This window comes from Streptomyces sp. NPDC056479 (genome assembly GCF_042795335.1).
Taxonomy (GTDB): Bacteria; Actinomycetota; Actinomycetes; order Streptomycetales; family Streptomycetaceae; genus Streptomyces.
Genome location: NZ_JBHTRZ010000001.1, coordinates 429,765 through 486,259, shown reverse-complemented (window position 1 = coordinate 486,259; position 56,495 = coordinate 429,765). Strand labels below are relative to the sequence as shown.

Sequence of the window (56,495 nt, the reverse complement as noted above, 5' to 3'; positions counted from 1 at the left end):
CTCCAGCCAGTCCGTGGCATCGGCTCTGGACTACTCCCCCGCGTACCCGATGGCCGCGCCACCAGTCACTCACCCGTGCCACTGCGGGCGTCCAAGTGGGCCCTTCGGAGACGGCCCTGGCCGGCCACAACCTCGCCGGAACCTCCCCCGCGACAAACCGCCCTCCGTCAGAACCGCTCGGGGTGCTCCCGCAGCCAGTCCATCGCCGCCTCCAGCAGCTCGGGATCGGCGGCCGGGGCCTCGTCGGGGTGCCGCTCCGCCCACTTCACGACATACGGGCACAGCGGAGCCACGACGACTCCCTCACGCGCCGCCATGCCGTACAGCTCACGTGCCAGGGAGCCCGCGATGCCCTTCCCCTCGTGGGCCGGCTTCACGATGGTGTGGACGGGGACGAGGGCGCGCGCCGGAGATTCGAGGACGAAGTACTCGATGTGGCCGGTGACTTCGTCGCCCTGGAAGGCCTCCAGGCGGCCCGCCGCCCGGTCGTCGCGGATCTCGATGTCGCTCATGGCTCGCTCCCTGGTCCGTCTTCCGTCTGGGTCGAGCGCGGCGATCAGGCCACCGGCACGGCCTGTGGGCTGCGCTCCTGGTCCGAACCCGGCACGGGCTCGGACGGGTCGGCGCCCAGGGCCACGATCCGGTTGGCACCGTCCACGTGCACGACCCGCGGCTCGAACTCCCGCGCCTCGGCGTCGGTCATCTGAGCGTAGCTGATGATGATCACGAGGTCGCCGGGGTGCACGAGGTGGGCGGCGGCCCCGTTGATCCCGACGACTCCGGAGCCCCGCTCGCCCTCGATGACGTAGGTCTCCAGACGGGCGCCGTTGGTGATGTCGACGATGTGCACGAGCTCGCCGGGCAGCAGATCTGCGGCGTCGAGCAGATCGGCGTCGATGGTCACCGATCCCACGTAGTGCAGGTCGGCCTGGGTGACCGTGGCGCGATGGATCTTGGACTTGAATAGAGTACGCAGCATCTGGGGCGCTCCTGCAGTTCGGCTCCCTGCCTGCTCTTGCAGGTCAAGGGCGGTTTTTCACCCTACATCGGCTGACTCGGTTTCCTGATCCTGTGCCAGGTGGACGTGGAGACGTCCCGGGGGCACTGTCCAGGTCAACAGGCGGGATAAGGGTACGCAACGGTGCTCCGGACCGCACTGAGAGCCCGGTCACGTGACGATGGCGTGCCAAAGGGTGCGGACGCGATGCCAGGCGAGACCGCCGGCTACGCCTCGCCCGCAACGCGCACACGGATATGCGCACGTTGCGGGCCACGGCACCGGCCGCGCGCGAGCGGACAGCGCGCAGACTGCCGCTGAAGCAGCAGGGCCGCGGGACTGATCAGACTCAGCCGCCGCTCTTACGCCTGAACGACCGCTGGCTCGCAGCCGGGCCGTGCGCCGCACGCACCTTCGACGCATCCGGGTTGGCGGCAACATCGGCCGCGTCCGCCTGCGCACCGCGCTTGCGCGCCAGGGCTTCACGGAACTTGCGCTTGAGGTCGTAGTTGCCGTCGCTGTCCGGCGCCACAGGGGACGTCTCGGGGGCAGGCGACTCCGAACCTTCCGTAGCTGCGGGCTCTGCGGTCATGGTGACCTCCTGGGTTCGGGAGTGGGCCAGCACAGCTTGTCATGCCGGGCGCAGTGCGGGACGCCGGCAACATCACAGGGCAACGGCTCTCAGCCGTTGCGACGCACGAGTGCGGCTTTGCGGGCCTCGGCCAGCTTGCGGGCCTCCCCGGCCTTTCGGGACTTGCCGCCGGCGCCTCGGGAGGTGTCCTTGCTGGTGCCGAGGCCGCGGAAAGGAGCGTTGCTGTTCTTGGGCCGGGGAACGGCGGGCCCGCCGTCGAGCGGGGTGCCGGAGGGAGCCTTGGCGCCGGTGATCCGGCTCAGTTCCGCCTCGCCCGAGCGCACCTTGGTGACGGTCGGCTCGATGCCGGCCCCGGCCATCATGCGGCTCGTCTCGCGGCGCTGGCCCGCCAGCACGAGCGTGACCACGCTGCCGGACTCACCGGCGCGGGCGGTGCGGCCGGCCCGGTGCACGTAGTCCTTGGGGTCGGTGGGCGGGTCGACGTTGACCACGAGATCGAGGTCGTCGACGTGCAGGCCACGGGCCGCGACATTGGTCGCCACCAGAACGGTGATCTGGCCGTTCTTGAACTGCGCCAGGGTCCGGGTGCGCTGCGGCTGGGACTTGCCGCTGTGCAGGGCCCCGGCGTGCACCCCGCTGGCCCGCAGATGCCGGGTGAGCAGGTCGACGGCGTGCTTGGTGTCGAGGAACAGCAGTACGCGGCCGTCGCGGGCGGCGATCTCCGTGGTGACGGCGTAGCGGTCAGGGCCGTGGACGACCAGAACGTGGTGCTCCATCGTCGAGACGGTGCCCGCGGACGGGTCGACCGAGTGGACGACGGGGTCGCGGAGGTAGCGGCGGACCAGCTGATCGACGTCGCGATCGAGAGTGGCCGAGAAGAGCATCCGCTGACCGTCGGGGTGCACCTGGTCGAGCACGTCGGCAACCTGCGGCAGAAATCCCAAGTCGCACATCTGGTCGGCCTCGTCCAGCACGGTGATCCTCACCCGTCCCAGGCGGCAGGCGTTGCGCTCGATCAGGTCGTGCAGGCGTCCGGGGGTGGCGACGACCACCTCGGCTCCCTGGCGCAGCGCGCCGACCTGTCGGCCGATCGACATGCCGCCGACGACCGTGGCCATCCGCAGCCGCAGTGCCTCGGCGTACGGCGTCAGCTCCTGGGTGACCTGTTGGGCCAGCTCCCGGGTGGGCACAAGGATCAGAGCGAGGGGCTGCTTCGGTTCGGCGCGCCGCCCGGCCGTACGTGTCAGCAGCGGCAGGCCGAAGGCGAGCGTCTTGCCCGATCCGGTGCGCCCGCGGCCCAGGACGTCGCGCCCCTCCAGGGCATCAGGCAATGTGGCGGCCTGGATCGGAAAGGGTTCGCGCACCCCTAGTCCGCTCAGTGTCCGCAGCACCTCCACCGGCAGTTTCAAGCCGGCGAAGGAGACGGCCGGGGGCAGCGCCGGAGTCGTGGCCTCGGACGGGGCGGGACCGCCGTGAGCGATGGCGGCGTGGTCGGGGTGCTTCATGAACAGCCTTCCGCAGGGGGACATTCCGAGGAAGGCCCGGCAGGGTTGAACAGCCCACGCACAAGCGGAACCGAACCGGCAGAATCGCCCACCGCGACGACCACGCAAACGCGTCACACTAACACAAGGCATCACATCGCGCCGGTACCGATCGCCCCCCACAACGATCACCCGACGCAGCCCGACGGTCCGTCGCCGGTCGATCGTCCGTGCGGTCGCCGCTCACGGCAGCGTCCAGAACCGGACCGTGACGAGGTAGAAGACGACGGCCCAGAAGGCCATGGCCACAGCGACGACAGCGAGGCCACGGAGGTTGGCTCTTGCCGCCCGTTGCTTCGAGGGCGGGCGCAGCCAACGCCCGAGCAGGGGGTTCACGTAGTAGGGCATGGTCAGGAAGCTCATGATGAAACTCGACAGCAGGTTGCCGACGAGCAGGCCGATCCAGAGCGGCATCCCCAGCGGCGACAGAGCAAGCGTCAGCAGCACGACGGTCGGGTACAGGCCGACCCAGATGGCGAGGGAGGTCCTGGTCTCGGAGGGCGGCGGCGGTGTCTCCTTGCCGTTGCCCTCGAAGGCGAACCAGCTGCCGAACGAATTGTCGATGGTGTGCAGCTTGAATTCGCTGAACTTCTCGCCCTCGGCCAGGACCTCCTGCCGTTGGGGCGACGTCAGCCAGGCGTCGAGGTGCTCGGCGCTGTCGTAGCGGTACAGCGTGGTCCATTCCTCCTGAAGCCCCTCGATGGGGCGGAAGAGCTCGGTCCCGCGAAACCCGTCGAACTTGCTCTCCTCCTGGATCATGTGGTGCTGCCAGTCGAGGAAGTCGTCGACCTGGTTCGGCGGGACGCGGTGGGTGACCACCACGGTGACCAGCGGATCCAGTGACTGGGTGCCGCTGCTGACCACCTGCTGGGTCGCCGGACCGTCGAAGTACTTGGCGCCGGCGTCGAGATAGGTCTGTCTGGTCCCGCTGTTGATCCACGCCTGCAGATGCGCGACCGAGTCGAACCGGTACACGACGACCCAATCGGGTTGCACCGCTGTCGGCGGAGAGATCTCGGCGCCGAGGAAACCGGGATAGTAGGCGGCTGCCGCGTTGAGGTCCTCCTGCCACGACTCGTACTCCCGTTCCAAGTCGGGCAGGACCTTCTGACCGATGATCGCCGTCGCCGCGGCGGCCACGTTCTTTTCGGTGTTCATGGGGCTCGACCTGTCGACAGCGACTGCTCCGCGGGGAGCCGGCCGTAAATGCGTTCCGGAGTCAGCGGCAGCGCCCGGTAGCGGACCCCCGTGGCGTCATGCACCGCGTTCGCGAGCGCGGGGGCCACCGGGTTGATACAGCACTCCGCCATTCCCTTCGCCCGCATGGGCCCCACCGAATCGGTCGAGCCCACCAGGAGGACCTCGGTGCGGGGGACGTCGGCGTAGGCGGGGATGCGGTAGTTCCGAAGGTTCGGGTTGACCATGACGCCGCTGTCGTCGACGTGATGGTTCTCGGTCAGCGCAAAGCCGATTCCCTGGGCTACACCGCCCTCTATCTGTCCCCGGACCTGCGCCGGGTTGATGATCACCCCGGCGTCCGCCGCATGCACGCTGTGCAGGATCCGTATCTCACCCGTCACGCGATGCACGGCGACCCGGAACCCCTGCGTATTGGAGGTGACGCTCCGGGGGGAGCCGTACGCCTTGCGCGCGGCGGTGAAACGGATTCCACGCGTCCGGGCCAGCGCGACGAGTTCGGCCAGCGACACCCGCCGGTCCTCGCAGACGACACCGTCGTCGTCCATCGTGCACATCACGACATGTACGCCCGTGTGCGCCGCGGCGAAGTGCAGGATGCGGTCGCGCACGGCACTGGCCGCCCGCAGCACCGCGTTGCCCGCCACGAAGAGGCCCGCGCTCGCGAAGGCACCGGTGTCGAATCCCGTGCGGTCGGTGTCGGACTGCACCAGACGGATCCGCGAGGGCGTCGTGCCGAGCTGGTCGGCTGCGATCTGGACATGGGCCGTGGAGGTTCCCTCCCCGAACTCGCAGGTTCCGACGGCCAGTTCGTAGATGAGGTCGTCGCCGAGGGTGACCCAGGCCTCGGAGAGGTGTTCGGTCGGGGGCGCGGTCTCGTGCAGGGAACTCGCCACGCCCGCTCCGACGAGCCACTCGGGGCCGGGAGGCGGCCGGTCGGCCGAGCGGGCGAGGGCGTCGTGGACCAGGTCCATGCACTTGGCGAGACCGTCCTCGGTGAAGATCACGTCGTCGGGGCCGTCATGCAGGGCGACCAGGGGCTCGCCCGGCCGCACGATGTTGCGCCGTCGTAGTTCCACCGGGTCGATGTGCAGGGCGCGGGCCAGTTCGTCCATCGCCGACTCCACGGCGAACGCCGGCTGTGTCATCCCGTAGCCTCGCAGCGCCCCGCTCGGCACGGTGTTCGTGTAGACGGAGCACGCGTCGTACTTCTTGTTGGGGCAGCGATAGATCATGACGGCGGCTCCGCCCGCGTACAGCGTTTCGCCGCCGTGATTGCCGTAGGCCCCGGTGTTCGACACGTTGCGCACCTGGAGGGCGGTGAGCGTTCCGTCGGCCTTCGCGCCGAGCTTGACCGTCAGGGTCATCGGATGCCGCGGCGAGGCCGTGCTGAACTCCTCCTCACGGGTGTACTCGAGACAGGTGGGCCGCCGGGTGTCCAGGGTGGCGAGCGCGACCAGGTCCTCGGCGATCACCTCCTGCTTTCCGCCGAATCCGCCGCCGACGCGCTTGCAGAACACCCTCAGCTGGTCCGGGCGCAGCGCGAACAGGTACTCCAGCTTGACCTTCGCGATCGACGGTGACTGCGAACTGGTGCGGACGTTCAGCCGGCCGTCCTCCATCCAGGCGAGGGAACCGTGCGTCTCCAGATGCGCGTGCTGCACCCGCGGTGAGAAGTAGGTGCCTTCGTGGATCACGTCGGCCGCGGCGAATCCCGCCTCGACGTCGCCGATGTGCGAGTGGAGTTCGAGCAGGATGTTGTGGGCGGGGTCGCGGACGAACGGATCGTGCGAGCCATGCAGTTGGGGTGCGCCGTCGGCCATCGCGGCCTCGGGCTCGAACACCGCCGGCAGCACCTCGTACTCGACCGTGAGACGCCGGCAGCCCTCCTCGGCCGCCCCGACCGTGTCGGCCAGGACCGCGGCGACGCGCTGGCCGGCGAAGCGCACCGTGTCGTCGAGGATGTACGTGTCGTCCGGGTCGACCAGGTGGTCGGTGTGGATCGCCGTGGTGAAGCGTCTGCTGGGCACGTCCTCCCAGGTGTAGACCCGGTGCACGCCGGGCACCGCGAGGGCGGCGCTCTTGTCGATCGAGAGGATCCGCGCGTGCGCGTGGGGTGAGTGCAGCACCTTGAGGTGCAGCAGGCCCTCGATCCGTGTGTCCATGGTGAACTCGGCGTGACCTGTGACCACGTCGTGCCCCGCCGGCGCCCCGACGCTCGTACCGACGGCCTTGCCGGGTGCCGCCGTCTCCACCGCGCCGACGCCCTTCACGGCGTCCTCGATCGCCCGGTATCCGGTGCAGCGGCAGAGGTTGCCCTTCAACGCCCGTGGCAGGTCCGCCTTCTGCTCCTCGGTGAAGGTCGCCGAGGTCATGATCATCCCTGCGGTGCAGAAACCGCACTGGAATCCCGGAGCGTCCTCGAACTGCCGCTGCATGGGGTGCGGGGCGCCGGGCCGTCCGAGGCCCTCGATCGTGGTCACTTCACGGCCGTCCGCGCGAAACGCGGGGGTGATGCAGCTGTGTACCGGTGTGCCGTCCAGCCACACCGTGCAGGCGCCGCAGTCGCCGGCATCGCAGCCCTTCTTGACGCCGAAGTGACCGAGTTCGCGCAGGAAGGTGCGCAGACATTGGCCGGGGGCCGGTTCCCGGTCGAATTCCCTGCCGTTCACGGTGTAGCTCATGTCAGGTCCCCAGCCGTGAGCTCGCGGCAGATCTCTTCGGCGAAGTGCCGTGTCAGATGCCGGCGGTGGTCGGGGGTTCCGTTGGGATCGGCGTACCAGACGTCGGCCGGCAGGGAGTCGATGCTCTGGCGCAGGGTCCGGACATCGGGCGGGGAGTCGAAGGCGATGCGGATCGGCCGCGTGGTACCGGCTGTGACGGTGAGCAGCAGGTCACTCGCTCCCGGCCGTTGGGTGCCGACGAGGAACACCGTCGAACGGCCGAGCCGGGTCAGCGTGAAGCGACGGTGCGCGGTGCGTTTGCGCAGCGCGTGCTGCGGAACGGTGATGCGCCGAAGGACCTCCCCGGGGGCGAGAACGTTGCGGTGGTCGCCTGTGACGAAATCGAGGGCGTCGACGAGGCGCACGGAGCCATCGGGCGCCCACAGTTCGTACTGCGCCTCCAATGCGACCGTCAACGTGATCATCGGGCCGGCGGGCAAGGACATGCAGATGTTCCCGCCGACGGTCGCCGCGTTCCAGACCTTGAACGAGGACAGGAATGCCTCACAGCTCTTCCGGAAAAGAGTTCCGGCGGTCCAGCCCTCCGGACATGGGAAGGCGTACAGGTCGCGAATGGTGCAGGTGGCGCTGATCTCCAGGCCTTTGTCCGTCGGGACAAGGGGCTCCCAGCGCAACGCCGTCAGGTCGATCAGCCGTCGCAGGTCCGGCTGTTCCGTGGAATAGAGCCATGTTCCGCCCGCGAGCCAGGCGTCACCCTCGTGCCAGTCCAGGCCCGGCCGCTCGGACGGTCGCCTGATCACTCCGGTGATGGTGTTGAGGTCCATGAAACCGGCCTACGGGAGAACGGACATGCGGCAAGGCAATGTCCACAGGCACTGTTGGAGTAGATTCCTGCCGATCCAGCAGGTATTGGCCGCCATCCCGCTCCATGAGCGGCGGCTGAGCCGCGAGGGACCGGCGGGCCCAGAAGCCTTTGTCGCAGTTTATCGCAGTATGTGGACGAGGGCCCGGCCGAGGACGGGTGCCGAGGCCGAACAGGGAGACATCATCACGATGATCACAAGCCACAAGGGCTCCACGGCGCACTCCTGGCTCTCCGAGCGCCGTCGAGCGGGAGTGAGCAGCCTCGTCGCGCTCGGTGTGGCAGTGATCTTCGTGCTCGTGGCGGTCCTCGACGACGGCACGACACCGTTCTCGGGGGCGGACGCGGGTGTGATGGTGCTGTTCGCCTACCTCTTCACCTATCTCGCGCTCACGGTGCCCGCCTTCTCGACCGCCTCCGACGAGCGGATCCGCAACTGGGCCGAGCGCAGCGACCGGGGCACGGTGATGCAGCGCTATGTGTTCGGGACCGCGCCCGGCCCCGGGGTGTCGCTCTTCATCGCGACGGCCGCGCTCGTGGTGGCCGTCGTGTGGCGCCCCGGTCATCTCGGCTCGCAATTCCCCGTCCAGCCCCGGGTGCTGGCGGCGCTCGCCCTCGTCGTCATGGCGTGGGCCTGCGTCTGCGTGTCCTTCGCGGTCACCTTCCAGGCCGACAACCTGCTGGAGAACGAGGAGGGTCTGGACTTTCCCGGCGAACGGTCCGCCGCCTGGGCCGACTACGTGTATTTCGCCCTGTCGGTCATGACGACCTTCGGCACCACGGACGTTTCGGTGACCACCCGCGAGATGCGCCGAACCGTGGCCGCCAACTCCGCCATCGCCTTCGTCTTCAACACCGTGACGGTGGCGAGTCTGGTGGGTGCCCTGGACAGCGGCTGACCGGGGTCACTCCACCGCCGTCGGCCTCCTCGACGCCGCCGTCGCCTCGTCCACGTCGGTCAGCGGACGCAGCCGGTAGGTGTAGGAGTAGTCGCGGTTCGCGAACAGCTTGTACTGGTCGTGGGTGTGGGCGCCCCAGCTGTTGTCGCCGCCCAGGCCCATCTGGCGGTGATTCACCCGCAGGACCACCTCGACGCGCGGGGTCAGCTGGTACTCGTGGCGCACGCCGGACGACAGGTCCTCCGGGGTGAAGTGCGAGGCGTTGACCTCCAGCAGGGGCTCCCCGGAGACGAGCAGGCCGGCGCCCCTGGTGTCGGTCAGGGCGATCCAGCGGACGTCGGTCTTGTTGCCGTTCTCCTGCGGGCGGATGTACGGGGTCCACTGCTCGGAGACCGTGCCGGAGTACACGCCCACGTCGGTGCCGTCGTGGCGGTCGGCGTAGTTCTCCTCGGGCCCGCGGCCGTAGTAGCGCAGCCGGTCGAAACGTCCGGGCAGGCACAGCAGCGTGCCGACCTCCGGGATGTACGGCAGGGACGCGGCACCGGGGTGCAGGGTGTTGTCGACCTTGATCTCGCCGTTGCCGAACACCGTGTACGTAGTGGTGTACGTCGACTCGACACTAGTCGGCAGTGTGCCGCCGACCTTGATCTCCACCGCCTTGTCGCGCAGGGCGCGCACCGTCACATCCGTCACCTTGCGGTTCGCGCCCGCGTCGCGCCAGGTCTGGTTGCGGGTGTGCTGGCCGTTGCCGCGGTCGTTCTCGGTGGGCGCCCGCCAGAAGTTCGGCACGGGGCCGGAGTCGATGAGCCGGGTGCCGTGGGCCTGGTACGACGTGATGACCCCGGTGTTCTTGTCGACGGTGACGGAGAAGCCCTGGCCCTGGACCGTGACGGCCTGGTCGTCGTCCTCGTACGTCAGCGCCGGCACGCTCGCCAGCGGTGCCGGCGTCACGGCCGGGACGTCGGCGTCGAGGGGCAGTTGCTGCCTGGCCACCTCGAAGCCGGCCTTCGCCCACGGGGTGGATTCCTTGGTGGTGAAGGAGAGTTGGAGGAAGTACTCGGCGCCCGCGGCCGGCTCGTCGGGCAGCCGGACCGGCACCGTGATGTCCTTGTCGCTCAGCGGCGGGACGTCCAGCTGGGCGCGGGTCAGCTTCCCGCGGCGCACGACCTCACCGTCGGCGACCAGCTCCCAAGTGCCGTCGAACTCATGGAGGTTGGTGAACAGATACTCGTTGGTGAGGGTGATGGTCATGCTCGCGTCGGCGGTCAGTGCGGCACCTGGCGCCGGTGCCACGCCCACCGCCTGGTAGATCCGCTTGATCTCGGCCGCCTTGCCGGTGTGGCGGCGGTCGGCGGTGACGATGCCGTCGGCGTTGGAGGTGCCGTCGTTGGGGTTGTCGCCCCAGTCGCCGCCGTACGGGAAGAAGGTCTTCTGCCGGGGCCGCTTCTCGGTACGGCCGACGGTGGCCGCGTCGAACCAGAACCGTACGCCCGCGTCACCCGGGCCGCGGCCGTCGGAGCCGAGTTCGGTGGCGCTCAGCGCTCGCGCGTACACGCGGGCCCGGCGGATCGTGCCGCTGAACTCCCGGGTGGGGTTGTCCACGTCGGTGGCGAGCGCGAGGGGCGCGGTGCTGGAGGCGGGCTTGCGGGTGGTGCTCCGGGTGGCCTTCACCTCGCCGTCGACGTGGAGGGTCAGCGTCCCCGCGTCGGCGTCGAAGACGCCGGCGATGTGGTGCTCGCGGCCGGTCCAGTCGTCCGGGAAGGCCCAGTTGACGGTGATCCACTGGCCGTCGCCGTGGATGAAGAACTCCAGGCTGCCGTCGGACTGCTTCAGGGAGTACTGGGTGTCGCCCTTGACGAGGATCGGCTGGTGGTAGCCGGTGTGGTGCGGGGTGACCCAGGCCTCCAGGGTGAGCGAGCCGGTGAGGTCGAGGCGCTCGTCGCGGGGGAAGACGGTGGCGCCGGAGACACCCTTGGCGCGGTCGAAGGTGCCGCTCGCGGTGAGGATCTCGCCGCGCAGTCCGCCGGGCCCGGACTCGGTGAGGAACTTGCGGGTCGGCACGGGCCAGTTCAGTGACTGGTCGACGAAGTCCCAGATCCAGCCGCCCTGGAGGACGTCGTAACGGCGGACGATGTCCCAGTACTCCTTGAAGTTGCCGTTCGAGTTCCCCATCGCGTGCGCGTACTCGATCATGACGTACGGCCGGGTGTCGGCGGTGTCCTTGGCGCGCTGCTCGACCCGGGAGGGGCTGTCGTACATCTCCGAACGGATGTCGCTGATCGCCGGCCGGTCGTCGCCCTCGTACTGGATCACGCGCGTGGGGTCGTAGGCCTTGATCCAGTCGTGCATGGCGACGAAGGTGCTGCCGCCGCCCGCCTCGTTGCCGAGCGACCAGATGACCACCGAGGCGTGGTTCTTGTCGCGGTGGACCATGCTCTGGGCGCGGGCCACGCACGCCTTGGTCCAGTCGGCGTGGTTGCCCGGGTATTCGCCGCGGATGCCGTGGGTCTCCAGGTTGGTCTCGTCGACGAGGTAGAGGCCGTACTCGTCCGCGAGTTCGTACCAGAGCGGGTTGTTGGGGTAGTGCGAGGTGCGGATCGAGTTCATGTTCATCCGCTTGATGATCTCGATGTCCTTGACCATGTGCGCGCGGGTGAGCGCCATGCCGCTGTCGGGGTGCATCTCGTGCCGGTTGGCGCCGCGGAAGGAGACGGGCTTTCCGTTGATCCGCATCAGGCCGTCCTTGAGCGCGAACTCGCGCAGGCCGACGCGGTGCGACAGGGTCTCGATCACCTTTCCGGCCGGGTCGCGCAGCCGCAGTACGGCGGTGTAGAGGTTCGGGTGTTCGGCGGACCACAGCCGGGGCGCGGGGACGGCTCTGCTCGCCCGGACCGTCACGTCCTCACCGGCGGGGGCGGAGGCGAGGTCGACGGCCTGCCGGAGCGGTCTGGGCCAGACGGCGTGGCCGCGGGAGTCGTACAGCTGGGTCTCGACCGAGTAGCCCCCCTCGCTCCGGTCCCCGTACGAGCGCACGCTCGCGGTGACGGACAGCTCGGCCGCCGTGTGGTCGTCGCTGAGCGGGGTGTCCAGCTTGAAGTCACGCAGGCGGACGTCGGGCGTGGAGTAGAGGTAGACCGAGCGGAAGATCCCGCTCAGCCTGATCATGTCCTGGTCCTCCAGCCAGTCCCCGTCGGAGAAGCGGTACACCTCTACGGCGATCTGGTTGGTCCCGGGCTTCAGATGCGCCGTGATGTCGTACTCGGCGGGGGTGAACGAGTCCTCGGCGTACCCGACCAACTCCCCGTTGATCCACACGTAGTGCGCGGACTTGACGCCCTCGAAGTGCAGGAAGGTCCGGCGCCCCGCCCAGCCGCGCGGCACGGTGAAGGTCCGCCGGTACTGCCCCACCGGGTTGAACCGGGTCGGCGCGGACGGGGGCCGGGCCTCTTCGCCGAGGCCGTTCGGGCCCCACCACGGGTAGGTGATGTTGACGAAGATCGGGCGGTCGTAGCCGTGCATCTGCCAGACGGAGGGGACCGGGATGGTGTCCCAGCCGCTGTCGTCGACGTCGGTGCGGTGGAAGTCGGCGTCCCGGTCGTCGGGCCGGTCGACGTGGGCGAACTTCCACTTGCCGTCGAGGCTGAGCCGGTACGGCGAGCGGGTGCGGTCGGCGTCAAGCGCCTGACCGATGTCCGCGTACGGCATCAGCGTGGTGTGCGGGGGCTGGGTGCCGATCCGGAAGACGTCGATGTGACCGTTCCACTCCGGGGTGCCGGCCGCGGGACCGGTCCCGTCGGCCGCGTGCACCGGGGCGGACGATCCGGAGACGGCGAGCGCACCGAGCAGGGCGGCTCCTCCCTCCAGCAGACGGCGGCGGCTGACCGGCACGCCCGGCATACGGGACGGGCCGGTGGGGGACGCGGGAGAGAGCGGCATCGACGGCGGCCTTCCTCGGGACGACAGTGCGGCGCTGCACGGCTTGAGGGAGCGTCAGATCATGTGCGGTGCTGTTGGGAAACCGAACGCACACTAGGTTGTGAACACAGAGGACGCAATGATGCTGTCGTTGTTTGTGTGTTCCTGGTGGGTCCGGTCGGCGACCTTGGCCGAATCCAGCTGCTTGAACTGTGTCCGGTGCAGCTCGGCGTAGCGGCCTCCCGCTGTCAGCAACTCCTCGTGCGTGCCGCGTTCGACGATCCGGCCTGCCTCGACCACCAGGATCAGGTCGGCCGCCCGCACGGTCGACAGCCGGTGGGCGATCACGATCGCGGTCCTGCCCTCCAGCGCCTCGGTGAGCGCCTCCTGCACGGCGGCCTCGGAGGTGTTGTCGAGGTGGGCGGTGGCCTCGTCGAGGATGACGACGCGCTGGCGGGCCAGCAGCAGCCGGGCGATGGTCATCCGCTGGCGCTCGCCGCCGGAGAGCCGGTAGCCGCGCTCGCCCACCACCGTGTCGAGGCCGTCGGGCAGGGATCGTACGAGTTCGTCGAGGCGGGAGCGGCGCAGGGCGTCCCAGAGTTCGTCGTCGGCCGCCGCGGGACGGGCGAGCAGCAGGTTGGCGCGGACGGTGTCGTGGAAGAGGTGGCCGTCCTGGGTGACCATGCCGAGGGTGCCGCGCAGGGACTCGGCGCTCAGGTCGCGGACATCGACGCCGCCCACGCGTACGGCGCCCTCGTCGACGTCGTAGAGCCGCGGCAGCAGCTGCGCGACGGTGGACTTGCCGGCGCCGGAGGAGCCGACCAGGGCGACGGTCTGCCCCGGTTCTGCGCGGAAGGAGATGCCGTGCAGCACCTCGGCGCCACCGCGCGTGTCGAGGGACGCCACCTCCTCCAGGGAGGCCAGGGAGACCTTGTCCGCCGACGGGTAGCCGAAGCGGACGTTCTCGAACTCCACCGACACCGGGGCCTCGGGGACCTGTTTCGCGTCCGGCTTCTCCTCGATCAGCGGCTTGAGGTCGAGCACCTCGAAGACGCGCTCGAAGCTGACGAGGGCGCTCATGACCTCGACGCGGGCTCCGGCGAGCGCGGTGAGCGGCGCGTACATACGGGTCAGCAGCAGCGCCAGTGAGACGACGGCGCCCGGCTCCAGGGTGCCGCGCAGGGCGAACCAGCCGCCGAGGCCGTAGACCAGGGCGAGGGCCAGGGCGGACACCAGGGTGAGGGCGGTGATGAACACCGACTGGGCGGTGGCCGTCCGTACGCCGATCTCCGCGACCCGGCGCGCCCGGGCCGCGAACTCCTCCGACTCCTGCTGCGGGCGCCCGAAGAGCTTGACCAGGGTGGCGCCGGGGGCCGAGAAGCGCTCGGTCATACGGGTGCCCATCGCGGCGTTGAGCGTGGCGGCCTCCCGCTGCATGCCGGCCATGCGGTGCCCCATGCGCCGGGCCGGGATCACGAACACCGGGAGCAGGACGAGGGCGAGCAGGGTGATCTGCCAGGACAGGGTGAGCATGACCGCGAGCGTGAGCAGCAGGGTGACGAGGTTGCTGACCACTCCGGACAGCGTGTTGCTGAAGGCGCGCTGGGCGCCGATCACGTCGTTGTTGAGACGGGAGACGAGCGCCCCCGTACGAGTGCGTGTGAAGAACGCGACCGGCATGCGCTGCACATGATCGAACACAGCCGTGCGCAGATCGAGGATGAGTCCCTCGCCGAGCGTCGCCGACAGCCGCCGCGCGAGGATCCCGAGCGCCGCCTCCGCCACCGCGATCAGGGCGATCAGCAGGGCCAGGCGGACGACGGTACCCTCGTCGCCGCCCGTCACGATCGCGTCGACGACGCGGCCGGCCAGTACGGGGGTCGCGACGGCGAGCAGTGCGGTCACCACCCCGAGCACGACGAAGAGCGCGATCCTCGGGCGGTGCGGGCGGGCGAAAGCGCCGATGCGGCGCAGCGTGACGCGCGCGAACGGGCGGCGCTCCCGCTCGGCGTTCATGACGCTGTGCAGCTGGGTCCAGGCTGTGGTCTCCATGCTCATGGAAGGAAACGTAGAACCTCAAGCGATGTTGAGGTCAATATCGACGGCTTCGCGAAGATCGGTGTCGGTCCGCAGCCGGTCTGTAAGGCGCCGTCTCCGCTTCCGCAACCCGCCGTTGTCGCAACACGGAAAACCTCTCCCGATGTGACCGCCGTACGCCTCCACGCGGGACGCCTGTTCCGGCGCCTCCCGCTCCGCCAGATATTGGTCCTGCTGCCCCTCGCCCTCGTCATCCTGGTCGCGGTGCAGCACCGGGCCGTGCTCGCCGAGGGCATCGGCCACCTGGCGACGGCCAAGTGGCCCTGGCTGCTCGCCGCGGCCGGTGCCACCTGTCTGACGTGGGTGGCGGCGGCCGTGACCCGGCAGGGTGCCGTGGTGGACCGGCTGCCCAGGCTGCGGCTGCTCGTCACCCAGTTCGCGGCGGGCTCGGCCAACCATCTGCTGCCCACGGGCCTCGGTGCGAGCGCGGTCAACCTGCGCTTCATGACGGTGTGCGGGCTGCCCCTCGCCCGCTCCTCGGCCGCGCTGGCGCTCTATCTGCTCGCGGAGAGCGTGGCCCGCGTCGGACTGCTGGCCGCCCTGCTCATCGCCTTCCCGCACGCGCTGCGGCTCGGCCCGCTCCTTCCGGAGGGGGCATGGGGCCCGCTGCTGCTGATCATCGGTGCGGCGGTCCTCGTGGTCGTGGCCGTCTTCGCCCTCGTACGCCGACTGCGCGTCGCCGTGCTGTCGTTCCTGCGCACCGCCCTCGGCGAGGCGCGCTCCGTGCACACCCGTCCGTCCCGGGCACTGGCGCTGTGGGGCGGTTCGCTGGCCTTTCCCGCGCTTCAGGCGGCCGGGCTGGTCCTGGTCGGCCTCGCGCTGGGGCTGGATGTGCCGCCGGCCCACATGGCGCTCGCGTATCTGGCGGCGACCGTCGCCGTGGCGCTCGTGCCGACGCCCGGCGGGCTCGGCTCGGTGGAGGCGGCGCTGATAGTGGCGCTGGTGGCGGCGGGCGGTCCGGTGGCGGTGGCCACGGCGGTGGTGCTGGCGTACCGGATCATCACGGTGTGGCTGCCGCTGCTGCCGGGGGCGTTGACGCTGGGGGCGCTGGTGCGCCTGAAGGTCATCTGACCGCTCGGATTCCGATGGGCCGGTGGTCCGACCGCACGGTTCCGGTGGAAGGTCATGTGACCGCTCAGTAACGTACGGGGTCCGACCCACGGAAGGGACCCCGCCATGCCGGTCCGCGTCGAGCGCCAGGGACATGTCACCACCGTCGTCCTCTCCCGCCCCGAGGTGCGCAATGCGGTCGACGGTCCGACCGCCGCCGAGCTCGCGGACGCCTTCCGGGAGTTCGACGCGGACGACGGGGCGCGGGTGGCGGTGCTGTGGGGTGAGGGCGGCACGTTCTGCGCGGGCGCCGATCTCAAGGCGCTCGGCACCGAGCGGGGCAACCGGGTCGCCGAGGAGGGCGACGGGCCGATGGGGCCGACCAGGCTGCGCCTGTCCAAACCGGTGATCGCCGCCGTGTCCGGACATGCCGTGGCCGGCGGCCTGGAACTGGCGCTGTGGTGCGATCTGCGGGTGGCCGAGGAGGACGCCGTCTTCGGCGTGTTCTGCCGCCGCTGGGGCGTGCCGCTGATCGACGGCGGCACGGTACGTCTGCCCCGGCTGATCGGCACCGCCCGCGCGATGGACATGATCCTCACCGGACGGCCGGTGCCGGCACCCGAGGCCCACGACATGGGGCTCGCCAACCGAGTCGTGCCGAGCGGGCGTGCCCGCGCCGAGGCGGAGGAACTGGCCGCGACGATCGCGCGGTTCCCGCAGGCGTGTCTGCGCGCCGACCGCGCCTCGGTGCTCGACCAGGACGGGCTGGACGAGCCGGCCGCGATGCGCGGTGAACTCCGGTACGGCATGGGTGTGCTGGCGAAGAGCATGGAGGGCGCGGCCCGCTTCGCGTCGGGGGCGGGCAGGCACGGGTCGTTCACGGAACTCTGAACCACGGCCCTCGCCGTCCGCCGGGGCGCGCGCAGTGAGGCGACCCGCGCGCGGCGCGCACGCATCAAGCGCGCCCCGGAGTGACGCCGTTGGGCCTCCAAGGCAGCGTGCGTCCACGGGAGAATGCCCGAAAGCGACCGATGCGGCCGTCCGCCAGACGGTCCCGGCACGAACACGTGTACCCGATACGGCAGGATGAGCCCTCGCGCGGTCACGGGGGACGGGGTGACCGGCGCGACGGCACATCGCGGAAATCGAGCAGGTGACAACGTGACGAGACTTCACATCCGGCCGTCGGCGAAGGGATTCGCCGCCGCATTTCTCCCCGGAGGTGACCGGTGAACCGAGGGCTCACCGTGGACGACCTGGTCATCGCCGGGATCGCGCTGACGGCGGGGCTGCTCGCGGCCTTCCTGCTGCGGACGCTGCTGCGCTGGCTGGGCAAGCACGCCGACCGCACCCGCTGGAGCGGCGACGACCTCATCGTGGACACCCTGCGGACCGTGGTGCCGTGGGCGGCCTTCCTCGGCGGCGCGGCCTCCGCGGGCGCCGCGCTGCCGCTGACCAGGACGGTCCAGCACAACGTCAATCAGACCCTGACCGTGCTGCTCATCTTCGTCGTGACGCTCGCGACGGCCCGTGGCATCGCCGGCGTGATGCGGTCGGTCACGCAGTCCCGCCCCGGCGTCGCCGGCTCCGCAACGATCTTCGTCAACATCACCCGGATCCTGGTCCTGGCCATCGGCTTCCTGGTGGTGCTGCAGACGCTGGGCATCTCCATAGCGCCCCTGCTCACCGCCCTGGGCGTCGGCGGTCTGGCGGTCGCCCTCGCCCTGCAGGACACGCTCGCCAACCTCTTCGCGGGCATCCACATCCTCGCCTCCAAGACCGTCCAGCCCGGCGACTACATCCGGCTGAGCAGCGGCGAGGAGGGCTACGTCGAGGACATCAACTGGCGTCAGACGACCGTGCGCGCGCTCTCCAACAACCTGATCGTCATCCCCAATGGCGAGCTCGCGAAGTCGAACATGACCAACTTCATGCGTCCCGAGCAGGAGTTGACGATCCTCCTCCAGGTCGGCGTGGCCTACGACAGTGACCTCGACCATGTCGAGCGGGTGACCAACGCGGTCATCGCCGAGGTGATGACCGAGGTCGAGGGCGCCCTGCCGGACCACGAGCCGATCATCCGGTTCCACACCTTCGGCGACTCCCGCATCGGCTTCACCGTCATCCTGGGCGTCGGCGAGTTCAGCGACCAGTACCGGATCAAGCACGAGTTCATCAAGCGCCTGCACCGGCGCTACCGCAAGGAGGGCATCAGCATCCCGGCACCCACCCGCACGGTGGCGATCCAGCAGGGGACGGTGTCGATACCGCAGCAGCGCATCCCGGGAGAGGCGGACGAGGTGACCCCCGTCCGCCTCGATTGAGCTGCCCGAACGTGCCTAGAGGGTGGCCGAGTTGTCGTGCGACCGGCTGCCCTTGCGGCTGTGCGGCGCGGCGAGGGACGGGTTCACCGGGGTGACCGTCCAGTCCGGGTGCCCCGGCATCCGCGGCGTCTTCGTGCCGTACAGCCAGTCCTGAAGGAATCCGGACAGATCCTGACCCGAGACCTCCGAGGCGACGGCGATGTAGTCGGCCGTCGACGCCGAGGAGTTTCGGTACCGGTCGAGGAAGGCGCGCTCCAACGCGTTGAAGGCGCTCTCGCCGACGAGGTTCCGCAGCGCGTACAGGACGAGGACGCCACCCAGGTAGCGCTGGCCCTCGAACAGGTTCACCGCGTTCGGCGCCGCGACCGGCCCCCAGTCGTGGCGCCACTGGTCGCCCTGCGCGTAGGTGTTCTTCATCCGGGCTTCCAGGCTGGTCAGGCCCAGGGAGTCGGGCCAGCCGCGCTCATAGCGGTAGAGCAGCCCGTAGAAGTCCGCGTGGCCCTCGTTGATCCACAGGTCGGCCCAGGTGGCGGGGCTGACGCTGTTGCCGAAGTAGGAGTGGACCAGCTCGTGCATCATGTGCGAGCCGATCTTCTTCTCCTCCTGGAGCAGATAGTTCGGCCGGTAGATGGTGAGGGTCTGGGTCTCCAGGCCGGTGAATCCGAAGGGCTCCGGGACGTCGGAGTTGCAGGGCAGCAGACCGTACGTCTCGAAGGGGTACGCCCCGAGCCGCGCCTCCAGCCACTCCACCAGCTTCGGCGTCAGCGCGAGCGCCGGCTCCAGCGCCTCGGCGCGCGCCACCGGGACGACGTCACGCAGCGGGAGGCCGTGCGGGCCCTGCCGGTCCTTGATCACGTAGTCGCCGACCGTGATCTGCACCAGTTCGGTGGCCATGGGCTCGCGGGAGCGGTACGTGTACGCCGTACGGCCGCCGGAGAGGCTCTCGGTGCGCACGAGCAGGCCTGTCGCCACGCCGCGCAGGCCGCTGGGGACGGTGAGGCGGAAGGAGAAGTCCGCCTTGTCGGAGGGGTGGTCGTTGCAGGGGAAGACGGTGTGCGCCGAGTCCGCCTGGCAGGCCACCGCGAAGCCGTCCAGCGTGTCGACCCAGCCGGTGTGGGGCAGGGTGCGGCGCGGGTCCGCCGAGTACTCGACGCAGACGGTCACCCAGGACTTGGCCGGCAGGGTCCGTGCGGGCGTTATTCGCAGCTTCTCCTCCACCTGCTCGTACGTCGCCGTACGGCCGCCGACGCGGACGGAGCGGATGTCGAGGCCGAGGGAGTCGAGGGAGAGGCGGGACAGGGCCTGGGTGGTGCGGATCTTCAGGGTCGCCGTGGCGTCGACCAGCCGGGTCGTGGCGTCGTAGGAGAAGTCGAGGTGGTAGGCCGAGACGCGGTAACCGTCATTGCCGAGCGCCGGATAGACGGTGTCGCCGAGGGTCTCGGGGCCCGGGGTGCCGGCGGTCTTCGCGGCCGACGTCCCCGTGCGCGTCGGTGCCGCGAGGGCGGAGGGGGCGGTGGCGAGGGCCGCCGCCGTGCCGATCAGGGCGGCCGCGGGGGCCGTCACTCTGCTGCGATATCTCATGGTCCGCTTTCGCTTGGGCGGCCGGGTGGTCAGGACCGGTCGCCGATCGGTGATCTCCCTGAGACTGGTGATCTCCCTACATGACTGTGGGATCAGGTGATCCGGTTGCACGGAGGCGGTACATCCGTTTGCGCGGATCCGAGATGCCGGCGAACATCCCGCACCTGTGTGCGGACCCCTGTCGAGCCGAGGTCGATCACGAGATATCTTGATGTCGAGCAATGTTGCAGACGTGGAGCGGAGCACCCGGTGACTGACTCGACCATCATCTATACGCACACTGACGAGGCCCCGGCCCTGGCGACGTATTCCTTCCTGCCGGTGGTCCAGACGTACGCCTCGCAGGCGGGTGTCGCCGTGGAGACGCGTGACATCTCGCTGGCCGGCCGCCTCATCGCGGTGTTCCCGGAGTACCTGGCCGAGGACCAGCGCATCCCGGACGCCCTCGCCGAGCTCGGTGAGCTCGCCAAGACGCCGGCCGCCAACATCATCAAGCTGCCGAACATCTCGGCGTCGATCCCGCAGCTCAAGGCCGCCGTCGCCGAGCTCCAGGGCCAGGGCTACGCGCTGCCGAACTACCCGGACGACCCGAAGACCGACGAGGAGCGGGACATCCAGGCCCGCTACGACAAGGTCAAGGGCTCCGCCGTGAACCCGGTCCTGCGTGAGGGCAACTCCGACCGGCGCGCCCCCGCCTCGGTCAAGAACTACGCCAAGAGCCACCCGCACCGCATGGGTGCCTGGTCCGCCGAGTCCAAGACCAACGTGGCGACCATGGGGCAGAACGACTTCCGCTCCACCGAGAAGTCCGCCGTGATCTCCGAGGCGGGCTCGCTCAAGATCGAGCTCGTCGCCGAGAACGGCTCCACCACCGTGCTGCGCGAGTCCGTGCCGGTCCTCGCCGGTGAGGTCGTCGACGCCTCCGTGATGCGCGTCGCCGCGCTGCGCGAGTTCCTGACCGCGCAGGTCGCCAAGGCCAAGGCCGAGGGCGTGCTGTTCTCCGTGCACCTCAAGGCCACGATGATGAAGGTCTCCGACCCGATCGTCTTCGGCCACGTGGTGCGCGCCTTCTTCCCGAAGACCTTCGAGCAGTACGGCGCGGCCCTCGCCGCCGCCGGTCTGTCCCCGAACGACGGTCTGGGCGGCATCCTCAAGGGCCTGGAGGCCCTGCCGAACGGCGCCGAGATCAAGGCGTCCTTCGAGGCGGAGATCGCCGAGGGCCCGGAGCTGGCCATGGTCGACTCCGACAAGGGCATCACCAACCTGCACGTGCCGTCCGACGTGATCGTCGACGCCTCGATGCCGGCCATGATCCGCACCTCCGGCCACATGTGGGGCCCGGACGGCCAGGAGGCCGACACCCTCGCGGTGCTGCCGGACTCCTCCTACGCCGGTGTCTACCAGGCCGTGCTCGACGACTGCCGCGCCCACGGCGCCTACGACCCGTCGACCATGGGCTCGGTCCCGAACGTCGGCCTGATGGCGCAGAAGGCCGAGGAGTACGGCTCCCACGACAAGACCTTCGAGATCAAGGCCGCCGGTACGGTCCGCCTGGTCGACCAGGCCGGGAACGTGGTCATCGAGCAGCCGGTCGCCGAGGGCGACATCTTCCGCGCCTGCCAGACCAAGGACGCGCCGATCAAGGACTGGGTGAAGCTGGCCGTCACCCGCGCCCGCGCCACCGGCGACCCGGCCGTCTTCTGGCTCGACGAGACCCGCGCGCACGACGCCAACCTCATCGCCAAGGTCAACGCCTACCTGCCGGAGCACGACACCGAGGGCCTGGACATCCGCGTCCTCGCCCCGGTCGACGCCACCAAGCTGTCGGTGGAGCGCATCCGCCGCGGCGAGAACACCATCTCGGTGACCGGCAACGTGCTGCGTGACTACCTGACCGACCTGTTCCCGATCCTGGAGCTGGGCACCAGCGCCAAGATGCTGTCGGTCGTCCCGCTGATGGCGGGCGGCGGCCTGTTCGAGACGGGTGCCGGCGGTTCCGCGCCGAAGCACGTCCAGCAGCTGGTCAAGGAGAACTACCTGCGCTGGGACTCCCTCGGTGAGTTCTTCGCGCTGGTGCCGTCCCTGGAGCAGTACGCGACCGCGACCGGCAACACCCGCGCCAAGGTCCTCGCCGACACGCTGGACCGTGCCACGGCGACCTTCCTCAACGAGGACAAGTCCCCGACCCGTCGTGTCGGCGGCATCGACAACCGCGGCAGCCACTTCTTCCTGTCCCTGTACTGGGCGCAGGAGCTGGCCAAGCAGACCGACGACGCCGAGCTGGCGAAGGCCTTCGCGCCGCTCGCCGAGACGCTCACGGCGAACGAGCAGAAGATCGTCGACGAGCTGAACGCCGTCCAGGGCAAGCCGGCCGAGATCGGCGGCTACTACCAGCCCGACCCGGCCAAGGCCGCCGCGGTCATGCGCCCGTCGGCCACCTGGAACGAGGCGCTCGCGTCCCTCATCTGACGCGGGTGCCCCTGACAGGGGCCTGGAGGCCCGACAGGGCCTCTTGAGCGAACTGCGCCCCGGCCGAGCACCAGCCCGGCCGGGGCGCAGCCATGTGCACGGGCTACCGAGGCAGCACGATCTCCAGTCCGAGGCAGCGCGCCAAGTCCTCGATCTCATGGCCGACCGCGTCGGTCACGGTCCTGTCGAACTCCTCGTCCTCGTGGATCGCGTCGACGCGCAGCACCCCGGCCCTGCGATCCGCCGTGGCGTCGAGCTTGCCCACCAGGCGGTCGCCGTACAGGATCGGCAGCGCGAAGTATCCCCAGCGGCGCTTGGCGGCCGGCTTGTACATCTCCAGCTGGTAGTCGAAGCCGAAGAGCTCGGTGGTCCGTCTGCGGTCGTGGATCAGCCGGTCGAAGGGTGACAGCAGGGCGGTGCGCCCGGTGAAGGGCTGCCCCAGCTGAGCCGGGTCGACACGCCACCTGCCCCGTACGCCTTCGACGACGGCCGGTTCGCCGGCCTCCCCCACGTCCGCCGGCTCGACCTGGCACTCCGGGCCCCTGGCGCGGGCGATGCCCAGGGCCCGCAGCCGGCGCTCGTCCCGGATGCGCAGCGACTGCGCCACGGGGACCGCGGGCATCTCGGGGTAGACCCGCTCGGCGAGGTCCCAGAGCCGGTCACCGCCGCCGCGACCCGCCACGGCGACCTCACCACGCTGCACCATGAGCTCCAGCAGTTTCGTGACGTTGCGGTTGTTGCTCCACCCGCTCGACCGCCACGGCAGCTCGCAGGTGTCCGGCAGCTCGCGGGAGGGCAGCGGCGCCGCTGCGGCGAGCCGGTCGAGGATGTCCCGGCGGCAGGCGTCGTTGGCGGCCACCCACGTGCCGTGATACTCGCGCCAGGACGTCGGCGTCCCCCGCTCCGGCCACTCGGCCATCTCGGCGCGGTAGAGCGCTAGATCCTCGGCGGGCCGGATCATCGCCCGCAGCTCCAGCAGCGTCCGGTCCGCCAGGGCGGTGGTCAGGTCGGCCGGGGCGTACCCCGAGGAGCCGAGCCGGCTCCACGCGACGAGGTCGGCGTTGGGCGCGACGGCGGCGGTCGGGTCGATCTGGAGCAGCGTCAGCCGCCGTACGACGGCCGGCAGCCCGCCCGACGGGCGGGCGGCGTCCAGCAGCTGTGCGCGCACGGCGATACGGCGGGCGTCGGTGCGGGAGAGCTCGTGGACGGTCATCGGTCTCACCAGTCCCGGGTGGCGATCAGTTCCTCCATGTCCGCGTCCGGGAAGCCGTAGGCCTCGGCCACGAACCAGAAGTCCTCGGCCATCTCCTCGCGGGCGACGGTCTCGATCTCGCTGCCGGCGGCCCAGAACTCGTCCTGGAGCGCGTTGAATTCATCGGTGGCGGCCTGGGTGAGCGGGTACAGCGCGGCCAGGTCGGCGGGGCGCTCGGCCTCGATGCGCTCGCACAGGCGCAGCAGGATCGCCTTGCCCCGGTCCACCACGCGGTCGGGGTAGTAGTCGTCCCCGTAGAGCGCCTTGAGGAACGGGCGTGCGATCACCTGCTGGTTGCTGATGTTCATGCTGTGATGGTGCACGACACCACTGACAACGCCCCCGGAGCAGCCGTCATGACCTCTGCCGTGCCGTCGTTCGACCTGCTCCCCGGGGCCGAGGGATCGCCGGTGATCCTGCATGTGCCGCACTCGGCGCGGGAGACACCGCCCGAGGTGCGCGCGGGGATCGTGCTGGACGACGGCGCGCTGGAGCGCGAGCTGGACCACATCGTCGACGCGCACACCGCGGAGCTGGCCGAGGCGGCGGCCGAGTCGGCCCGATCGACGCCGTGGCGGTTCGTGAACCGGCTGTCCCGGCTGGTGGTCGACCCGGAGCGGTTCCCGGACGAGCGGGAGGAGATGCTCGCGGTGGGCATGGGCGCGGTCTACACCCGGACCACGCACCTCGCGGATCTGCGCCCCGCCGACAGCGACCCGGAGCCCCTGATCGAGCGGTACTTCCGGCCGTACGCGAAGGCCATGTCGGCCGCCGTGGCCGACCGGCTCGCTGTCACGGGCCGGGCCGTGATCATCGACGTGCACTCCTATCCGACCGTCCGGCTCCCCTACGAACTGCACGGCGAGGGCCCGCGGCCACCGGTCTGCCTGGGCACGGACTCCTTCCACACGCCGCCCGAACTGCTGGCCGCGGCGCGGGAGGCGTTCGCCGCGTGCGGGGAGACGGGGCTGGACAGTCCGTTCAGCGGCACCTACGTCCCGCTGGAGTTCTACGGCAGCGAGCCACGCGTCAGCGCCTTGATGATCGAGATCCGCCGGGACACGTACATGACGGAGCCGGGCGGCCCGGCCGGTCCCGGACTCACCCGGCTCGCGAAGGCGCTGGCGGCGCTGGTGGACGCCGCCGCACGCTGAACGCCGCGGTTCAGGCCCGCAGCCACTCCGTGACCACGACCTCCCCGTCGGTCCGCAGCCGCAGGGCGAACGGGCCGGAGGGCGGGGCGTCGCTGGTGAAGCGGCCCATGGCGTCGGCGACGACCGGCGTGACCGTCTGCGGGCCGCCGAGCACCTCGATGCGTGCCTGCTGCGGCGGCAGCACCTGCCCCATCAGACCCTGTGCCGTCACCTCCACGTCGACGGTCACCTCGCCCGCTCGGAACGTCAGCATCCGCGGCACATCCGTCGCACCCCTGACCGGAATGGCGTCCTCCACCGAGTCGAAGGTCAACTCGGCGATCCGGGCGTCGAGGTCGTGCAGCACGAACGCCTCGACGGCGAGCCGGCGCAACTGGGCCGGCACGGGATCCAGGATGGTGGCGGCCTGACGGAGTTCCTCCTCCAGCAGATCGATGTCGAACCCGTCGTCGCCGGGGGGCTCTTGGCCCGTCACGTCGTCGTGCATGTCGTCGTTCACTGCGCCCCCCGCGCGTCGAGTCGGGCCCTGAGCCGGCGCAGACAGCGCTGGCGCAGCGGTCCGATGCTGCCCACGGCAATGCCCAGTGCGGCGGACACCTCCTGGTAGCTGGGTGGCGGTGACGCCATCAGCACGCGCAGCAACTGGCGGCAGCGCTCGCCGAGTTCCTCGAACTCCTGCCACATCCAGCGGATGCGCTCCGACTCCGCGGCCGCCTCCTCCGAGTCCAGGACCGACTGCTCGGGCGTGCGCTCCTCGCTGACCCGGTCGAGCAGTTGCGGATCGCTCGTCACGGTCAGTCGCCTTAAGCTCTTGAGCACCTTCAGGCACTCGTGCCGTGCGGTGCTCGCGAGCCACGACCCGGCCTTCTCGGGTTCACGGATACGCCCGAGATGCTGGGCGAAGCGGAACCAGACGGTCTGATACACCTCATGGGCGTCTGCGTCACCCAGCCGGTGGGCGCGCACCACGGACCACACCAGCGGGCTCAGCCCTTCCACGAGCGCCTTCCAGGCCGCCGCGTCGCCGTCGACGGCGGACTGGACCAGCGCACCGACATCTGCTCGGTCCACAGCCCCACCCCTCGTGTACGGCAAGTCATCGTACGCCGCGGAGGGGATGGTTCCGACCCTCATGACCGAGGAGCCGACGCTGTGACGGGGGCAGGACGCCAGGTCGAGGGGCGAAGAGCCGGAACGTGCGCCCCCCGCACCTCCGCGTACCCGGAGTTCGCCGCGAGCATCTTGTACCGGGCGACCCGCGGGTCGCCCTCCTGCTGCGCGGTCATATGGGCGGCGATCATGCCGGCGACGAGAGGAGTGGCGAAGGAGGTGCCGCTCCAGTGCGCGAACCCCTCGAACATCACCTGGTCCGGCTTGGCGGTGCCCCCCTGCTCGCTCAACACGCCGGTGTGGCGCGGGGAGACACAGGTGCAGGAGTAGCCGAAGCCGTACCGGCAGGCGTCATAGGTGGAGTGCTGGTAGGTGTACGGCATCGGCGCGTCGAAGCCGGTGAGGACGCCGGTGAGGCGCTCGCCGGGCGCGTACACCTTCACCCAGGGGCCATGGTTGCTGAAGCAGGCTCCGAACTCGCCGTCGCCGCGCAGCGCGCCGACCGACAGCACGACGTCCTGGTACTCGGGCAGGTCGGCGTAGGCGGCGGGCCAGAAGGGCGTGGCGCTGCCGTTGTTGCCGGCCGCCGCGACGAGCAGGGTGCGCTGTTCGCGGAGCTCCTGCATGAAGGCCTGGACGCCGAGCAGACCGTCGGTGCGGCCGTTGGAGGTGCCGGCGGAGAGGCTGAGGACGTCGGGCCAGCCGCCCGCGTCGACGGCCTCGAAGAGCTTCTCGCCGAACTCGGACTCCAGGATGGCGCCCGCGTCGTTGAGGGAGTTGCGGACGGTGATGCTCGTGTTGGGCGCCACGGCGGCGACGAGCCCGGCGATGAAGGTGCCGTGTCCGACGTACTGCTGGAGGACGCCGTCGTCGTCGCACTCCTTGAGCTGCGCGTCGCCGTCGGTGTGCGCCAGCAGTGCGGAGGACCGGTAGTCACGCATGAGGCCGGTGTCGACGACCAGGACGCCGACGGCGCTCTCCGCGTCGTAGCTGCCCTCTGCCGCCGCGGGGTTGATCCCGTCGGCCTGCGCGACGGGCGCGGGTTCGTCGCCGGGACAGGAGTTGACCGCGATCGACACCAGGTGGTTGCGGCTGACCAGCCGGCGGCCCGCCCGGCCCTCGGTGTCCCGCAGGGCCCGCAAGGCGTGTGCGACGGTGCGGTCGCCGCTCCGGTCGCCCTCGCCGGGATCGCCGACCTGGATCCGGGTGATGCCCGAGCGGTTGGTCTGCGGGCTCGCGCGGCGCACGTTGTCCTGCACCAGATCGGGCTGGGCGGTGAAGTGCGCGCGCACGGTGTCCTCGACGAGCCGGGCGTCCTCGCCGTCGCGGACGAGGACGTAGCCCTTCTCGTAGATGAACTCAGCGGAGTCGTCCGGTCCCATCGCGAGGGGGACGTCCTGCATGGAGCGCTGGATCTGCTCGAACTGCTCGTGGAATCGCTGTGGTGCCATGGCGTGTCCTCCCACTGAGGCGACGGTCGTCAATCAGAGCCGTGTTGTCGCTGATTGATACAGCGCCAAACCCGTGTGGCACGGTTCCGGGGCAACTACCATCCGTGGAGTGACAGCGGGAAGCGAATCGGTTCTCGAACTGCTGCCGATGGTGTTCGCCGCCCCGAACGACGCGCTGGCGAGGGCGGAGGGGGTGCTCGGCGCCGATCCGTCGCCGTTGCACGCCTCCGTGGCCCACCAGGTGATCGGCATCTGGCAGCGGGACTGGGGCGACATGCGCATCGCCCTCCATCACCTGCGGCGTGCCCGGGATCTCGCGGCACGCGCGGAGTCGGCGGACCGCGAGGCGGATGCCCTGGCCACGCTGGGGGTCGCGTTGGTGCACGCGGGGCGCACTCAGCAGGGGCTCGCCGCGCTGGAGCGCGGGATCGAGCGCGGCAGCGGGCACACCCGCGCGCGGGTGCTGTTCCGCCGGGCCTACGCCCGCTGGGTCCTGGGGCATCACCGGGAGGCGCTGGAGGACGTACGGCGGGCGATCCCGGTCCTGCGGCAGGTCGAGGACGTCATCTGGACGGCGCGGGCGCTGACCCTGCGCGCCACCGTCCATCTGGCGCTCGGCGCGGTGGACCGGGCGGACGCCGACTTCACGGCGGCGGAGGCGCTGTGGGACACCACGGGCCAGGAGCACGACAAGGCCGACGCGGTGGAGAGCCGGGGGCTCGCGGCGTTCCGGTCGGGCGACATCCCGGCGGCACTGCGGCTGCTCGACGCGGCCGAGGAGCGATACGCCAAGCTCGGCACGCCCACCTTCATGCTCGCCATCCGGCGCTGCGAGGTGCTGATGGCGGCCGGGCTGGCCCCGGAGGCGCTGGCCGAGGCCGACGCGGCGATCGCCGTGCTCGACGGCATCGGCGGACAGTCCACCCGCAAGGCCGAGCTGCTGCTGGCCGCCGCGCGCGCCGCCGGGCTGGCGGGCGACGCGCACACCGCGATAGCCCGCGCCGACATGGCCGTACGGCTGTTCGCCGGGCAGCGGCGCAACTGGTGGGAGACGCACGCCCGGCTGGTGCTGATCGAGGCGCGGGTGGCCGCCGGACGCAGTTCGGGGCGGCTGGTGGCCGACACGGCGGCGGTCGCCGAACGGCTGGCGTCCTTCGGCGCGCCGACCGCGCCGGAGGCCTCGCTGCTCGCGGGCCGGATCGCGCTCGATCTGGGCTGGCGGGCGGACGCCGAGCGGCATCTGGCGGTCGCCGCCCGCGGCAGGCACAGCGGGCCGCCGCTGGCGCGGATGACGGGCTGGGCGGCGCAGGCGCTGCGGGCACGGGCGGCCGGGTCGGGTCGGGGTGTCCTGGAGGCCTGCCGACGGGGTCTGGACGTACTCGACGCGCACCGGATGACGCTGGGCGCCTCCGAGCTCAGGGCCCGCGCCACCGCGCAGGGCGCCGAACTCGCCGCGCTGGCCCAGCAGGCCAGCCTCGACTCCGGCAGTCCGCGCCGGCTGCTGGTGTGGAGCGAGCGCTGGCGGGCCACCGCGCTGTCGACGCCGCCGACCCGGCCGCCGGCCGATCCTGAGCTGCAGAGCGATCTGACCGCGTTCCGGGAGATCGCGGCCCGCGCGGAGGCCGCCCGCATGGAGGCCCGGCCCGTTCCGGCGCTGGAGCGCGAACAGCGGCGCCTGGAACGGGAGATACGGTCCCGGACGCTGCATCTGCGCGGCGACACGCCCGGCGACGGCCACCGCTTCGACCCTGGACGACTGCTGGAACGGCTGGGCGAGGACGTACGGCTTGTCGAACTCGCCGTGCTGGACGGGCGGGTACAGGTGCTGCTGTGCGGGCAGGGGCGGGTGCGTCGGTACGAGGCCGGGCTGCTGGCCGAGGCGGAGACCGAGGCCGAGCATGTGCAGGCCGGACTGCGGCGACTGGCGCATCCGGGGGCCGAGGGGCGGCTGCCGGTGGTGGAGGCCGCGGGGCGGCGGCTGGAGGAGCTGCTGCTGGGTCCGGCGGCGGCGCATCTGGGCGACGGCCCTGTCGTGGTCGTGCCGCCGGCCAGTCTGCACCGGGTGCCGTGGGCGCTGCTGCCGTCGCTGCGGGAGCGGGTGCTCAGCGTGTCGCCGTCGGCGAGCGGCTGGCTGCGCGCGCGGGAGACCGAACCGCCCCCGGGCGGCCGCCCTGTGCTGGTGCGCGGGCCCGGGCTCGCGACGGGCGGCGCGGAGGTGCCCCATCTGGCCGGCCGGTACGGCGGCGCCGTCGTCCTGGAGCACGCCGACGCGCGCGTGCCGCGTGTGCTGGAGGAGCTCGACGGGGCCGCGCTGGCGCATATCGCCGCCCACGGCACGTTCCGCGCGGACAGTCCGCTCTTCTCGTCGCTGCGGATGGCCGACGGGCCGCTGATCGTGCACGACTTCGAGCGCCTGGACCGCAGCCCGTACCGGATCATCCTCTCCTGCTGCGACACCGCCCGCTTCGCCTCCGTCGGCGCCGACGAACTCCTGGGCCTGGTCACCGCGTTGCTGCCGCTGGGCACGGCCGGGGTGGTGGCCTGCACGGCCCCCGTCAACGACGCGGCGGTGGTGCCTCTGATGCTCGCCCTGCACAAGGGCCTCGGCGAGGGCCTCTCGCTCGCGGAGGCCCTGCGCAACGCCCGCGCGGCACTGCCGGGCGACGCGCTGCACCGGGCGACCGGATGGGCGTTCTCGGCGTTCGGGGCGGCGTAGCTCCGCTGGTAGGGCGGTGATGGGTGTCGGTCGTCTGCGGGTTCGTTGGGGCTGGTCGCGCAGTTCCCCGCGCCCCTTTGGGGCGCGCCGCCCGCTCACGCCGGCTGTTCCTCCAGCCGGGGCAGGACCCTCCGGTCGCTGGCGCCCAGGCGGGCGTAGGCGCTGTAGAGGTGGTTGCCGACCGTGCGGACGGACAGGGTCAGTTTCTCGGCGATCTGGCGGTTGCTCAGGCCCGAGGCCGCCAGGGTGACGATCTGCCGTTGCCGGACGGTCAGTTCGCCGAGGACCAGCCCGGACAGCGCCGGAGTGCGGGCGCCCTGGCAGCGGCGGGCCAGGGCGACGGCACGGGTGCGCGAGGTACGGGCGGCGCGCGGGTCGCGGTGGGCCCGTACCGCCTGCGCGTGCGCCTCGGCCGCGAAGAGCAGGAAGCCTCGCTCCTGGAGCTGTTCGGCCACCTGGTCGAGGGCGGGGCCGTCGGAGCGGGCGAGCGCGTCGGCGTGCTCGGCGAAGACGCCGGTCAGGCGGCCCTCGGCACGCTCGGGGGCGCCGAGGCGGACGGCGTCGTACGCGTCGGCGCCGTCCGCCTCGACCGTCCCGCCGGCCTCGCCGCGGGCCGCTGCCGGCCGGGTGACCGCCCCACCCCCGTGGGAGCGGCCACCCGAGATCTCGTGCGCGGCCGCCGGGTCGCCCGACTGCGCCGCGGCGAGGGCGAGTTCGAGTCGGCAGGACGGATCGTCACCGCCGTCCCGCACCCCCTCGCGCGCCCAGGCCGTCGCCTCCCGCAGCTCGCCGCGCAGCCGCGCGTACCGGGCGCGTACGGCCGCGTATCCGGCCGGTACCGGCGCGCCCTCGGCGACCAGCCACTCCCCCACGGGTGCCGGCATCGCCCGTACGTCCGCGCGCTCGATACGGCGGCTCAGCGCGGCCCGCTCGGCGTCCAGGGCGGGGCCGCACTGTGCGGGCGTGCGGGACAGCCGCCTCGCCCGCAGCCTGCCGGCCGCGGCCCGCAGCACCGGGCCGTGCAGGGGGTGGGCGAGACGGACGGCACCCTGGTCGTCGACCTGGACCAGGGCGTCGGCCTCCAGGTGTTCGAGGGTGTGCAGGTTGAGCCGGTCCCGCTCCAGGTCCAGGCGCAACGGCTCGGCGAAGGCGAGGCGTTCGAGGATCTCGGACTCCTCGGGCCGGGCGCGGTCGAGGACGTGGGCGGTGCGCTCGCGCACGGTCGCGGTGACCGGCACCGGGCCACGCCACGCCCACTCGTCCGCGTCGGGGACGCGGCTGAGCAGCCCGTGCTCGCGCACCGCGCCCACCAGGTCGCGCAGCAGCCGCAGGTCGCCCTGGCACAGTCGGTGCAGCCGGTTGACGGTGAGCGGTTCGAGGCCGACGCCGGCGGCTCCGGCCGCCAGCAGCCGGGCGGTCTCCTCCTGGGGCAGCGGTTCCAGACTGAGCCGGGGCAGGAGTTCGCCGGTCCACAGCCGGGAGATCGCGCCGGGGGCCGTGGTGCCGTAGGTGGTGACGACCAGGAGGCGGGTGCGGCCGTGCACGGCCAGCTGGTGGACGAGGGCGGCCGAGGCGTCGTCGAGCAGATGGGCGTCGTCGACCAGGAGCAGCCGTACGTCGGACAGGTGCTGGAAAGCGCCGTGCAAGGAGGCCGTCTCGGGGATCAGGTGCGCGAACGCGGCGAAGCGGATACGGCGGGTCTCGGGGGTGCCGGCCACGCGGGCGCAGTCGGTGCCGCGGACGGCCTCGGTGACGAGCCGGGTCTTGCCGTAGCCGGACGGACCGGTGATCACGATGCCGTGCCGGCTCGCGGTCAAGGCGCCGCGGACCAGTTCCAGTTCGTGTTCCCGGCCGGTGAACGGCCAGGGCAGTTCCAGGGCCTTCGCGTCGCGTTCGAAAGTCGTCACGGCAATCAGAGCACGGTGACTCACGTCTGATACACGGGTACTTGAGTAGCCCTCGACTCAGGCGCCCGAGGCGGGTCGACGGCAGTCTGTTCGGCATGACCGCTCGCTACTGCTCGCTCGTGCAGCAGTCGGCGCCCGCCTTCGCACCGGGGCTGGCCGCCGAGCGGCTCGACGCGCTTGTCAGCGGGCATCGGATGTGGGTCAACGGCACGGTGCTGCACTACTTCTTCTTCGACCGGGACTCCGACGGATCCTCGATCCCCGACCCGGAGACCGGCGAGACGCGGCGCGTCTCGTGGGTCGGCAGCAAGGAACAGCAGGACGTGGTGCGCGAGTGCTTCCAGGAGTGGCAGGGCCTCGGCATCGGGCTGTCGTTCACGGAGGTGCGCGACCGGTCGGAGGCCGAGTTGCGCATCGGGTTCCAGCTCGGCGACGGCTCCTGGTCGACCGTGGGCAAGGACGCACTGCGTGTCGGTCTCAACGAACGCACCGTGAACTTCGGCTGGGACCTGACCGTGCCCGGGGAGCGCGGGACGGCGCTGCACGAGATCGGGCACGCGCTCGGCATGCTGCACGAGCACCAGAGCCCGTTCGCCGGGATCCACTGGGACGACGAGGCCGTGTACGCCGATCTGGCGGGCCCGCCGAACTTCTGGAGCCGGGACAGGACGTTCTTCAACATCCTGCGCAAGCTGGACCGGAACGAGGTCAACGGTTCCGCCTGGGACCCGCACTCGATCATGGAGTACCCCTTCTCGGCCGGCCTGATTCTGGAGCCGGAGCAGTTCCGCGCGGGCCTGAACCCGCCGGGTGTGCTGTCCGAGGCCGACAAGGAGTTCGTGCGCCGCTGGTATCCGCCGGCCGAGTCGCCGGGAGCGCGGGAGCTGGTGCCGTTCCGTTCGGTGCCGCTGCGGCTCGGGCCCGCCGAGCAGGCCGACTTCGTCGTCGAGCCGCCGGAGACCCGTGAGTACACGGTGGGCACCTTCGGCGACAGCGACACACTCGTCGTGATCTTCGAGGAGCGGGACGGCGAACCCCGCTACCTCACCGCCCAGGACGACGGCGGCACCCCGCACAACACCACGATCAAGGCGCGCCTCGTGAAGGGCCGCCGTTACTTCGTCCGGGTGCGCCTCTATGCCAACTGGGGATCGGGGGAGACAGCGGTCATGTGCTGGTGACGGCACGAATCCGCTGACGCGCACGGGCGCCAGAGTCCACTGTCCGGCGCCGGGGGATGTGGCCGGGAAACGCCACCTTCGGGGGAGGGTGACGTTTCCCGGCCACGCCGGCGCTCACAGATCCCGGGTGAACACCACCATGGGCCGGCCGGGACCGTCGTGGTCGGGCGCGACCCGCGCATCGAAGCCGAGGCTGCGATGGAAGGCCTGGGATCCCTCGTTGCCGACCGACGTGATCGCCCTGAGACGGACGGCCCCCTGGCGGCGGGCAACCATCGTGAACTCCCTGTAGAGGCGCCGCCCGAGACCGGCGCCGCGGCTGTCGTCCCTGGTGGCGATCAGATGGACGTATCCGATGTGGGCCGGGGTGACGAAGCCGAACAGATAGCCGCGGATGCCGTCCTCGGCACGGGCGATCAGACACGTCGAGCCGAACTCCCGTACCAGCACCGGCTGATGCAGCGCCCGCAGATCCCGCTCGCCCCAATAGCGGGCGTGGTCCTCCAGCACCTGGTGAAGATCCGTGACGGTGGCGGGGACGACTTCGACGGTCATGACCCGATCATGGCACGGCAGTTCTAGGGTCTGCGTTGCCACTCCTGCGCCAGGAGTTCGTACGAGCGCACCCGGTCCTCGTGGTCATGGGTGATGGTGGTGATCAGCAACTCGTCGGCGCCCGTGGCCTCCTGGAGCTGTTCGAGTTGCTCGGCGACGCGGCTCGGTGATCCCACGAACCGGGTGTCGAGGCGGTCCTGGACCAGCTCTCGGTCCTTGTCGTGCCAGGCGTGGGCGCGGGCCTCCTCGGGTGTGGGGTACTCGATGGCGCCCTCGGCGGTGCGGATGCTGCGGACCCACGGGGCGTAGCCGGTGGCCAGTTCACGGGCGGTCTCGTCGTCCTCGGCGACGACCACGTCGGCGGAGACGCTGACGTAGGGCTTGCCGAGGGAGTCGGAGGGCTGGAAGAAGGACCGGTATCCGTCCACCGCTTCCAGCACCGTGGCGGGACTGACGTGGTAGTTCGCCGCGAAGCGCAGACCCCGGGCGCCCGCCGTCTCGGCGCTCTGGCCGCCGCTGCTGCCCAGGATCCACACCTCGACGTCGGCGCCCTCGCCGGGCACGACGTGCGCCTCGACGCCCTCCGGGGTGCGGTAGGTGCCGGCCAGCAGGGCGAGGATGTCGTCGATCTGCTCGGCGTAGTCCTGCGGCTCGGCGTTCGGCAGCAGGAGCAGCTTGCGTTGCAGGGCGACGCGGGGTGAGCCGAGCAGGTGCTCGAAGGAGAAGCGGGGCGGGATGAGCAGCCCGTTGGGGGCGCGGCCGTCGACGACCGGCGTCGCCGTCGCGGTCGTCGCCTTCTCCCCCGGTGGGCGGCCGCCCGAGCGGCCGAGGCCCAGGTCGAGGCGGCCGGGGTGCAGGGCGTCGATCAGGCCGAACTCCTCGACCGTGGACAGCGCGGTCCGGTGCCCGAGCTGTACGGCCCCGGAGCCGAGGCGGATGGTGGAGGTGGCCGCGGCGGTCAGAGCCAGGACGACCGCGGGGGACGTACCCGCCACGCCGGGGTTGAGATGGTGTTCGGCGAACCAGTAGCGGGCGTAGCCGAGGCGTTCGGTCTGCCGGGCGAGATCGATGGAGTTCCGCAGGGCGTCCGCCGCCGTCGAGCCGGTGGAGATCGGTATCAGGTCCAGGACGCCGAGGGGGATGTCAGACATGGGCTCGCTCCTGCGCGGTCGGTGAGGCCGGAAGCACCGGGGCCCATGCGAAGGGCGGGTCCGGGATGTCCTTGCGCAGCACGGGTGCCACCGCCGACTGGAACAGCTCCAGCGAGTCGCGGTGCTGCGTGCCGGTTGGGCCGCCGGCATCCGCGGGCAGGTGGAGGACCGTGTGGCCGAACTGCTCGTGGTAGCGGTGCACCTTGTCGACGACCTGCTGCGGACTGCCGATCAGGGCGGAGCTGCGCTCGACGAAGTCCTCCAGGGTCTCGAACACGACGGGCAGTCCCGCCTGCCGGTAGAAGGCCAGGTTGGCCTCGAAGACCGGCCGGTACGCGGCCAGCGCCTGCTGGGAGGTCGGGGCCACGTGGATGCCCGCCGAGCCGGCCCCGATCGCGATGTCGGCCGGGTCGTGGCCGTAGTGCGCCCAGCGCTCGCGGTAGTGACGGATCAACTCGGCGTACGGCTCGATGGGATGGGTGACGTTGGCGGAGAACAGCGGGTCGCCGTAGCGGGCGGCCAGATCGACGGACTCCTTGCTGGTGGCGCTGCCGTGCCAGACCCGTATGGGCTGCTGGTACGGCCGCGGCCATACCTCGGCGTCCCTCAGCGGCGGGCGGAAGCGGGTCGCCGCGGTCACCTTGTCCTGCCGCCAGATCCGCCGGAAGACCTCGTAGCTCTCGGCGTTGCGGTCCCACTGGTCCTCGGGCGTGACCTGGAACAGCTCGCGCTGGGCCGCGCCGTTGCCCTTGCCGATGATCAGGTCGAGGCGGCCCTCGGAGAGGTGGTCGAGGGTGGCGTAGTCCTCGTAGGCACGCACCGGGTCGAGCAGACTGAGCGTCGTCACGGCCGTGAAGAGCCGTATCCGCCTCGTCAGAGCGGCGACATGGCTGAGGACGACCGTCGGGGACGAGGAGATGAACGGACGCTCGTGCCGCTCCCCCACGCCGAACCCGTCGAAGCCCAGCTCCTCGGCGAGCAGGGCGTTGTCGAGGACCTCGCGGAACCGCTCGTGCGTCGGCTTCAGGACCCCGGTCACCGGGTCCGGGCGATGCATGATCAGGGTGATGGCGAGGAACTTCACGACGCCGCCCGCTCGTCGCGGACCCGGGCGTCGTCGGGGTGGGCGAGCCCGAGGTGGTCACGCAGGGTCGCGCCCTCGTACTCGGTGCGGAACACGCCCTGTTCCTGGAGCAGCGGGACCACCTTGTCGGCGAACTCGTCGAGGCCGGTCGGGGTGATGTGCGGGACGAGGATGAAACCGTCACTGGCGTCGGCCTGCACGAAGTCGTTGATGGTCTGGGCGATGGTGGCCGGGGAGCCGACGAAGTTCTGCCGGTTGCCGGTGTTGATGACGAGGTCGCGGATGGACCACTTGTTGGCCTCGGCCAGCTCGCGCCACTCGCGTGCCGTGGCCAGCGGGTCCCGGTACATACGGACCTGGGCGCGGCCCTTGGAGATGTGATTGTCGCCGACGTCCGGGTCGACCTCGGGGAGAGGGCCCTCCGGGTCGTACGCCGAGAGGTCCCGGTTCCAGACGAACTCCAGGTGCTTGAGCGCGGTGGCCCCGCTGACCTGCTGGCGGCGCACCTCGCGGGCCAGCTCCTCGGCCTCGGCGTCGGTGTCGGCGAGGGCGAAGGTCGCGGCGGGCAGGATGAGCAACTGGTCGGGGCGGCGGCCGTACCTGCCCAGCCGGGACTTCACGTCGGTGTAGAAGGACCGGCCGCCCTCCAGGGTGCCGTACCGGCTGAAGATGGCGTCCGCCTCGGCGGCGGCGAACTCGCGGCCCTCTTCGGAGTCACCGGCCTGGAAGATGACGGGACGGCCCTGGGGCGAACGCGGGACGTTGAACTGCCCCTGGATGTCGAAGTGTTGTCCCGAGTGGACGAAGGCTCCCGCCTTGGCGTCCCGCAGGAACGTGCCGGTCTCCTGGTCGGCGAGGATCTCGTCGCCGCGCCAGGAGTCGAAGAGTTCGTTCGCCGTGGCGAGGAACTCCTTGGCGCGGGAGTAGCGCTCCTCCTGCGGCAGGAAGCCGCCGCGGCGGAAGTTCTCACCGGTGAAGGCGTCCCAGGAGGTGACGACGTTCCAGGCGGAGCGGCCGCCGGAGAGGTGGTCGAGGCCGGCGAACTGGCGGGCGACCTCGTAGGGCTCGTTGAAGGTGGAGTTGATGGTGCCGGTCAGCCCGAGGTGCTCGGTGACGGCGGCGAGCGCGGCGAGGATCGTGAAGGTGTCGGGGCGGCCGACGACGTCCAGGTCGTAGATCTGCCCGCCCTGTTCGCGGAGCCTGAGCCCCTCGGCGAGGAACAGGAAGTCGAACTTGGCCCGTTCGGCGGTCCGCGCGAAGTGGGCGAAGGAGCTGAACTCGATGTGGCTGCCGGCCCGCGGGTCGCTCCACACGGTCGTGTTGTTGACGCCGGGGAAATGGGCGGCCAGGTGGATCTGCTTCAGCGGCTTGGTCATGTCGGTGCGGTCCTTCCGGCTCAGGCGGCTGCATAGCGGTTGGCGGGGCGGTCCAGGCCCAGCAGGCCGCGCAGGGTGTCGGCCTCGTAGGCATGGCGGAAGACGCCGCGACGCTGGAGTTCGGGGACCAGTCCCCGGGTGATGGCCGGGAGGTCGTGGCCGGCGACGGCGGGGCGCAGCCGGAAGCCGGACAGTCCGGCGCCGTGCAACTCCTGCAGCAGGTCGGCCAGTTGGGAGGGAGTACCGGTGAAGATGAGGGCGTCACTCGGGTACGGCTGCCCGGCGAGCGCGTCGAGCCGTTCCCGGCGGGCGGTCGCGGCGGCCGGATCGTCGTCCAGGAAGACCACCAGGTCGCCGAAGACGTGCAGGGGTTCGGCCGCCCTCCCGGCCGCGCTCTGCTCGGCGCGGATCTGGGCGACGACGGCACGGGCCTCGTCGGCGTCGTACGGGGTGACGTAGCCGACGTCGGCGGCGCGGGCCACGAGCCGGTAGGGGACGGTGTCGTGGGCGAGGGCGGTGACGAGCGGCTGGCCCTGCGGCGGGCGGGGTGTGATGGACGGGCCCTTGACGCTGAAGTGGGCGCCCTCGAAGTCGATGTAGTGCAGCTTGTCGCGGTCGATGAAGCGCCCGGTCGCGGTGTCCCGGATCTCGGCGTCGTCCTCCCAGCTGTCCCAGAGGCGGCGCACCACCTCGACGTAGTCGGCGGCCTCGTCGAAGAGGTCGGTCACCGCCTCGCGGGCGGCCGGGCTGTCGTAGGCCTCGATGCGCGCGAGAGTGCGGCGGCCGAAGTGCGCGGCCTCGTTCGGGCGGGCGGTGATCTGCACGCGCAGGCCGGCGCGGCCGGTGCTGACGTAGTCGAGGGTGGCGATGGCCTTGGAGATGTGGAACGGCTCCGTGTGCGTGGACACCACCGTCGGCACCAGACCTATATGGCGGGTCAACGGGGCCACACGGGAGGCGATGAGGACGGCGTCGAGGCGGCCGCGTACCTGGTCGGTGCGCTGGTCCGGGTCCAGGAAGTGGGAGGACTGCGGGCCGAGGCCGTCCTCGATGGTCACGAAGTCGAGCAGGCCGCGCTCGGCCTCGGTGACCAGGTCGGCCCAGTAGGCGGCGGTGAACAGGTCCCGGGGGCGGGCCACCGGCTCGCGCCAGGAGGCGGGATGCCAGCCGGTGCCGTCCAGGGCGACGGCGAGGTGCAGGGAGGAAGAGGGTGCTGAGGACACGGGTCGGTGCCTTCCTGGAAGTCCGTACGAGAGCGCCGGCCCTCGCTCGAGCGGGGCACGGCGGGTGAGGGAACGTCAGGAGCAACAGAGCGCGGCGGACACGCGCTGGAGGTCGATGTGGGGCCGGGAGTGGAGGTGGACGGCGTGGAACAGGTACGTCACGTCCGCCGCCTCCGTCCCTCGCATCGCGCGCTTGGGCGCCTCGCACATCTCGTCGTGAGTCACAACGCCCCGGCCCGGGGCGCTGTTCCCGGTGTGCGTACCAGGCGGATGGACGAGCGGCGGCGGGCGGTGAAGCCGATCGACTCGTACAGACGGATCGCCGGGGCGTTGTCGGCGGCGGCATGCAGGAAAGGGGTCTCACCACGGTCGCGGACGCCGGCCGCGACCGCGCGCACCAGGCGGGTCGCGAGCTCCCGGCCACGATGGGCGGGGTCGGTGCAGACCGCGCTGATCTCGGTCCAGCCGGGCAGACGGAGGCTCCCCCAGCCTTCGGCCGGGGGACCCCCCATCTCGCTTCGCTCCCCGGCCAGGGCGATCAGCCGGCCCCGGTGCCGGATGCCGAGGCAGGTGCCCATGTGGATGGTCCTCGCGAGGAACGGTCGCGGTTTCGTGCGGGCGACGAGGTAGAGGATCTCGGGCACGTCGGCCGGTCCGAGGCGGACCGCTTCGGGGGCGCGCTCGGCGCGCAGGGCGGTGTCGACGAGTTGCACGCCCTCGCCGCCGCCGACGATCTCCCAGCCGTCCGGCACCCGGTCGAGAGGCTTGGCACGCACCACGGCGCCCGGCCCGACGAGGGTGTGCAGGTCGGCCCACGCGGCCGGGTCCGCCGGGTCGGCCAGCGCGGCGAAGGCGTAGACGTCGGCCGGGTAGCGGGCGGCTCGGCCGACGCGTTGGGCGATGGGGGCACCGCCCATGCCCTCGAGGCTGTGGGGGAGGGCGTGCGGGCCGTTCAAGGCGGCCCGGACGGCGTTGTCGAGGGGGTGCGGCTCGGCGGCGGACGGGGCTCCGCCCCCGTGGACGTCGGTCTGATGGGCCACGGAGGCGGAGTCCTTCCTTGGGTCAGCGTGCATGGCGGGCGGTCATGTGAAGGGCCGTCAGGAGTTGTCCAGGGGCAGCCCGGGCGGGTTGACCTCCGACTTGTCGACGGCCTCGCCCGAGAGGTTCCAGGCGGCGAGCCACTTGGCGTACTGGCCGTTGTCGATCAGGTGGTTGATCGCGTCGGCGAGGGGCTGGGCGAGGCCGCTGTCCTTCTTGGCGGTCGCGGCGATCAGGCCCTGGAGCGTCGCCCCGGCGCCGGAGAACTGGCCGGCGATCCTCGTCGGGGCGGGCGTGCTCTTCGTCTGGGTGACGTGGTAGGAGAGGTTGGGGCTGGGGCCGAAGTAGGCGTCGATCTTGCCGCTGTTGAGGGCCAGGTAGGTGCTGTTGTTGTCCTGGAAGTACTTGACGGTCAGCTTCTTGCCCTCCTTCTCCAGCTTGCCCTTCCACTCCAGCAGGATGCGCTCCTGGTTGGTTCCGGCGCCGACGGAGACGGTCTTGCCCGCGAGGGCCTGGTAGTCGCCGTCGAAGCTGAACTTCGAGTCCTTCAGCGCCTCGAAGGCGAGGTCGTCCTTGCGGTAGGAGGCGAACTCGTACTTCTGCTTGCGCTCCTCGGTGTCGGTGATGTTCGAGAAGCCGACGTTCACCTTGCCGCTGTCGATACCGACGAAGAGGTTCTCCCAGGTGAACCGTTTGACCTCGGGCTCAAGGCCGAGGACGGCCGCGACCAGCCGGGCGAGGTCGATCTCGGAGCCGGTGAGGGTCTTCTGGTCGCTGCCCACGAAACCCAGCGGCGGGGCGCCGGAGGGCAGGGTGCCGGAGCCGATGACCAGCTTGCCGCTCTTCTTGAGGGCGTCGGGCAGCTTCGCGCTGATGGACTTCACCTCGGACACCTTCAGGGCGGTCTCCTTGGCGGCGCCGTTGGAGAGCTGTCCGACGGTGACGGTCCCCGCGCTGTCGTTCGTCCTCGTGGCGGCGTCGCTGTCCCCACCGCAGGCGGCGAGCCCGGTGGCGAGGGTGGCGACGGCGGTCGCCGCGGTGATGCCGCGTATCAGGCTACGTCGGGAGATGTGGGTGGTGGGCATGGCCGTCCTTGGTGTTCGAGGAGGGTGGTGATGGTGGGGCGGTGACGCGTGGGGGGTGTTCGTGGGGAGCGGTGGGCTCAGAGGACCTTGCTGAGGAAGTCCCTGGTCCGCTCGTGGCGCGGCTTGTCGAGGACCTCGGAGGGCGGACCCTGCTCGACGATCCTGCCGCCGTCGATGAAGACGACCCGGTCGGCGATCTCGCGGGCGAAGCCGATCTCGTGGGTGACGATGACAAGGGTGGTGCCGCTGGTCGCCAAGTCCTTGATGACGGAGAGGACTTCGCCGACGAGCTCCGGGTCGAGGGCTGAGGTCGGCTCGTCGAAGAGGATGACGCCGGGGCGCAGGGCGAGGGCGCGGGCGATGGCCACGCGCTGCTGCTGGCCGCCCGACAACTGCCGTGGGTAGGCGGCGGCCTTGTCGGCGAGTCCGACCCGCCCGAGGAGGTCGCGGGCGAGTTCCAGTGCCGCGGTCTTGGCGAGCTTGCCGGTGGCCACCGGGGCGGCGGCCACGTTGTCGAGGACCGTCAGATGCGGGAAGAGGTTGAAGTTCTGGAAGACGAAGCCGATCCTGCTGCGCTGCGTCAGGATGGCCCGCTCGCTCAGCTCCTTCAACCGCTCGCCGTGCCTGCGTACGCCGATCAGCTCGCCGTTGAGGCTGACGTGGCCGATCTCGGGCTTCTCCAGGTGGTTGATGACCCTGAGCAGGGTGGACTTGCCCGAGCCGGAGGGGCCGATGATCACGGTGACCTCGCCCGGACGCACGGTCAGGTCGACGCCGTTCAGGACCCGGTGGGCGCCGTACCACTTGTGCACGTCGTGCACCTCCACGGTGGCGGGCGCGTTGTCGAGGGTCTCGGCGGTCATATGGCGGCCTCCCTGCGGATGCGTGCCCTCAGGCCGGTGAACCCGGTCCGCAGTTTCTGCAACGGGGTCGGCGGCAGGGAGCGCGTGGCGCCCCGGGCGTAGTACCGCTCGACGTAGAACTGGACGACGGACACGACGCTGGTGAGGATCAGGTACCAGACGGTGGCGACCATCAGCAGCGGCACGATGTCGCCGGGGTAGGTGGAGCCCATGGACTGCGCGGAGCCGAACAGGTCGAGCAGGGAGACGTAGAAGACCAGCGAGGTGCCCTTGATCAGGCCGATGAGCTGGTTGACATAGTTCGGGACGATGGAGCGCAGCGCCTGCGGGAACACGATCCTGCGGAACTGGTAGCCCTTCGGCAGGCCGAGTGCGGCGGACGCCTCGTGCTGGCCCTGGTCGACGGAGAGGATGCCGCCGCGGACGACCTCGGCGGCGTACGCGGACTCGTGCAGGCTGATGCCGACGACCGCGATGACCATGTCGGTGGCGAGCTTCGACTCGTCGAAGGAGAAGAAGGCGGGACCGAAGGGGATGCCGACGCTCAGCCTCTTGTACAGGGCGCTGAAGTTGTAGAGGAACAGCAGCACCACGATCAGCGGGACGGAGCGGAACGCCCAGACGTAGACCCAGCTGACCGCGCGCAGCACCGGGCTCTTCGACAGCCGGGCCAGCGCCAGCAGGATGCCGCCGAGGAGGCCCAACACCGCGCTGTAGGCGGTGACTTCGAGGGTGATGAGGAGTCCGTCGAGGATGGTGGGCCGCAGGAACCAGTAGCCGAAACGGTCCCACTGGTAGAAGGGGTTGGTCACCAGGCCGTTGACGAACTGGGCCGCCAGGACCAGGACCACCGCGGTGGCGATCCAGCGGCCGGGCCGCCGCAGCGGCAGCACGCGCTGGGCCGCGAGCTGTTCCGGCGGGGCTTCGGCGGGCGGCGGTGCCTCGGCGAGGGAGACGACGGCGCCTGGGGGTTCACTCATGGAGGGCTCCGGCAGGAGTCGGAAGTCCCCGGAACGCGGCGCAGGACGCGGCGACGACAGCCGCACTGCGGCTCGTCAGGACGCGGGAGGACGCACGGTCACCGGGGGGTGGGCGGACGAGAGCACACCGCCGGGGCGGTGTTCGTCAGGGAGTGCGGGGCAGCGGACGGGAGAGGTCAGCCGCGGCTGCGGGCACAGCCCGGTGCGGTACACAGTGCGCTGTTGACGCGGAGCAGATCGACGGCCCGGTCGGCGACGAACAGGGTCGCGTACGCCAGGGCGCGGCTCAGGGGGCGGCGTGCGGCCGTCCTGGGAGCTGCGTCCATGGCGTCACTCACTCTTCCGGCCCCTGTGGGGCCTTCGCGCTTACCGAAGTCATCCGGTCCGGTCGTCACCTGGGGCACCCCACCGCGATGCGAGGGTTGCCGGTCAGCGAGCCAGGGCTTGTCGCTGACGCTCATGACCGTTCTGGGCCGTAAGTAAGACAGTTGCCCGGACGGATGTCAACGCCGGTCCACGGTGCGGACGGGCTCATGGCCGCTCGACCTGCACTCGAGCCCCGGCCCCGGCCGCCGCGTGGGCCGCCCAGTCCAGGATCTGGACGGCCGCGCCGGCGTCCTCCAGGCCCTGGCAACGGGCGTGGTGGCGGCGGGAGATGGCGTCCAGGTCGAGATGCGCGCCGAAGGCCGGGTGCGCGGTGAGCCGGCGGGCGTAGGCCCACACAGTGGCGTGCGCGGCGACGCGCTGCACCGCGGCGGCGTCCAGGTGGTGTCGGTGCACGGTGTCGAGTTGGACGAGGGTGACCCACAACTCCACGTCTGCGGCGGTGATTTCATCGCGGATCAGAAACTCACGCCCGTCCAGCCACCGGTCCAGCGCGCCCAGCGCCCGCAGCAGTGTCCCGAGCGCCTCGTCCCGCTCCGCCCGCTCGGCGCCGGCCGCTCCCGCGCCCTGCGCGGCGTCCTCGATGTCCTGCGCGCACATCCGCTCGACGGCCTCGATCTCGGACTCCGCGCCGCACGGGTACAGCTCCAAGCGACAGCCGCCGAACCGCCGGGCGAGGTCGCGGGTGATGTCGGGGGTGTGCGTGCTCACGATGCGTCCGGACCAGTCGTCGCTGAGGACCGGCGCGAGGGCCGGTCCGGCGTACCGGTGGGCGCTGGCGTCGTACAGCGGACGCAGCACGGCGTGGCCGCCGTCGGGGCAGTCGGGGATCGCGGGCAGGAACGTCGTCGGGCAGATGTCGTCGAGGCCCAGCAGGCTGTGGGCGACGGCGATGCGCAGGCCGTCCGGACAGGCGGTCGTCAGGTGGAGGCGGTAGCGGCGCGGCACGGCGTAGTGGCCGCTGCGGGCGTCCCGGCCGATCCGGCCCCGGAACGCCGGAGCGGTCGGTGCGGACGGGTGGGCGGCCAGCGGTGTGACGGACATGACTCTCCCCGGGGCAGGCGTGTGGACGTACGCGTACGGAAGCGACGTGGGGGGCTCGGCTCAGGGGGTCAGATCGCGCTGCAGACGCGGAGCAGATCGATGTGACGGCGGGACGTGAGAAGGGGCGTACGGCTCACTCGACCGGTGACCGACTCAAGACGCCCCATGCTTCCCTACCAATTCACTAGGAAACTTGATGAGAGTGTCGGTCCGTACGCGGCCCACGTCAAGACGGCGTCCGCGGATTGAGCGGCGTCCGGCCCTTCGTACAATTTGATCCCGAACGAAACCCTCCGGGGCCGAGCTCCGGGGACGAACTCCGGCGAGAAGGAGTGAGCCCATGCCCGGGCAACGATCGATCACCGCGGCCGAGAAGCTGGCCGAGGCCAAGCTCGGCGGTATCCCGCTGCACCGGGAGCAGATGGCCGTGGTCGCCAACATCTACCGCGCGGCCTCGACGGTCCGGCAGCACCTGGAGAACTCCGTGCTGCGCGGGGCCGACCTGACCTGGACGGCCTTCGTGGTGCTCTGGGTCGTCTGGGTGTGGGGCGAGTCGGAGACCCGGCATGTCGCGGAGGAGGCCGGCATCTCCAAGGGGACACTCACCGGCGTGTCACGGACGCTGGAGGGGCGGGGGCTGCTGAAGCGGACCGGGCACCCCAGCGACGGCAGGCTGGTGCTGCTCAGTCTGACCGAGGAGGGCGAGGAGTTGATGCGGCGGCTGTTCCCGGCGTTCAACGACGAGGAGGCCTTCGTCGCCGGGCAGCTGAGCGAGGAGGAGTGCCGGAGCGTCGCGGACGGGCTGCGCCGGGTGGTGCTCCAGGTCGAGGAGCAGGGTGAGGAGCGCCGGCTCGCCCTCCTCGACGGGGCAGAGCCGGCGCCTCGGCGCAGCGGGCGTCGGCCGAAGGCGTGAGCCGCGCCCGTCCGGTCAGCGGCGTTCGCGGGCGGCCCGTACCAGGGCGTCGAAGAGGCCCTGCTGTGCCGGATCCCGGTGCGCGGTGTCCTCGGGGTGCCACTGCACGGCCGTGAACCATCCCTTCGCGCCCGGGAGTTCGAGCCCTTCCACGGTCCCGTCGGCGGCGCGCGCGGTGACCGTGAGTCCTTCGCCGAGGCGGTCCACCCGTTGGTGGTGGAAGCAGGAGGCCTCGGCCTTCTCGGCTCCGGTGGCCTGTTCCAGCAGCGTGCCGGGCCGGATCGGCACCGGGTGCACGAGGTGCCGGTGTTCGCGTTCGGGGCCGCCCATGTCCTGCTCCAGTGTGCCGCCGAGCGCGACGTTCACGACCTGCATGCCCCGGCAGATGGCCAGCAAGGGCATGCCCAAGTCCAGTGCACACCACGCGACTTCGAGGTCGAAGGTGTCCTGGAGGTCGTCGACGTCGTAGACGCTGTCGTGGACACCGTCGGCGCCGTAGCGGTGCGGGGCGAGGTCACCGCCGCCGGGGAGCAGGACGCCGTCGAATCGGGCGAGGCGTCCGGCGACCTCCCCGGAGGCGGGGTGGATGCCCGCCGGTTCACCGCCCGCTCGCCACACCGCCTCGATCAGGGCACGCGCGCTCACCTCGGCGGCGTAGCGCAGTGCCGAGGTGGTGGCGGAGAAGCGGGCGGGTACGGCGATGAGAGGGCGGGTCACAGCTGGATCCAGGTGGTCTTGAGTTCGGTGTACTTCTCCAGGGCGTGCGCCGACTTGTCGCGGCCGTTCCCGGACTGCTTCATGCCGCCGAAGGGGACGGTCAGGTCGCCCTCCTCGTAGCAGTTGACCCAGACGGTGCCGGCCTTGAGCGCGCGGGAGACGCGGTGGGCCGTGGAGAGGTCGGAGGTCCACAGGCCGGCGGCGAGGCCGTACTCGGTCGCGTTGGCCAGCCGTACCGCCTCGTCCAGGTCGTCGAAGGCCAGGACGGACAGGACGGGGCCGAAGATCTCCTCGCGGGCCAGCCGCGCGCCCGGGTCGACCCGGTCGAAGACGGTCGGCGCCAGGTACGTGCCGCCCGACTCGGCGTTCACGCGCTCGCCGCCGGTACGCAGCCGGGCGCCCTCGTCGCGCCCGGTGCCTATGTGGTCGAGGACGCGGCCGAGGTGGGCCTCGCCGACCAGGGCGCCCATCTCGGTGGCCGGGTCGAGGGGGTCACCGACGCGCAGTTCGCGGGCCCGGCGGACGACGGCCTCGGTGACCTGTTCGGCGACTGAGGAGTGCACGAGAAGCCGGGACGGGGCCGTGCACATCTCGCCCTGGTTGAAGAAGATCCCCCAGGCCGCGGTGGCGGCGGCCTGCTCCAGGTCGGGGGCGTCGGGGAGGACGATGTTCGGTGACTTGCCGCCGAGTTCGAGCCAGACGCGCTTGAGGTTGGAGTCGGCCGCATAGTGCAGGAAGTGCCGGCCGACGGCGGTCGAGCCCGTGAAGGCCAGGACGTCGACGTCGGGGTGGAGCCCGAGGGCGCGTCCGGCGACCGGCCCGTAGCCGTTCACCACGTTGAGCACACCGGGCGGCAGACCGGCCTCGGTGGCCAGGCGGCCGAGGAGCAGGGCGGACAGCGGGGAGTTCTCGGACGGCTTCAGTACGACCGTGCAGCCGGCCGCGAGCGCCGGGGCGACCTTCCAACTCGCCAGCGTCAGGGGGAAGTTCCAGGGGACGACCGCGCCTACGACACCGGCCGGTTCGCGGGTGACCAGGGCGAGCGCGTCGGGGGCGGTGTGCGGGGACTCGTCGGTGAGCTTGTCGGCGAGTTGGCCGTACCAGCGGAAGGTGGTGATGGCGGCGCGCAGTTCGATGTCGTACGCGTCCGTGATCGGCTTGCCCATCTCCAGGCTGACGGTCAGCGCCAGTTCCGCGCGCCGTTCCTCCAGCAGGTCGGCGATCCGCAGCAGCGCGCGGCCGCGTTCCGCGGGTGCAAGGCGGGGCCACGGCCCGGCGTCGAAGGCGCGGCGGGCGGCGGCGACGGCCGCGTCCACCTCGGCGGCGCCCGCGTCGGCGACCTGCGTCAGGGTCTGGCCGTCCCGGGGCGAGACGGCCGCGAAGGCTCCTCCCCCGCCCGGCTCGTCGGCGCCGTCGATGTGATGGGCGCCGGACGGCTCCAGGGACTTGGCGCGACGCAGCCACTCCTCGTGGGGGGCGTCCAGCATGCGGGGACCTCCAGGTAACGTTTGGTCTCAAACAATAAGGTCGGAAGGGTGTCGGGAAGAGGCCGGGAAGAGGCAGCCACCCGCCATCCCGCCCGAATGACAGCTCGGACCGGATGGCGGGCAGGCGCTACCGACGTGCCGAGCGCGTCAGCCGGCCGACGACGATGCCCAGCACCAGTACGGCCGGGACCGTCAGCTGAAGCCACAGGGCGGTGGTCCGGTCGCCGCCGATGAGGGTCGTGAAGTTCTCCACGATCAGCCAGATGGCGCCCGCGATGCCGACGGCTCCCAGCACGGGGGCGATCAGCGTGTTCCACGGCCGCGTGTCGAGGCGCTCACGCCGGAAGAAGGCAACGACCGAGACCGAGGTCAGGAAGTACAGGAGCATGATCGCCAGTACGGCGATGCCGCTCCCCCACGAGAACAGGGTGAGCACCGGGTCCTTGCCGGCGAGCGCGAACGGGATCACCAGCAGGACGGCGATCAAGGTCTGCACGAAGCCCGCGACACCGGGTGAGTGCCGGCGGTTGACCGACGACAGTCCGCGCGGCAGGAGGCCTTCGCGGCTGAGCGAGAACAGGTAGCGGTTGGCCGAGTTGTGGAAGGCGAGGATGCCGGCGAAGAGCGAGGTGGCCAGCAGGATGGGCAGTACGTCGTTGACCCAGGTGCCGAACTCGGCGGCGATCGGCGCGAAGACGAACGCCGTCGAGTCGCCGCCCTCCAGCGCCTGCCCCGCGGCCGCGGCCGCCTTCGAGGCGCCGTAGGAGGAGATCAGCATCCAGGAGGCGAAGGCGAAGAAGCCGGTGACGAGGGCGACGGCCAGGTAGGTGGCCCGGGGGACGGTCCTTCTCGGTTCGCGCGCTTCCTCGCCGTAGATCGCCGTGGCCTCGAAGCCGATCATCGACGCCACGGCGAACATCAGCGCCACACCCGGCGCCCCGTCCAGGGCCGCACCCGGCGAGAAGGTGTCCGCGAAGCCGAGCCCCTCAGGCCCGCCGCCCTTGGCGAAGGTGACGACCGCGAAGACGCACAGGATGCTGAACTCTGCCAGCACGAACACGGCCAGCACCTTCGCGCCCATCTCGATGCCCAGGGCGCCGAGGATCTGCACGATCGCCATGGTGATCAGGGCACACGCCCACCAGGGCACGTCCACGCCGGCGTAGTGCGCGAGCAGGCCGTTGACGGTGGCGCCGTACAGGCCGTACATGGCGGCCTGGATCGCGCAGTACGCGAAGAGGGCGATGCCCGCGCTGCCGTTGCCGAGGTTCCGGCCGAGCCCTTTGCCGATGTAGCGGTAGAAGGCTCCGGCGTCCACCACGTGCCGGCCCATGGCGACGAAGCCGACCGAGAACAGCAGGACGATCAGGCCGGCCGCGAGATAGGCGGCGGGGGCCCCGGCACCGTTGCCGATGGCCACGGCGATGGGGACGGCGCCCGCGATGCCGGTGAGCGGCGCCTGGGCGGAGAGGACGAAGAAGAGGATGCCCAGTACGCCCAGGGAGTTGGGCTTGAGCTTGCCTGCGGTGGAGGCGTCGGGCGCGTTCTCGTTCAGGACCGCCGTCTGACTGTCCACTCGGATCACCTGCCAGGGAGAGGAGGATTTCATTTCAGGCCAAACGAGTTGCCTCATGGTGGGCTGGAACTATCCGTTTGGCAAGGGGCGACGGCAGGAATGTGTGCGGCAATGAACCGGGACTTGGTGGGGCAACGTACAACGCCCCCGGGCCACAGGTGCCCGGGGTACCGAAAAGAGCTGGTCAGCCCTTGTTCTCCGGGGTGTCCTCGACGTCGGTCACCGGGGCGTCGTCCCCGTCGGCCGCCAGCAGCCGGAGCAGGCCTCGCAGCTCCTCGATCGCGGCGTCGGTGGTCTCGGGCTCGCCGAAGACGAGCTGGTGCAGCACGAGCCCGTCCAGAGCGGCGAAGATCAGCCGGGTCAGCGGGCGACCGGAGCCCCCGGGCAGCATGCGGGACAGCTCGCGCTCGGTGGCGTCGAAGTAGTCGTCGTACAGGGCGCGGATCTGCGGGAGCAGCTCGGGGCGGCGCCGGGCCTCCAGCAGCAGCTCGTACTGGAAGGCCTGGATGTCCGGATCGGCCGTGACCATGTCGGAGACGCCGACCGAGAAGTCGTCGACCTTGCCGGTGCCCGGTTCGAGCGCGCTGGTGCTGAGCGAGGTGCGGATCGCGTGGGCGAGGGCCTCCTCGATCAGTGCGTCGCGCGAGCCGAAGTGGTGGACGACCAGTCCGTGCGTGGTGCCCGCCTCCTGCGCGACCGCCCGGTAGGTGAGCTTGCGCAGGCCGCCTCGCGCCACGACCCGCACGGCGGCATTGAGCAGGGCCTCACGGCCCTCGCCGTAGTTCATGCGCCGGCGCGGCTTGCGGACCTCGGGGCCCTTGCCTTCCTCGGGCCCTTCGGCGGATGCGGTCATGTTCGCGACCTTACCCGCCGCCTCGGACACCGCCGTATGCCTGGTCACCGCGGTGCGACTGGACACCGCCGTACCCCTGGTCACCGCTGTGCGCCTCGTCACCGCCGCGGCGGCCGGATGCCGCGGAACTCCCAGTCACCGCCGAGCGCGGTGGACAGCACCTCCTCGGACTCGGTCGGCTGGGCGCCCACGTCCGCACGGACGGGGGTCGGGCCGGTCACGATGTGGTTGGTGAGCCGCCCGAGTCCCTCGACCTCGACCTCGACGACGTCGCCCGGCTGGACGGGGCGGGAGTTGGCCGGGGTGCCGGACAGGAGCACATCGCCCGGGTGGAGGGTGATCGTGCGGGCGATGTCGGCGACGAGATAGTGCATGTCCCACTTCATCTCGTCGGTCGAACCGTCCTGCACCACCTCCCCGTTGACGTACGTCCGCAGCCGCTTGCCGTGGAAGTCCCAGTCGGTGACCAGGCCCGGGCCGAGGGGGCACAGGGTGTCCGACCCCTTCACCCGCAGCATGGAACCGGCGTCGGTGTCGCGGAAGTCGTGCAGCCCGTAGTCATTGGCGATGGTGTAGCCGGCGATGTACTCCCCCGCCTCGGCCTGGGAGATGTTCCGCGCGGTCCGCCCGATGACGATGGCGACCTCGCCCTCGTAGTTGAGCCACTTGCAGCCCTCGGGGCGGACGATGGCGCCCTTGTGGGAGTTGAGGGAGGAGGTCGGCTTGTGGAAGTAGGTGGGCGTGTCCGGCAGGTCGATCCGGAACTCGTCGACCCGGCTGCGGTGGTTGAGGTGGACGGCGATCACCTTGGAGGGGACGACCGGGGGCAGATGCTGGGCGTCCTCGATCTTGACGCGGCGGCCGTCCCCGGCGACGAGTTCGTCCCCGTCGACGGTGACCTGGATGGTGGCGCCGTCGAGGAGGATGCGGCGGTATTCGGGCATGAGGGCTCCTGGAAACGACTAGGTACGGCTGTGCGGGGTGCGTGGGGTGCGCGGGGAGGGAGTGGTGGGCAGGCCGGTGCCGGTCCAGCCGTCGGTGGGCCGGTCGAACCACAGATGCACCTGCCCGGTGCCGATGGAGTTCTCGTACTCGCCGTACTGACGGGCCTCGGCGACGCAGGCCTGCTCGCCGAGGGCGCCGGCCATCATCAGGTAGTGGAAGAACTTCGCCTCGGGCTTGTACTTCCAGAACTCGTCCATGGTGTCGAGGACCTTGTCGTGACGGCCGTCCTTGAACCAGCCGATGCGCTCCTGGTCGGCCTCGCGGGCCTCGGGCGTGAAGATGTGCACCGGGTCGCTGGACTCGTGGTCGCGCAGTTCGCGCAGCGGCCAGAAGGTGTGGGAGAGCGCCCCGGAGGCGATGAGCAGGACGCGTCGCCCCGGTGTGGCGGCGATACCGTCGGCCAGCGCCCGCCCGAGCCGCAGATGGTCCTCCATGTCACCGGTCTGACAGACCCCGATGGTCACCCACCGCTTGTCCGGCAGCCCCTCCCCCAGGAACTTCCAGAGGTTGATGGTGGCGTAGTAGATCGGCAGGTACTCGTCCTCGATCGCGGTGATCCAGGTGCCGTGCTTGTCCGCGAACTTCTCGACGTTGCGGGCGAGTTCGGGATCGCCCGGGAAGTCGTACGGCATCCGGCACATCCCGCGCGGCAGCTCCTCGGAGGTGAACAGGCCGGCGCGGCGCTGCTGGGCGGTGACGACGAACTCGACGGTGGTGGCCCAGTGGGAGTCGAGGACGACGACCGTGTCGTAGTCGTCCCGCTCGAAGACCTCCTTGCGGAGCTGCTGGAGCCCGGTGACAAGGGTGATCTCCCTGCCCTCGTTCAGCTCCAGCCGGTCCTCCTCCGGCAGCACGATGGTGGGGACATGGGCGAGCAGCCCGGCCCCGACGATCTCACCCATGGTTCTGGTTCCATCCCTTCGGGGCGGTCACGGTGTTCTTCAGGTCGCAGTAGAAGTCGAAGCTCCAGGTGCCGCCCTCGCGCCCGACGCCGGAGAGGCGGGAGCCGCCGAAGGGGGCCTGGAGGTCGCGGACGAAGAAGCAGTTGACCCAGACGGTGCCCGCCACCAGTCGTGCGGTGACGCGTTCGGCGCACTCCGGGTCGCCCGTGGCGACGGTGGCGGCCAGTCCGAAACTGGTGTCGTTGGCGAGGCGTACGGCCTCGTCCTCGTCGGCGAAGGTCTGGAGGGTCAGGACGGGCCCGAAGACCTCCTCCTGCACGATCTCCGAGTCCTGGGCGACGTCGGTGAGCAGGGTCGGTGCGTAGTACTGCCCGTCCTTGCGCTGCCCGCCGATGACCGCACGGGCGCCGGCCGCGACCGCCCGCTGCACGAAGCCGTCGATCTTCTCCAGCTGGCGGGGGTGGATGTTCGGCCCGATGTCGGTGGCCTCGTCCCGCGGATCGCCCTGCTTGAGCGCCGTGACCTTCTCCACGAACCGGCGCGTGAACTCCTCGACGACCGTCTCCTCGACGAGCAGACGCGTCCCGGCGAGACACACCTGCCCGGCGTTGTCGTACTGCTCCACGGCGAGGTCGACGGCGAGATCGAGATCGGCGTCGGCGAACACCAACAGCGGTGACTTGCCGCCGAGTTCGAGGCTGAGCGGGGTCAGGTTCGCGGCGGCGGCCGCGGCGATCCGCCGGGCCGTCGGCACGGAACCCGTGAAGCTGATCCGGCGCACGTCCGGATGCGAGGTGAGGGCGTCCCCGATCTCGGAGCCGTACCCCTGGACGACGTTGAGGACCCCGGCGGGCAGCCCGGCCTCGGCCGCGATGTCGGCGAGGAGGGAGGCGGTGAGCGGGGACCACTCGGCGGGCTTGAGGACGACGGTGTCACCGGCCGCGAGCGCCGGGGCGACCTTCCAGGTGGCCAGCATCAGCGGGGCGTTCCACGGGGTGATGAGGACGCAGGGGCCGGCGGGGTCCCATGAGACGTGGTTGGTGTGCCCGCGCGTCTCGAAGTCCTCGTGGTCGAGCGTGAGCAACCAGTCCGCGAAGAACCGGAAGTTGTGCGCGACGCGAGGCATGACACCGCGACGGTGCGAGCGCAGAAGAGCCCCGTTGTCGGTGGTCTCGACGATGGCGAGCTCTTCGATCCGCTTCTCGACGCCGTCGGCGATGGCGTGCAGGATGCGGGCGCGTTCGGCGTGGGGGGTGGCGGCCCAGGCGGGGAAGGCCTCACGGGCGGCGGCGATGGCGGCTTCGGCTTCGGCGGGGCCGCCGCGGGCGATCTCGCCGAGGGCGCCGCCGTCGATGGGAGAGGTGTCGGTGAACGTGTCGCCGGAGGCGACACGCTTGCCGCCGATCCAGTGCCGGGTATCGACGGAGACACCGGCGACCGTGATTTTCTCAGACATGGGAAGGGCTCCATTCAAACGAAGGGAATCTGACCAACCCTGGGGCGCGGGGCTGTGTTGGATGTGCGGCTACCGCCGCGCGGGCGCGACCAGCCACCTCGCAACCCGCACCCGACCACGGGCATCACATGGCAGACGCTTCCGACGTACCGACCTCCAACAGCCGCCCCCCGTCCCAGACCACCCCGACCTGCCGGTAGTACGCGGCGATCGGCTCACGAATCTCCAGCCGAGCAAGCTCCTCCGTCGGCGCCTCGAAGAGCTCCAACTCGGCGTCTCCGAGCCACGGTTGCCCCCCTTCGAACGAAGCGGCCCCCGACTCGATCAGCTCATCGAGAGCCAACCCCTTGCCCTTCTCGATCGAGGGCAGCCATCGGTGGTGAGCCATGGGATGAGCGTTCACGAACCCGTTCGTCTCCGACGGCTCCCGCAAGGTCACCACGGCCTGGGCCAACCGCCGGTCCGCCGCAGCGAGCGTCGCCCCGAACCGCGCCCCCGCCTCGATCCGCGGAGCGGGCCCGTACGGATGCGGCCGCGTCTGATGAATGGACCCGAGCTTCTTCGGATACCCCTGATGCAAGCCGCGCGCGATGGCGAAGTCCTTGTCCACCCAGATGTAGACGCACCGCGAATACGTCTGCCCGCGGTACTTGCACCGGACGACCGCGAAGGCCTCCTTGTACTGGGCCAGCACCGGATCGAGCAGCTCCGCCCCCGACGCCGAGCACGACTGCCAGTCGGCCCAGATCAAGGCGACCGCACCGGGATCCTCGTCGGCCAACTCCAGCGGCTCGGGCAGCAGTTCCCGCACCCGCGCCGGGTCCGTCCGGTACTCGACGGTCAGCAGATCACCGGAGTAGCGCCACGGCGGTGACGGAATCAGCGACGACGCACCGGTCGCCGTCTTGGGATGGAAGTAACCACGAACTGAGGACATGAGACGGGTTCCTTACGCGGTGAGGGCGGGCTGCTTCAGCAGCTGGGCGCGATAGCGGGCGGCACCCATGGCGGCGCTGTGGCCACCGAGCGCCACGACGCCGACCAACCGGTCGCCGGCGTGGTAGCCCACCAGGACGTCGCCGTCGGGGTCGCCGTCCAGGACACGTACGTCGTCGAGGCCGAGGACGGGCGCGCCGAACGACTGGAGCCGGAAGTCGTGCTGATCGCTCCAGAAGGTGGGCAGGGGCGCGAAGGGAGCCAACTCCCCCTCTGCACCGGTGAGATGAGCGACGAGCGCCTTCGCGGCATGCTTGGCCGTGTCGGTCGGGATCGACCAGTGCTCGACGCGCCGGGGCACGCCGTCGTAGCGGGCGTTGGGGAAGCGGGCGACATCACCGACGGCGACGACGTTCGGCCGGCCGCCGACCCGCAGTCGCTCGCAGGTGAGGACGCCGTCGGAGAGGTCGAGGTCGTTGCCCTGGAGCCACTCGACGTTGGCGACCGAGCCGACCGACTCCACGACCACGTCGGCGGGCAGGACTGTTCCGTCGTCCAGGACGACACCCGTGACACGGTCCTCGCCCTCGAAGGCGGCGACCCCCGTGCCGAGCGTGAAGCGCACACCGCGCTCCTGGTGCCGGGTCAGCAGCGCGCGGGCGAGCAGTTCGCCGAGCGGTCCGACCATGGGCAGGGGCAGCGGATCGACGACGGTCACCTCGCGGACGCCGAGTGCGATGGCGGTCGCTGCGACCTCGCAGCCGATGAACCCGGCGCCGACCACGACCACGCGGGCACCGGGACGGAGCAGTTCGTCCCGGAGGCCCTGGGCGTCGGCGAGCGTACGGACCGTGTGGCGGCCGGTGAGGGGGCCGGGGCAGCTCAGGCGGCGGGGTCGCATGCCGGTGGCGACGACCAGTCCGTCGTACGGGATCTCCGTTCCGTCGTCGAGGGCGACGGTCCGCTCGGCCAGCCGGGCCGCGACGGCCCTCGTACCCAGTCGCCACTGGACATCGGCGGCGGCCGCCTTCGGCGTGAAGGCCAGCGACTCGAAGGGCGCCTTGCCCGCGAGGACCTCCTTGGACAGCGGTGGACGGTTGTAGGGCATGTGGGGCTCTTCGCCCACCACCGTGATCGCGCCGGTCCAGCCGGCCGCGCGCAGCTGCTCGGCCGCACGCAGGCCGCCCATGGAGGCGCCGGCGACGACTACGCGTCCGGTCATGGGCTCAGCCCTCGATCCGGATGGCCTGGAGCGGGCAGACGTCGGCGGCCTCCTCGACCTCGTCGCGCAGAGCGTCGTCGGGGTCGGAGACGTGGACCAGGTGCCCGTCGTCGTCCATCGAGAAGACGTCGGGGGCCGCGAAGACGCACTGGCCGTGGTCCTGGCACTTGTTCATGTCGACTACGACCTTCATGGCCGGTCCTCCTGGGAGTGAGGGCGTCGGTGCGGTGGCGAAGGGGATGGAGGGCCCGGCCGGCTGTGCGGCCGGGCCCGTTGCCAAAGGGGTGCGAGAGCCGAACCCCTGACTCGTTTGGCTTCAAACAACATAGGAAGCGGCTCGACCCTGGTCAATACCTGTCCATGTGGATAAATTTTTGCGACCACCCCCTTGCGGGGCGGCGAACCTCTCCATACCGTTCGGGTTCAAACGACGACTCCGGGTCGCCCTCACCCCACCCGCCACCCGCCACTCAGGTCGTCCGCACGCCACCCTTCCCGATCCGCCCGAGGAGACTTCGGTGAGCGATCACGGCATCCCAGATCACGACATTCCAGATATCCGCCGGCACATGGAGCGGCTCACCGCCGAGGGCGTGGACGTGGTCCGGGTGGTCTATCCCGACCTCATCGGCACCGACCGCGCCCGGGACGTCCTGGTGGACCATCTGCCGTCGGCCTGCGCGCACGGTCTGGCCTTCTGCCGGGCCGTCTACCACACCAGCCCGCAGGGTGACGTGGTCCCGGTCGCGGGCGGCCTGGACGCCGGGCTGCCCGACGTGACCGTGCGGCCCGACCTGTCCACGCTGGCCGTGCTGCCCTGGGAGCCCGGCGTCGCCGCCTGTCTCGGCGAGGTCACCGACCCCGCGACCGGGGCGCCCGCCCCTGAGTCGCCGCGCGATCTGCTGCGCAGGGTGCTCGCCAGCTGTGCCGAGCAGGGCCTGCGCCCGATCGTGGGCCCGGAGCTGGAGTACTTCCTGCTGGAGCCCGCCTCCGGCACCCCGACCGGCTGGCGCCGCTCCCCGGAGGCGACCGGCGCCGTCTACACGGCCGGCCTGCGCGCCGATCCCGACAACCATCTGCTGCGCACCCTGCGGCACCTGCGCGACCTGGGCATCGGCGTCATCACCGGCAACCACGAGTTCGACGGCGGCCAGTACGAGATCAACCTCACCCACTCCGAGGCGCTGGACGCGGCCGACCGCTCCTTCCGCTTCAAGGCCGCCGTGAAGGAACTGGCCCGCAAGGAGGGCCGGCTCGCCACGTTCATGGCCAAGCCGTTCGCCGACGCGGGCGGTTCGGGCTTCCATCTGCACCTGTCCTGCGACGACGCCGAGGGCCGCAACGCCTTCGACGATCCCGCGGGCGCCCACGGTCTCGCAGCTGTGGCCCGGCACGCCATCGCCGGCGTGATCGCCCACGCACCCGCCCTGGCCGCGCTGCTCAACCCGACGATCAACTCGTACAAGCGCTTCGGCCCGGACACCCTCGCGCCCTGGCTGATCGACTGGGGTCTGGACAACCGCAGCGCCATGGTCCGCGTCCCGCCCGAGCGCGGTGCGGGCGCCCGTCTGGAGCTGCGCCTCGGTGACGCGAGCGCCAACCCGTATCTGGCCGTCGCCGCGACGCTGGCCGCCGCACTTCTCGGCATCCGGGCCGGCGAGGA

General features: G+C 71.0%; 49 protein-coding genes and 1 riboswitch (1 of these 50 only partly in view). Of the genes, 10 read left to right on the top strand and 39 right to left on the bottom strand.

Translation table 11 applies throughout. The features are described from left to right. Nucleotides 1-167 precede the first annotated feature (167 nt). From ACFQ6S_RS02150 to ACFQ6S_RS02120, 7 genes are all read right to left on the bottom strand, one after another. A complete protein-coding gene (locus ACFQ6S_RS02150; RefSeq protein WP_383402102.1) occupies nt 168-512 on the bottom strand; it encodes a GNAT family N-acetyltransferase in 345 nt (114 codons plus the stop codon). Between the two features lie 44 nt (nt 513-556). After that, on the bottom strand, nt 557-979 hold the full coding sequence (gene panD / locus ACFQ6S_RS02145; RefSeq protein ID WP_147998616.1) for an aspartate 1-decarboxylase: 423 nt from the start codon (nt 977-979) through the stop codon (nt 557-559). Between the two features lie 367 nt (nt 980-1,346). Continuing rightward, the gene (locus tag ACFQ6S_RS02140) at nt 1,347-1,589 is read right to left on the bottom strand and encodes a DUF5302 domain-containing protein (RefSeq protein WP_383402098.1); all 243 of its coding nucleotides are present in this window, start codon (nt 1,587-1,589) and stop codon (nt 1,347-1,349) included. An 89-nt stretch (nt 1,590-1,678) separates the two neighbouring features. Beyond that, a complete protein-coding gene (locus ACFQ6S_RS02135; protein ID WP_383402095.1) occupies nt 1,679-3,094 on the bottom strand; it encodes a DEAD/DEAH box helicase in 1,416 nt (471 codons plus the stop codon). Between the two features lie 222 nt (nt 3,095-3,316). Then, on the bottom strand, nt 3,317-4,291 hold the full coding sequence (locus ACFQ6S_RS02130) for an antibiotic biosynthesis monooxygenase (protein WP_383402092.1): 975 nt from the start codon (nt 4,289-4,291) through the stop codon (nt 3,317-3,319). Beyond that, the gene (locus ACFQ6S_RS02125; protein ID WP_383402089.1) at nt 4,288-7,014 is read right to left on the bottom strand and encodes a molybdopterin-dependent oxidoreductase; all 2,727 of its coding nucleotides are present in this window, start codon (nt 7,012-7,014) and stop codon (nt 4,288-4,290) included. Before ACFQ6S_RS02125 ends, ACFQ6S_RS02130 begins: the two co-directional genes overlap by 4 nt. Then, complete coding sequence (locus tag ACFQ6S_RS02120; protein WP_383402087.1) at nt 7,011-7,838, bottom strand: FAD binding domain-containing protein; 828 nt, start codon at nt 7,836-7,838, stop codon at nt 7,011-7,013. The genes ACFQ6S_RS02125 and ACFQ6S_RS02120 overlap by 4 nt, the downstream gene beginning before the upstream one ends. A 229-nt stretch (nt 7,839-8,067) precedes the next feature. Between ACFQ6S_RS02120 and ACFQ6S_RS02115 the strand changes: the two genes are divergently transcribed. Continuing rightward, on the top strand, nt 8,068-8,775 hold the full coding sequence (locus ACFQ6S_RS02115) for a DUF1345 domain-containing protein (RefSeq protein ID WP_383402084.1): 708 nt from the start codon (nt 8,068-8,070) through the stop codon (nt 8,773-8,775). A gap of 6 nt (nt 8,776-8,781) precedes the next feature. Here ACFQ6S_RS02115 and ACFQ6S_RS02110 read toward each other — a convergent pair whose 3' ends face one another. Then, on the bottom strand, nt 8,782-12,711 hold the full coding sequence (locus ACFQ6S_RS02110; RefSeq protein WP_383402081.1) for a glycoside hydrolase family 2 TIM barrel-domain containing protein: 3,930 nt from the start codon (nt 12,709-12,711) through the stop codon (nt 8,782-8,784). A gap of 93 nt (nt 12,712-12,804) precedes the next feature. Next, nucleotides 12,805-14,742 carry an ABC transporter ATP-binding protein gene (locus ACFQ6S_RS02105; protein ID WP_383404270.1) on the bottom strand — a complete coding sequence of 646 codons (1,938 nt, stop codon included), beginning with the start codon at nt 14,740-14,742 and terminating at the stop codon, nt 12,805-12,807. Nucleotides 14,743-14,892: 150 nt separating this feature from the next. On the opposite strand from ACFQ6S_RS02105, the gene ACFQ6S_RS02100 reads away from it, so the two are divergent. The 3 genes from ACFQ6S_RS02100 (at nt 14,893) to ACFQ6S_RS02090 (ending at nt 18,161) form a co-directional block, all read left to right on the top strand. Then, nucleotides 14,893-15,858 carry a YbhN family protein gene (locus ACFQ6S_RS02100; RefSeq protein ID WP_383402078.1) on the top strand — a complete coding sequence of 322 codons (966 nt, stop codon included), beginning with the start codon at nt 14,893-14,895 and terminating at the stop codon, nt 15,856-15,858. A 105-nt stretch (nt 15,859-15,963) separates the two neighbouring features. Then, entirely contained in the window at nt 15,964-16,728 is a 765-nt protein-coding gene (locus ACFQ6S_RS02095; protein WP_383402075.1) for a crotonase/enoyl-CoA hydratase family protein, read from the top strand. A 338-nt stretch (nt 16,729-17,066) separates the two neighbouring features. Next, complete coding sequence (locus tag ACFQ6S_RS02090) at nt 17,067-18,161, top strand: mechanosensitive ion channel family protein (protein ID WP_383402072.1); 1,095 nt, start codon at nt 17,067-17,069, stop codon at nt 18,159-18,161. A gap of 15 nt (nt 18,162-18,176) precedes the next feature. Here the strand turns inward: ACFQ6S_RS02090 and ACFQ6S_RS02085 are convergent, their stop codons facing one another. Beyond that, entirely contained in the window at nt 18,177-19,742 is a 1,566-nt protein-coding gene (locus ACFQ6S_RS02085; protein ID WP_383402070.1) for a M1 family metallopeptidase, read from the bottom strand. A gap of 249 nt (nt 19,743-19,991) precedes the next feature. Here ACFQ6S_RS02085 and ACFQ6S_RS02080 point away from each other — a divergent pair, with 249 nt between their 5' ends. After that, nucleotides 19,992-22,211, top strand: coding sequence for an NADP-dependent isocitrate dehydrogenase (locus ACFQ6S_RS02080; protein WP_383402067.1), 2,220 nt, complete (start codon nt 19,992-19,994; stop codon nt 22,209-22,211). A 103-nt stretch (nt 22,212-22,314) separates the two neighbouring features. On the opposite strand, the gene ACFQ6S_RS02075 is transcribed toward ACFQ6S_RS02080, so the two are convergent. Both ACFQ6S_RS02075 and ACFQ6S_RS02070 read right to left on the bottom strand, forming a co-directional pair. Next, nucleotides 22,315-23,424, bottom strand: a complete 1,110-nt coding sequence (locus ACFQ6S_RS02075) for a DNA glycosylase AlkZ-like family protein (RefSeq protein ID WP_383402064.1) — start codon at nt 23,422-23,424, stop codon at nt 22,315-22,317. A gap of 5 nt (nt 23,425-23,429) precedes the next feature. After that, the gene (locus ACFQ6S_RS02070) at nt 23,430-23,771 is read right to left on the bottom strand and encodes a DUF5713 family protein (RefSeq protein ID WP_383402061.1); all 342 of its coding nucleotides are present in this window, start codon (nt 23,769-23,771) and stop codon (nt 23,430-23,432) included. A gap of 48 nt (nt 23,772-23,819) precedes the next feature. Here ACFQ6S_RS02070 and ACFQ6S_RS02065 point away from each other — a divergent pair, with 48 nt between their 5' ends. Beyond that, nucleotides 23,820-24,617 (top strand): N-formylglutamate amidohydrolase, encoded by a 798-nt coding sequence (locus ACFQ6S_RS02065; RefSeq protein ID WP_383402058.1) that lies wholly within the window; start codon nt 23,820-23,822, stop codon nt 24,615-24,617. A 10-nt stretch (nt 24,618-24,627) separates the two neighbouring features. Here ACFQ6S_RS02065 and ACFQ6S_RS02060 read toward each other — a convergent pair whose 3' ends face one another. From ACFQ6S_RS02060 to ACFQ6S_RS02050, 3 genes are read right to left on the bottom strand one after another with little or no spacing between them, the layout of a single operon-like run. Next, a complete protein-coding gene (locus ACFQ6S_RS02060; protein ID WP_383404268.1) occupies nt 24,628-25,104 on the bottom strand; it encodes a hypothetical protein in 477 nt (158 codons plus the stop codon). Between the two features lie 8 nt (nt 25,105-25,112). Continuing rightward, nucleotides 25,113-25,688, bottom strand: coding sequence for an RNA polymerase sigma factor (locus tag ACFQ6S_RS02055; RefSeq protein ID WP_383402055.1), 576 nt, complete (start codon nt 25,686-25,688; stop codon nt 25,113-25,115). Nucleotides 25,689-25,747: 59 nt separating this feature from the next. Continuing rightward, entirely contained in the window at nt 25,748-27,178 is a 1,431-nt protein-coding gene (locus ACFQ6S_RS02050; protein ID WP_383402052.1) for a S8/S53 family peptidase, read from the bottom strand. A gap of 148 nt (nt 27,179-27,326) precedes the next feature. Between ACFQ6S_RS02050 and ACFQ6S_RS02045 the strand changes: the two genes are divergently transcribed. After that, nucleotides 27,327-29,894 carry a CHAT domain-containing protein gene (locus tag ACFQ6S_RS02045; protein WP_383404266.1) on the top strand — a complete coding sequence of 856 codons (2,568 nt, stop codon included), beginning with the start codon at nt 27,327-27,329 and terminating at the stop codon, nt 29,892-29,894. Nucleotides 29,895-29,989: 95 nt separating this feature from the next. Here the strand turns inward: ACFQ6S_RS02045 and ACFQ6S_RS02040 are convergent, their stop codons facing one another. Continuing rightward, nucleotides 29,990-31,801 carry a LuxR C-terminal-related transcriptional regulator gene (locus tag ACFQ6S_RS02040; protein ID WP_383402049.1) on the bottom strand — a complete coding sequence of 604 codons (1,812 nt, stop codon included), beginning with the start codon at nt 31,799-31,801 and terminating at the stop codon, nt 29,990-29,992. A gap of 95 nt (nt 31,802-31,896) precedes the next feature. Between ACFQ6S_RS02040 and ACFQ6S_RS02035 the strand changes: the two genes are divergently transcribed. Beyond that, complete coding sequence (locus ACFQ6S_RS02035; RefSeq protein WP_383402046.1) at nt 31,897-32,982, top strand: M12 family metallopeptidase; 1,086 nt, start codon at nt 31,897-31,899, stop codon at nt 32,980-32,982. Between the two features lie 114 nt (nt 32,983-33,096). Here the strand turns inward: ACFQ6S_RS02035 and ACFQ6S_RS02030 are convergent, their stop codons facing one another. The 13 genes from ACFQ6S_RS02030 to ACFQ6S_RS01970 form a co-directional block, all read right to left on the bottom strand. Then, nucleotides 33,097-33,537, bottom strand: coding sequence for a GNAT family N-acetyltransferase (locus tag ACFQ6S_RS02030; protein ID WP_383402044.1), 441 nt, complete (start codon nt 33,535-33,537; stop codon nt 33,097-33,099). Between the two features lie 23 nt (nt 33,538-33,560). After that, a complete protein-coding gene (locus ACFQ6S_RS02025; protein ID WP_383402041.1) occupies nt 33,561-34,688 on the bottom strand; it encodes an LLM class flavin-dependent oxidoreductase in 1,128 nt (375 codons plus the stop codon). Then, entirely contained in the window at nt 34,681-35,772 is a 1,092-nt protein-coding gene (locus ACFQ6S_RS02020) for an LLM class flavin-dependent oxidoreductase (protein WP_383402039.1), read from the bottom strand. Before ACFQ6S_RS02020 ends, ACFQ6S_RS02025 begins: the two co-directional genes overlap by 8 nt. Beyond that, the gene (locus ACFQ6S_RS02015) at nt 35,769-37,148 is read right to left on the bottom strand and encodes an NtaA/DmoA family FMN-dependent monooxygenase (protein ID WP_383402036.1); all 1,380 of its coding nucleotides are present in this window, start codon (nt 37,146-37,148) and stop codon (nt 35,769-35,771) included. The genes ACFQ6S_RS02020 and ACFQ6S_RS02015 overlap by 4 nt, the downstream gene beginning before the upstream one ends. A gap of 20 nt (nt 37,149-37,168) precedes the next feature. Beyond that, a complete protein-coding gene (locus ACFQ6S_RS02010) occupies nt 37,169-38,371 on the bottom strand; it encodes an LLM class flavin-dependent oxidoreductase (RefSeq protein ID WP_383402033.1) in 1,203 nt (400 codons plus the stop codon). A gap of 75 nt (nt 38,372-38,446) precedes the next feature. Then, a complete protein-coding gene (locus ACFQ6S_RS02005; protein WP_383402030.1) occupies nt 38,447-38,596 on the bottom strand; it encodes a putative leader peptide in 150 nt (49 codons plus the stop codon). Continuing rightward, entirely contained in the window at nt 38,593-39,411 is an 819-nt protein-coding gene (locus ACFQ6S_RS02000; RefSeq protein WP_383402028.1) for a GNAT family N-acetyltransferase, read from the bottom strand. The genes ACFQ6S_RS02005 and ACFQ6S_RS02000 overlap by 4 nt, the downstream gene beginning before the upstream one ends. 57 nt (nt 39,412-39,468) lie before the next feature. Beyond that, the gene (locus ACFQ6S_RS01995) at nt 39,469-40,494 is read right to left on the bottom strand and encodes a transporter substrate-binding domain-containing protein (protein ID WP_383402025.1); all 1,026 of its coding nucleotides are present in this window, start codon (nt 40,492-40,494) and stop codon (nt 39,469-39,471) included. 77 nt (nt 40,495-40,571) lie between these two features. Next, nucleotides 40,572-41,357 carry an amino acid ABC transporter ATP-binding protein gene (locus ACFQ6S_RS01990; RefSeq protein ID WP_383402022.1) on the bottom strand — a complete coding sequence of 262 codons (786 nt, stop codon included), beginning with the start codon at nt 41,355-41,357 and terminating at the stop codon, nt 40,572-40,574. Continuing rightward, nucleotides 41,354-42,337, bottom strand: a complete 984-nt coding sequence (locus ACFQ6S_RS01985) for an amino acid ABC transporter permease (protein ID WP_383402019.1) — start codon at nt 42,335-42,337, stop codon at nt 41,354-41,356. Before ACFQ6S_RS01985 ends, ACFQ6S_RS01990 begins: the two co-directional genes overlap by 4 nt. 176 nt (nt 42,338-42,513) lie before the next feature. Continuing rightward, complete coding sequence (locus ACFQ6S_RS01980; RefSeq protein WP_383402016.1) at nt 42,514-42,663, bottom strand: hypothetical protein; 150 nt, start codon at nt 42,661-42,663, stop codon at nt 42,514-42,516. Nucleotides 42,664-42,694: 31 nt separating this feature from the next. Beyond that, nucleotides 42,695-42,802: riboswitch (SAM riboswitch) on the bottom strand. 66 nt (nt 42,803-42,868) lie between these two features. After that, complete coding sequence (locus ACFQ6S_RS01975) at nt 42,869-43,765, bottom strand: glutathione S-transferase C-terminal domain-containing protein (RefSeq protein ID WP_383402013.1); 897 nt, start codon at nt 43,763-43,765, stop codon at nt 42,869-42,871. Between the two features lie 68 nt (nt 43,766-43,833). Further along, the gene (locus ACFQ6S_RS01970; RefSeq protein WP_315987497.1) at nt 43,834-43,932 is read right to left on the bottom strand and encodes a putative leader peptide; all 99 of its coding nucleotides are present in this window, start codon (nt 43,930-43,932) and stop codon (nt 43,834-43,836) included. A gap of 173 nt (nt 43,933-44,105) precedes the next feature. Here ACFQ6S_RS01970 and ACFQ6S_RS01965 point away from each other — a divergent pair, with 173 nt between their 5' ends. After that, nucleotides 44,106-44,678 carry a MarR family winged helix-turn-helix transcriptional regulator gene (locus tag ACFQ6S_RS01965; RefSeq protein WP_383402011.1) on the top strand — a complete coding sequence of 191 codons (573 nt, stop codon included), beginning with the start codon at nt 44,106-44,108 and terminating at the stop codon, nt 44,676-44,678. A 15-nt stretch (nt 44,679-44,693) separates the two neighbouring features. Here ACFQ6S_RS01965 and ACFQ6S_RS01960 read toward each other — a convergent pair whose 3' ends face one another. The 10 genes from ACFQ6S_RS01960 to ACFQ6S_RS01915 form a co-directional block, all read right to left on the bottom strand. Continuing rightward, nucleotides 44,694-45,395, bottom strand: a complete 702-nt coding sequence (locus tag ACFQ6S_RS01960; RefSeq protein ID WP_383402009.1) for a gamma-glutamyl-gamma-aminobutyrate hydrolase family protein — start codon at nt 45,393-45,395, stop codon at nt 44,694-44,696. Continuing rightward, nucleotides 45,392-46,882 carry an aldehyde dehydrogenase gene (locus tag ACFQ6S_RS01955; protein WP_383402006.1) on the bottom strand — a complete coding sequence of 497 codons (1,491 nt, stop codon included), beginning with the start codon at nt 46,880-46,882 and terminating at the stop codon, nt 45,392-45,394. Before ACFQ6S_RS01955 ends, ACFQ6S_RS01960 begins: the two co-directional genes overlap by 4 nt. 127 nt (nt 46,883-47,009) lie before the next feature. After that, nucleotides 47,010-48,458 (bottom strand): APC family permease, encoded by a 1,449-nt coding sequence (locus ACFQ6S_RS01950; protein ID WP_383402003.1) that lies wholly within the window; start codon nt 48,456-48,458, stop codon nt 47,010-47,012. A gap of 184 nt (nt 48,459-48,642) precedes the next feature. Further along, complete coding sequence (locus ACFQ6S_RS01945) at nt 48,643-49,311, bottom strand: TetR/AcrR family transcriptional regulator (RefSeq protein ID WP_383402000.1); 669 nt, start codon at nt 49,309-49,311, stop codon at nt 48,643-48,645. A gap of 98 nt (nt 49,312-49,409) precedes the next feature. Next, complete coding sequence (locus tag ACFQ6S_RS01940; RefSeq protein WP_383401997.1) at nt 49,410-50,255, bottom strand: fumarylacetoacetate hydrolase family protein; 846 nt, start codon at nt 50,253-50,255, stop codon at nt 49,410-49,412. Between the two features lie 18 nt (nt 50,256-50,273). After that, complete coding sequence (locus ACFQ6S_RS01935; RefSeq protein ID WP_383401994.1) at nt 50,274-51,218, bottom strand: 3,4-dihydroxyphenylacetate 2,3-dioxygenase; 945 nt, start codon at nt 51,216-51,218, stop codon at nt 50,274-50,276. Further along, a complete protein-coding gene (locus tag ACFQ6S_RS01930) occupies nt 51,211-52,674 on the bottom strand; it encodes an aldehyde dehydrogenase (RefSeq protein WP_383401991.1) in 1,464 nt (487 codons plus the stop codon). The genes ACFQ6S_RS01935 and ACFQ6S_RS01930 overlap by 8 nt, the downstream gene beginning before the upstream one ends. Before the next feature lie 124 nt (nt 52,675-52,798). After that, on the bottom strand, nt 52,799-53,611 hold the full coding sequence (locus ACFQ6S_RS01925; protein ID WP_383401988.1) for an acetoacetate decarboxylase family protein: 813 nt from the start codon (nt 53,609-53,611) through the stop codon (nt 52,799-52,801). Between the two features lie 12 nt (nt 53,612-53,623). Continuing rightward, the gene (locus tag ACFQ6S_RS01920; protein WP_383401986.1) at nt 53,624-54,832 is read right to left on the bottom strand and encodes an NAD(P)/FAD-dependent oxidoreductase; all 1,209 of its coding nucleotides are present in this window, start codon (nt 54,830-54,832) and stop codon (nt 53,624-53,626) included. 4 nt (nt 54,833-54,836) lie between these two features. Further along, a complete protein-coding gene (locus ACFQ6S_RS01915; protein WP_126898499.1) occupies nt 54,837-55,025 on the bottom strand; it encodes a ferredoxin in 189 nt (62 codons plus the stop codon). 376 nt (nt 55,026-55,401) lie between these two features. Here ACFQ6S_RS01915 and ACFQ6S_RS01910 point away from each other — a divergent pair, with 376 nt between their 5' ends. Then, nucleotides 55,402-56,495 carry the 5' portion of a glutamine synthetase family protein gene (locus ACFQ6S_RS01910; RefSeq protein WP_383404264.1) on the top strand. The gene runs 226 nt beyond the window's last position, so only the first 1,094 of its 1,320 coding nucleotides appear in the window; the start codon lies at nt 55,402-55,404; the stop codon falls past the right edge of the window.

Coding starts and splice junctions, on each gene's coding strand:
- ACFQ6S_RS01920 (WP_383401986.1), bottom strand. CDS start 54,832: ATGACCGGACGCGTAGTCGTCGCCGGCGCCTCCATGGGCGGCCTGCGT.
- ACFQ6S_RS02130 (WP_383402092.1), bottom strand. CDS start 4,291: ATGAACACCGAAAAGAACGTGGCCGCCGCGGCGACGGCGATCATCGGT.
- ACFQ6S_RS02045 (WP_383404266.1), top strand. CDS start 27,327: ATGGTGTTCGCCGCCCCGAACGACGCGCTGGCGAGGGCGGAGGGGGTG.
- ACFQ6S_RS02150 (WP_383402102.1), bottom strand. CDS start 512: ATGAGCGACATCGAGATCCGCGACGACCGGGCGGCGGGCCGCCTGGAG.
- ACFQ6S_RS01940 (WP_383401997.1), bottom strand. CDS start 50,255: ATGCCCGAATACCGCCGCATCCTCCTCGACGGCGCCACCATCCAGGTC.
- ACFQ6S_RS01965 (WP_383402011.1), top strand. CDS start 44,106: ATGCCCGGGCAACGATCGATCACCGCGGCCGAGAAGCTGGCCGAGGCC.
- ACFQ6S_RS01985 (WP_383402019.1), bottom strand. CDS start 42,337: ATGAGTGAACCCCCAGGCGCCGTCGTCTCCCTCGCCGAGGCACCGCCG.
- ACFQ6S_RS02015 (WP_383402036.1), bottom strand. CDS start 37,148: ATGACCAAGCCGCTGAAGCAGATCCACCTGGCCGCCCATTTCCCCGGC.
- ACFQ6S_RS02110 (WP_383402081.1), bottom strand. CDS start 12,711: ATGCCGCTCTCTCCCGCGTCCCCCACCGGCCCGTCCCGTATGCCGGGC.
- ACFQ6S_RS01945 (WP_383402000.1), bottom strand. CDS start 49,311: ATGACCGCATCCGCCGAAGGGCCCGAGGAAGGCAAGGGCCCCGAGGTC.
- ACFQ6S_RS01935 (WP_383401994.1), bottom strand. CDS start 51,218: ATGGGTGAGATCGTCGGGGCCGGGCTGCTCGCCCATGTCCCCACCATC.
- ACFQ6S_RS01925 (WP_383401988.1), bottom strand. CDS start 53,611: ATGTCCTCAGTTCGTGGTTACTTCCATCCCAAGACGGCGACCGGTGCG.
- ACFQ6S_RS02070 (WP_383402061.1), bottom strand. CDS start 23,771: ATGAACATCAGCAACCAGCAGGTGATCGCACGCCCGTTCCTCAAGGCG.
- panD (WP_147998616.1), bottom strand. CDS start 979: ATGCTGCGTACTCTATTCAAGTCCAAGATCCATCGCGCCACGGTCACC.
- ACFQ6S_RS02085 (WP_383402070.1), bottom strand. CDS start 19,742: ATGAGATATCGCAGCAGAGTGACGGCCCCCGCGGCCGCCCTGATCGGC.
- ACFQ6S_RS02095 (WP_383402075.1), top strand. CDS start 15,964: ATGCCGGTCCGCGTCGAGCGCCAGGGACATGTCACCACCGTCGTCCTC.
- ACFQ6S_RS02075 (WP_383402064.1), bottom strand. CDS start 23,424: ATGACCGTCCACGAGCTCTCCCGCACCGACGCCCGCCGTATCGCCGTG.
- ACFQ6S_RS02125 (WP_383402089.1), bottom strand. CDS start 7,014: ATGAGCTACACCGTGAACGGCAGGGAATTCGACCGGGAACCGGCCCCC.
- ACFQ6S_RS02065 (WP_383402058.1), top strand. CDS start 23,820: ATGACCTCTGCCGTGCCGTCGTTCGACCTGCTCCCCGGGGCCGAGGGA.
- ACFQ6S_RS02120 (WP_383402087.1), bottom strand. CDS start 7,838: ATGGACCTCAACACCATCACCGGAGTGATCAGGCGACCGTCCGAGCGG.
- ACFQ6S_RS01975 (WP_383402013.1), bottom strand. CDS start 43,765: ATGTCCGTCACACCGCTGGCCGCCCACCCGTCCGCACCGACCGCTCCG.
- ACFQ6S_RS02115 (WP_383402084.1), top strand. CDS start 8,068: ATGATCACAAGCCACAAGGGCTCCACGGCGCACTCCTGGCTCTCCGAG.
- ACFQ6S_RS02135 (WP_383402095.1), bottom strand. CDS start 3,094: ATGAAGCACCCCGACCACGCCGCCATCGCTCACGGCGGTCCCGCCCCG.
- ACFQ6S_RS02025 (WP_383402041.1), bottom strand. CDS start 34,688: ATGTCTGACATCCCCCTCGGCGTCCTGGACCTGATACCGATCTCCACC.
- ACFQ6S_RS02030 (WP_383402044.1), bottom strand. CDS start 33,537: ATGACCGTCGAAGTCGTCCCCGCCACCGTCACGGATCTTCACCAGGTG.
- ACFQ6S_RS01990 (WP_383402022.1), bottom strand. CDS start 41,357: ATGACCGCCGAGACCCTCGACAACGCGCCCGCCACCGTGGAGGTGCAC.
- ACFQ6S_RS02140 (WP_383402098.1), bottom strand. CDS start 1,589: ATGACCGCAGAGCCCGCAGCTACGGAAGGTTCGGAGTCGCCTGCCCCC.
- ACFQ6S_RS02105 (WP_383404270.1), bottom strand. CDS start 14,742: ATGGAGACCACAGCCTGGACCCAGCTGCACAGCGTCATGAACGCCGAG.
- ACFQ6S_RS01980 (WP_383402016.1), bottom strand. CDS start 42,663: ATGGACGCAGCTCCCAGGACGGCCGCACGCCGCCCCCTGAGCCGCGCC.
- ACFQ6S_RS01915 (WP_126898499.1), bottom strand. CDS start 55,025: ATGAAGGTCGTAGTCGACATGAACAAGTGCCAGGACCACGGCCAGTGC.
- ACFQ6S_RS01955 (WP_383402006.1), bottom strand. CDS start 46,882: ATGCTGGACGCCCCCCACGAGGAGTGGCTGCGTCGCGCCAAGTCCCTG.
- ACFQ6S_RS02060 (WP_383404268.1), bottom strand. CDS start 25,104: ATGCACGACGACGTGACGGGCCAAGAGCCCCCCGGCGACGACGGGTTC.
- ACFQ6S_RS02050 (WP_383402052.1), bottom strand. CDS start 27,178: ATGGCACCACAGCGATTCCACGAGCAGTTCGAGCAGATCCAGCGCTCC.
- ACFQ6S_RS02035 (WP_383402046.1), top strand. CDS start 31,897: ATGACCGCTCGCTACTGCTCGCTCGTGCAGCAGTCGGCGCCCGCCTTC.
- ACFQ6S_RS01970 (WP_315987497.1), bottom strand. CDS start 43,932: ATGGGGCGTCTTGAGTCGGTCACCGGTCGAGTGAGCCGTACGCCCCTT.
- ACFQ6S_RS01930 (WP_383401991.1), bottom strand. CDS start 52,674: ATGTCTGAGAAAATCACGGTCGCCGGTGTCTCCGTCGATACCCGGCAC.
- ACFQ6S_RS01995 (WP_383402025.1), bottom strand. CDS start 40,494: ATGCCCACCACCCACATCTCCCGACGTAGCCTGATACGCGGCATCACC.